The sequence below is a fragment of the Paenibacillus sp. 2KB_22 genome (genome assembly GCF_052115745.1).
In the GTDB taxonomy this organism is placed as follows: domain Bacteria; phylum Bacillota; class Bacilli; order Paenibacillales; family Paenibacillaceae; genus Paenibacillus.
Genome location: NZ_JBFRHG010000003.1, coordinates 173,015 through 230,685, shown reverse-complemented (window position 1 = coordinate 230,685; position 57,671 = coordinate 173,015). Strand labels below are relative to the sequence as shown.

At 44.5% G+C, this 57,671-nt stretch carries 48 protein-coding genes (1 of these 48 cut by a window edge); 18 read left to right on the top strand and 30 right to left on the bottom strand.

Annotated features, from left to right (window positions below; genetic code table 11):
- Positions 1-111: 111 nt before the first annotated feature.
- Together AB4111_RS19965 and AB4111_RS19960 are read right to left on the bottom strand one after the other, a co-directional pair.
- Positions 112-858 carry a Bax inhibitor-1/YccA family protein gene (locus tag AB4111_RS19965; RefSeq protein ID WP_442032930.1) on the bottom strand — a complete coding sequence of 249 codons (747 nt, stop codon included), beginning with the start codon at positions 856-858 and terminating at the stop codon, positions 112-114.
- Positions 859-1,069: 211 nt separating this feature from the next.
- Positions 1,070-1,426, bottom strand: coding sequence for a nucleotide excision repair endonuclease (locus AB4111_RS19960; protein ID WP_253441952.1), 357 nt, complete (start codon positions 1,424-1,426; stop codon positions 1,070-1,072).
- A gap of 670 nt (positions 1,427-2,096) precedes the next feature.
- On the opposite strand from AB4111_RS19960, the gene pdxR reads away from it, so the two are divergent.
- From pdxR to AB4111_RS19945, 3 genes are read left to right on the top strand one after another with little or no spacing between them, the layout of a single operon-like run.
- The gene (pdxR, locus tag AB4111_RS19955; RefSeq protein WP_442032929.1) at positions 2,097-3,548 is read left to right on the top strand and encodes a MocR-like pyridoxine biosynthesis transcription factor PdxR; all 1,452 of its coding nucleotides are present in this window, start codon (positions 2,097-2,099) and stop codon (positions 3,546-3,548) included.
- 12 nt (positions 3,549-3,560) lie between these two features.
- Complete coding sequence (locus tag AB4111_RS19950) at positions 3,561-4,481, top strand: D-alanine--D-alanine ligase (RefSeq protein ID WP_442032928.1); 921 nt, start codon at positions 3,561-3,563, stop codon at positions 4,479-4,481.
- Positions 4,478-4,936, top strand: a complete 459-nt coding sequence (locus tag AB4111_RS19945) for a GNAT family N-acetyltransferase (protein ID WP_442032927.1) — start codon at positions 4,478-4,480, stop codon at positions 4,934-4,936. Before AB4111_RS19950 ends, AB4111_RS19945 begins: the two co-directional genes overlap by 4 nt.
- A gap of 178 nt (positions 4,937-5,114) precedes the next feature.
- On the opposite strand, the gene AB4111_RS19940 is transcribed toward AB4111_RS19945, so the two are convergent.
- The 4 genes from AB4111_RS19940 to AB4111_RS19925 form a co-directional block, all read right to left on the bottom strand.
- A complete protein-coding gene (locus tag AB4111_RS19940; RefSeq protein WP_442032926.1) occupies positions 5,115-6,578 on the bottom strand; it encodes a GNAT family N-acetyltransferase in 1,464 nt (487 codons plus the stop codon).
- Positions 6,579-6,822: 244 nt separating this feature from the next.
- Positions 6,823-8,331, bottom strand: a complete 1,509-nt coding sequence (locus tag AB4111_RS19935; protein WP_442032925.1) for a copper amine oxidase N-terminal domain-containing protein — start codon at positions 8,329-8,331, stop codon at positions 6,823-6,825.
- Between the two features lie 208 nt (positions 8,332-8,539).
- On the bottom strand, positions 8,540-8,668 hold the full coding sequence (locus tag AB4111_RS19930; RefSeq protein WP_442032924.1) for a hypothetical protein: 129 nt from the start codon (positions 8,666-8,668) through the stop codon (positions 8,540-8,542).
- A gap of 133 nt (positions 8,669-8,801) precedes the next feature.
- Positions 8,802-9,269: a YfbM family protein gene (locus AB4111_RS19925; RefSeq protein WP_442032923.1), complete on the bottom strand. Its 468-nt coding sequence runs from the start codon at positions 9,267-9,269 to the stop codon at positions 8,802-8,804.
- Between the two features lie 96 nt (positions 9,270-9,365).
- Here AB4111_RS19925 and AB4111_RS19920 point away from each other — a divergent pair, with 96 nt between their 5' ends.
- Together AB4111_RS19920 and AB4111_RS19915 are read left to right on the top strand one after the other, a co-directional pair.
- Positions 9,366-9,830 (top strand): DUF4385 domain-containing protein, encoded by a 465-nt coding sequence (locus AB4111_RS19920; RefSeq protein WP_253441970.1) that lies wholly within the window; start codon positions 9,366-9,368, stop codon positions 9,828-9,830.
- 261 nt (positions 9,831-10,091) lie between these two features.
- A complete protein-coding gene (locus AB4111_RS19915; RefSeq protein ID WP_442032922.1) occupies positions 10,092-11,279 on the top strand; it encodes a VWA domain-containing protein in 1,188 nt (395 codons plus the stop codon).
- Between the two features lie 21 nt (positions 11,280-11,300).
- On the opposite strand, the gene AB4111_RS19910 is transcribed toward AB4111_RS19915, so the two are convergent.
- A complete protein-coding gene (locus AB4111_RS19910; protein ID WP_442032921.1) occupies positions 11,301-12,116 on the bottom strand; it encodes an SDR family NAD(P)-dependent oxidoreductase in 816 nt (271 codons plus the stop codon).
- 363 nt (positions 12,117-12,479) lie between these two features.
- On the opposite strand from AB4111_RS19910, the gene AB4111_RS19905 reads away from it, so the two are divergent.
- On the top strand, positions 12,480-13,139 hold the full coding sequence (locus AB4111_RS19905) for a TetR/AcrR family transcriptional regulator (RefSeq protein ID WP_442032920.1): 660 nt from the start codon (positions 12,480-12,482) through the stop codon (positions 13,137-13,139).
- A gap of 140 nt (positions 13,140-13,279) precedes the next feature.
- Here the strand turns inward: AB4111_RS19905 and AB4111_RS19900 are convergent, their stop codons facing one another.
- From AB4111_RS19900 to AB4111_RS19890, 3 genes are all read right to left on the bottom strand, one after another.
- Positions 13,280-14,332, bottom strand: coding sequence for an LLM class flavin-dependent oxidoreductase (locus tag AB4111_RS19900; RefSeq protein ID WP_442032919.1), 1,053 nt, complete (start codon positions 14,330-14,332; stop codon positions 13,280-13,282).
- A gap of 140 nt (positions 14,333-14,472) precedes the next feature.
- On the bottom strand, positions 14,473-15,285 hold the full coding sequence (locus AB4111_RS19895; protein ID WP_442032918.1) for a class I SAM-dependent methyltransferase: 813 nt from the start codon (positions 15,283-15,285) through the stop codon (positions 14,473-14,475).
- 146 nt (positions 15,286-15,431) lie between these two features.
- Entirely contained in the window at positions 15,432-15,773 is a 342-nt protein-coding gene (locus AB4111_RS19890) for a zinc ribbon domain-containing protein YjdM (protein ID WP_253441985.1), read from the bottom strand.
- Positions 15,774-16,003: 230 nt separating this feature from the next.
- On the opposite strand from AB4111_RS19890, the gene AB4111_RS19885 reads away from it, so the two are divergent.
- A complete protein-coding gene (locus AB4111_RS19885; RefSeq protein WP_442032917.1) occupies positions 16,004-17,155 on the top strand; it encodes a VanZ family protein in 1,152 nt (383 codons plus the stop codon).
- 164 nt (positions 17,156-17,319) lie between these two features.
- Here AB4111_RS19885 and AB4111_RS19880 read toward each other — a convergent pair whose 3' ends face one another.
- A complete protein-coding gene (locus AB4111_RS19880) occupies positions 17,320-18,777 on the bottom strand; it encodes a carboxylesterase/lipase family protein (protein ID WP_442032916.1) in 1,458 nt (485 codons plus the stop codon).
- A gap of 577 nt (positions 18,778-19,354) precedes the next feature.
- Between AB4111_RS19880 and AB4111_RS19875 the strand changes: the two genes are divergently transcribed.
- The 3 genes from AB4111_RS19875 to AB4111_RS19865 all read left to right on the top strand — a co-directional run bounded on the left by AB4111_RS19875 (position 19,355) and on the right by AB4111_RS19865 (position 28,129).
- Positions 19,355-23,740: an S-layer homology domain-containing protein gene (locus AB4111_RS19875; RefSeq protein ID WP_442032915.1), complete on the top strand. Its 4,386-nt coding sequence runs from the start codon at positions 19,355-19,357 to the stop codon at positions 23,738-23,740.
- Between the two features lie 241 nt (positions 23,741-23,981).
- Entirely contained in the window at positions 23,982-27,023 is a 3,042-nt protein-coding gene (locus AB4111_RS19870; protein WP_442032914.1) for an ATP-binding protein, read from the top strand.
- Positions 27,020-28,129: a response regulator gene (locus tag AB4111_RS19865; protein WP_442032913.1), complete on the top strand. Its 1,110-nt coding sequence runs from the start codon at positions 27,020-27,022 to the stop codon at positions 28,127-28,129. Before AB4111_RS19870 ends, AB4111_RS19865 begins: the two co-directional genes overlap by 4 nt.
- 534 nt (positions 28,130-28,663) lie before the next feature.
- Here the strand turns inward: AB4111_RS19865 and AB4111_RS19860 are convergent.
- The 6 genes from AB4111_RS19860 to AB4111_RS19835 all read right to left on the bottom strand — a co-directional run bounded on the left by AB4111_RS19860 (position 28,664) and on the right by AB4111_RS19835 (position 34,220).
- Positions 28,664-29,770 (bottom strand): metallophosphoesterase family protein, encoded by a 1,107-nt coding sequence (locus AB4111_RS19860; RefSeq protein ID WP_442032912.1) that lies wholly within the window; start codon positions 29,768-29,770, stop codon positions 28,664-28,666.
- The gene (locus tag AB4111_RS19855; RefSeq protein WP_339238744.1) at positions 29,770-30,108 is read right to left on the bottom strand and encodes a DMT family transporter; all 339 of its coding nucleotides are present in this window, start codon (positions 30,106-30,108) and stop codon (positions 29,770-29,772) included. The genes AB4111_RS19860 and AB4111_RS19855 overlap by 1 nt, the downstream gene beginning before the upstream one ends.
- A complete protein-coding gene (locus AB4111_RS19850) occupies positions 30,105-30,875 on the bottom strand; it encodes an HAD family hydrolase (RefSeq protein WP_442032911.1) in 771 nt (256 codons plus the stop codon). The genes AB4111_RS19855 and AB4111_RS19850 overlap by 4 nt, the downstream gene beginning before the upstream one ends.
- A 152-nt stretch (positions 30,876-31,027) precedes the next feature.
- Positions 31,028-32,401, bottom strand: a complete 1,374-nt coding sequence (locus tag AB4111_RS19845; RefSeq protein WP_442032910.1) for an ABC transporter substrate-binding protein — start codon at positions 32,399-32,401, stop codon at positions 31,028-31,030.
- A gap of 38 nt (positions 32,402-32,439) precedes the next feature.
- Positions 32,440-33,309 (bottom strand): carbohydrate ABC transporter permease, encoded by an 870-nt coding sequence (locus tag AB4111_RS19840; protein ID WP_442033284.1) that lies wholly within the window; start codon positions 33,307-33,309, stop codon positions 32,440-32,442.
- 35 nt (positions 33,310-33,344) lie between these two features.
- Complete coding sequence (locus tag AB4111_RS19835; RefSeq protein WP_442032909.1) at positions 33,345-34,220, bottom strand: carbohydrate ABC transporter permease; 876 nt, start codon at positions 34,218-34,220, stop codon at positions 33,345-33,347.
- Positions 34,221-34,418: 198 nt separating this feature from the next.
- On the opposite strand from AB4111_RS19835, the gene AB4111_RS19830 reads away from it, so the two are divergent.
- The gene (locus tag AB4111_RS19830; RefSeq protein ID WP_253442005.1) at positions 34,419-34,985 is read left to right on the top strand and encodes a GbsR/MarR family transcriptional regulator; all 567 of its coding nucleotides are present in this window, start codon (positions 34,419-34,421) and stop codon (positions 34,983-34,985) included.
- Positions 34,986-35,228: 243 nt separating this feature from the next.
- Positions 35,229-35,951 (top strand): hypothetical protein, encoded by a 723-nt coding sequence (locus AB4111_RS19825; RefSeq protein WP_442032908.1) that lies wholly within the window; start codon positions 35,229-35,231, stop codon positions 35,949-35,951.
- A 143-nt stretch (positions 35,952-36,094) separates the two neighbouring features.
- Here the strand turns inward: AB4111_RS19825 and AB4111_RS19820 are convergent, their stop codons facing one another.
- Positions 36,095-40,123, bottom strand: a complete 4,029-nt coding sequence (locus AB4111_RS19820) for an S-layer homology domain-containing protein (protein WP_442032907.1) — start codon at positions 40,121-40,123, stop codon at positions 36,095-36,097.
- Positions 40,124-40,581: 458 nt separating this feature from the next.
- Here AB4111_RS19820 and AB4111_RS19815 point away from each other — a divergent pair, with 458 nt between their 5' ends.
- Positions 40,582-41,628 (top strand): CdaR family transcriptional regulator, encoded by a 1,047-nt coding sequence (locus tag AB4111_RS19815; RefSeq protein WP_442032906.1) that lies wholly within the window; start codon positions 40,582-40,584, stop codon positions 41,626-41,628.
- Between the two features lie 134 nt (positions 41,629-41,762).
- Here the strand turns inward: AB4111_RS19815 and AB4111_RS19810 are convergent, their stop codons facing one another.
- The 3 genes from AB4111_RS19810 to AB4111_RS19800 all read right to left on the bottom strand — a co-directional run bounded on the left by AB4111_RS19810 (position 41,763) and on the right by AB4111_RS19800 (position 45,244).
- A complete protein-coding gene (locus AB4111_RS19810) occupies positions 41,763-42,929 on the bottom strand; it encodes a glycerate kinase (RefSeq protein ID WP_442032905.1) in 1,167 nt (388 codons plus the stop codon).
- A 30-nt stretch (positions 42,930-42,959) separates the two neighbouring features.
- Complete coding sequence (locus AB4111_RS19805; RefSeq protein ID WP_442032904.1) at positions 42,960-44,255, bottom strand: GntP family permease; 1,296 nt, start codon at positions 44,253-44,255, stop codon at positions 42,960-42,962.
- A gap of 434 nt (positions 44,256-44,689) precedes the next feature.
- Positions 44,690-45,244 (bottom strand): hypothetical protein, encoded by a 555-nt coding sequence (locus AB4111_RS19800; protein WP_442032903.1) that lies wholly within the window; start codon positions 45,242-45,244, stop codon positions 44,690-44,692.
- A gap of 96 nt (positions 45,245-45,340) precedes the next feature.
- Between AB4111_RS19800 and AB4111_RS19795 the strand changes: the two genes are divergently transcribed.
- Positions 45,341-46,258 carry a phosphatidate cytidylyltransferase gene (locus tag AB4111_RS19795; RefSeq protein ID WP_442032902.1) on the top strand — a complete coding sequence of 306 codons (918 nt, stop codon included), beginning with the start codon at positions 45,341-45,343 and terminating at the stop codon, positions 46,256-46,258.
- 107 nt (positions 46,259-46,365) lie between these two features.
- Here AB4111_RS19795 and AB4111_RS19790 read toward each other — a convergent pair whose 3' ends face one another.
- A complete protein-coding gene (locus AB4111_RS19790) occupies positions 46,366-46,935 on the bottom strand; it encodes a hypothetical protein (RefSeq protein ID WP_442032901.1) in 570 nt (189 codons plus the stop codon).
- 189 nt (positions 46,936-47,124) lie between these two features.
- Entirely contained in the window at positions 47,125-47,502 is a 378-nt protein-coding gene (locus AB4111_RS19785; protein ID WP_442032900.1) for a LysM peptidoglycan-binding domain-containing protein, read from the bottom strand.
- Between the two features lie 306 nt (positions 47,503-47,808).
- Between AB4111_RS19785 and AB4111_RS19780 the strand changes: the two genes are divergently transcribed.
- The 3 genes from AB4111_RS19780 to AB4111_RS19770 all read left to right on the top strand — a co-directional run bounded on the left by AB4111_RS19780 (position 47,809) and on the right by AB4111_RS19770 (position 50,459).
- Complete coding sequence (locus AB4111_RS19780) at positions 47,809-48,855, top strand: bifunctional transcriptional activator/DNA repair enzyme AdaA (protein ID WP_442032899.1); 1,047 nt, start codon at positions 47,809-47,811, stop codon at positions 48,853-48,855.
- 88 nt (positions 48,856-48,943) lie between these two features.
- A complete protein-coding gene (locus AB4111_RS19775) occupies positions 48,944-49,729 on the top strand; it encodes an isocitrate lyase/PEP mutase family protein (protein WP_442032898.1) in 786 nt (261 codons plus the stop codon).
- 214 nt (positions 49,730-49,943) lie between these two features.
- The gene (locus AB4111_RS19770) at positions 49,944-50,459 is read left to right on the top strand and encodes a hypothetical protein (protein ID WP_442032897.1); all 516 of its coding nucleotides are present in this window, start codon (positions 49,944-49,946) and stop codon (positions 50,457-50,459) included.
- Between the two features lie 163 nt (positions 50,460-50,622).
- Here the strand turns inward: AB4111_RS19770 and AB4111_RS19765 are convergent, their stop codons facing one another.
- The 7 genes from AB4111_RS19765 to AB4111_RS19735 form a co-directional block, all read right to left on the bottom strand.
- Positions 50,623-51,321, bottom strand: a complete 699-nt coding sequence (locus tag AB4111_RS19765; RefSeq protein WP_442032896.1) for a hypothetical protein — start codon at positions 51,319-51,321, stop codon at positions 50,623-50,625.
- Positions 51,318-52,193, bottom strand: coding sequence for an ATP-binding cassette domain-containing protein (locus AB4111_RS19760; RefSeq protein WP_442032895.1), 876 nt, complete (start codon positions 52,191-52,193; stop codon positions 51,318-51,320). The genes AB4111_RS19765 and AB4111_RS19760 overlap by 4 nt, the downstream gene beginning before the upstream one ends.
- A complete protein-coding gene (locus AB4111_RS19755; RefSeq protein WP_253442045.1) occupies positions 52,190-52,570 on the bottom strand; it encodes a GntR family transcriptional regulator in 381 nt (126 codons plus the stop codon). The genes AB4111_RS19760 and AB4111_RS19755 overlap by 4 nt, the downstream gene beginning before the upstream one ends.
- Positions 52,571-52,670: 100 nt before the next feature.
- On the bottom strand, positions 52,671-52,841 hold the full coding sequence (locus AB4111_RS19750; RefSeq protein WP_253442047.1) for an aspartyl-phosphate phosphatase Spo0E family protein: 171 nt from the start codon (positions 52,839-52,841) through the stop codon (positions 52,671-52,673).
- A 247-nt stretch (positions 52,842-53,088) separates the two neighbouring features.
- On the bottom strand, positions 53,089-54,471 hold the full coding sequence (locus AB4111_RS19745; protein ID WP_442032894.1) for a transcriptional regulator: 1,383 nt from the start codon (positions 54,469-54,471) through the stop codon (positions 53,089-53,091).
- 273 nt (positions 54,472-54,744) lie between these two features.
- Complete coding sequence (locus AB4111_RS19740) at positions 54,745-55,662, bottom strand: aldo/keto reductase (protein WP_442032893.1); 918 nt, start codon at positions 55,660-55,662, stop codon at positions 54,745-54,747.
- 147 nt (positions 55,663-55,809) lie between these two features.
- The gene (locus AB4111_RS19735; RefSeq protein ID WP_442033283.1) at positions 55,810-56,700 is read right to left on the bottom strand and encodes a diacylglycerol/lipid kinase family protein; all 891 of its coding nucleotides are present in this window, start codon (positions 56,698-56,700) and stop codon (positions 55,810-55,812) included.
- A 372-nt stretch (positions 56,701-57,072) separates the two neighbouring features.
- On the opposite strand from AB4111_RS19735, the gene AB4111_RS19730 reads away from it, so the two are divergent.
- Positions 57,073-57,671 carry the 5' portion of a leucine-rich repeat domain-containing protein gene (locus AB4111_RS19730; protein ID WP_442032892.1) on the top strand. Its footprint extends 919 nt past the window's final position, so the window shows 599 of its 1,518 coding nt (coding positions 1-599); its start codon is at positions 57,073-57,075; its stop codon lies beyond the right edge, outside the window.

The window sequence follows — 57,671 nt, the reverse complement described above, 5'->3', positions numbered from 1 at the left end:
ACAATCTGGCCCCGGAATTCTCATCCTCAACTATCAAAAAAGCCAACGACGTGAGTAACACGCGTTAGCTTCCAAGAAGGCCAAACTATGATGATAATTTTAACATTAGGACTAATCCCGGCTCCGCAGTTTGCCAAGCAGACGAATGATCTCAATGTACAGCCATACCAGCGTCACCATCAATCCAAATGCGCCGTACCATTCCATATACTTGGGCGCGCCACGCTCAGCGCCACCTTCAATGAAGTCAAAATCAAGGACCAGATTGAGAGCAGCCACAATAACAATAACGACCGAAATGCCGATGCCGATCAAGCTGTTATCATGCAGATAAGGAATCGAAATGCCGAAGAAACCAAGTACAAAACTCAGCAGATACATGATCATGATTCCGCCGGTTGCAGCCACAACACCCAGCTTGAAATTCTCCGTAGCTTTGATCAATTTCGTTTTGTATGCCATCAGCAACGCGATGAATACAGCCATGGTCAACAGAGCCGCCTGCAAGGTAATTCCGTTATACAGGGATTCATAGGTTGCGGAGAGTGCCCCCAGGAACAGGCCTTCTGCCACGGCATAGACAGGTACCAGATAAGGTGCCGCTACGGGTTTGAACGAAATGACAAGTGCCAGAATGAAACCAACAATCAATCCGCCATACGCGAGCGGCATCACTTGTTGTCCGTTGAAGAACATCATCCAGGTTGCAAACGCACTAGCCAGCAGGATCACCAGCGTAATAAACGCTTTGTTCACCGTGCCGTTGATCGTCATGTAATTCTGATACCGATCTTCTCCATATCCTCTGTTCTCAAACGTGCTGTCTTTAAGTGTAGGGTTACCGCTACGACCGATCAACACAATCACCTCTTCATATGTATTTGGTATATCTGTGATACTAAGTTTGTTTGGGCATGCTACGTTTCCAATTCTACAAGCTATTCCTTTGAAAAATCAGGATGGCACCAGATAGGATCGGATGCAACCCTTAGATTACATCCTTACCCACTGGCGCAACACTTAGGACATATGTCCCAGACATTGCATGTTAATTATGTTTTTATGCGTCTTACTTGTACAAGACTTTATCTACATTGTATTTCGCACGCATCGTGTTGATGATATACGTCTCGTAAATTTCACGATCTACTGGATCTTCAATCACGCACACTTCAATCTTTGTTACTTCCTCGCGGTGGTTCTTCATTGGTGATACAGTGTCTTCAAAATGCTTTTTGATACGGGGTCTTAATTTTCGTGCTTTCCCGACAAATAACAGCTCTCCAGCGGCATTGTAGAACATGAAAATCCCGCCTAGTTCCCGGGTTATCAGGTGAAAATCGGTAAATCCATAAATGTGGCTAAGCTGTGGATCAACCTGCTTTGTGATGGTTACATCCGGTGTTGGCACAGTAATATTAATCAATGGGCTCACTTCCTCATTATCTATAGGTTTACATCCTATCACATATTATAAAGGGACACCATTTCAATCTATAAGAAGTACAATTCACGCAATTTTCGCTATTACGACAAATATTTCAAAAAAAAGGTTAACTTCCCTGATTCAAAGTGGTACTATAGGGGTATGAGGAAGAAATTGGGCACTGAGACATATGTCTTTATATCTACCTCCGTCTATTGTACCCTATGATTGAAACTCTTTTTCATGCTGAATTCTGTTACGTGATCACGACAAGAGTACAGTTAGCAAGAACCTTAGCTTATAGATTGTAGATTCATCATCTAATCGACCCTTGCAGCAAGCAAACGTAGAAAGACCTAGACTCATGATTCACTGTAGATTTTAAGTATCACCTAGAAAGCCTGCAATTATAGTCGTACTGAAGTTAATAGACACACGTAGAAGGTCAGATAGCTATCGATCCTAGAGAGACTAGTCATGCAATGCAACTGTAGAATTATAGCAGCAGTACTATAGAAAATGGATCAAGTTTCACCACAGGCCCGGCATATTGCTTGGGCTTTTTTGCGTTTACGCGAATAACCAACCACCTCCGCAGGGAAACAGAGGTATCGTGGTTCTTTCTGTCGGGTTTATAATATGGCAAGATACCAGTAGAGGGAGTGATGGGATGTATTCCGATCTGCAACTGACGGAGGACCGCCCTGTATATATACAAGTCAAAGATTATATGAAGCGATTGATGCTCAAGGGTGGCCTGCAAGCCAAACAAAAACTGCCCTCAACCCGTGAACTTAGTACACTCATGAAGGTTAGTCGCAGCACGATTCTGCTCGCCTATGCCGAGCTTGAAGATGAAGGTCTGATCTACGCCGTCAAAGGCAAAGGTAATTACGTCAGTGCTTCCATTGAAGCTCCTGAGGCCACAACGAGCTGGCAACTGGATTGGAAGACGGAGGTAAGTGAGTATGCCATTCAGGCAGAGCAGTACGATCTGATGAAGCATGGCTCCGGAGTTGAGCGCGGTGAGATCTCGTTTACCAGCATAGCACCCGATGAGAAGCTGTTCGATCTGCACAATGTCAAGCGGGCTTTTCTGGATCGCATGTCACTGGAAGGCGAAGTACTGCTGAATTACGGATATGCGCAAGGATACAGACCGCTGATGAACTATTTATTACGCTATATGGAGAACAAAGGTGTCAACCTTCGTGGGAAGGACATTCTGATCACCAACGGATTCACGGAAGGTTTCGATCTGGTGCTTGGAGCGTTGCGCAAAAAAAGCGGAAAAGCGCTCTGCGAGAATCCCACGCACCATACGGCAATCAAAAACCTGAAGCTGCACCAGTTCCACCTAACCGGTGTGAATATGGAGCCGGATGGCATGGACTTGAAGCAGCTGGAACATGAACTTGAGGAAAGTCCATATGATCTGGCGTATCTCGTGCCCTCCTACCACAATCCAACCGGGATTGTGACTTCACCCGCAAAACGCGCAGAGATCATCCGGTTGATGAACAAGTATCAGGTACCCATCATTGAGGATGGATTCAACGAAGAATTACGCTATTCCGGTTCTCACATCTCGCCCCTGATTGCCAGCATGGGTGCGGGCAATGGGCTGGTGTATCTGGGCAGCTTCTCCAAAGTACTGTTTCCGGGACTGCGCGTTGGCTGGGTTATTGCGGATGCGGCGCTCATTGATTATCTGGAGAGTATGAAACGGGCACGCAGCATCCATACCTCAACACTGGACCAATCGTTATTGTATCAATACCTGAGCAACGGTAATTTCGAGAAATATCTGAAGCGAGCTCGCACGGAGTATAAGCGAAAATATGAATTGGTTGTGCGTTGCCTGAAGCAGCATCTGCCAATGTGCCGGATTTCCGGTGAGGGGGGTCTGCACCTGTTCGTGCAGTTCCCGTCCGATTACAGCACTCGTGAACTGCTGGAGGCTTGTAAAGTGAAAGGTGTAACGTTCACACCAGGGGATACCTTTTATCTGGAACCCGGTCAGGGCGTAAACACGATGCGTCTGGGTTTCTCCAGAGTCAGCGATGAGCATATACGTAAAGGAATTCGCATCATTGGCGAGACAGCAGCTCAAATGAGATAAGGAGGATTTCACATGAAAGTTGGCGTGATTATGGGCGGTACATCTTCAGAGCGGGATATTTCCCTGCTCACCGGACAGGAGATGATTGCCAATCTGAATAGAGACAAATACGAGGTTGTGCCCATTGAGCTGAATTCCAAGCGCGATTTAATCGACAAGTCAGCGGGGATCGATGTAGCACTGCTTGCCCTGCATGGCAAATACGGCGAAGATGGTACGGTTCAAGGCACACTGGAATCCCTGGGTATTCCTTACACAGGCTGTGGTGTGCTTGCAAGCAGTGTATGCATGGATAAAGACATGTCCAAACAGCTCATGCAGCATGCAGGTGTGCTTACCGGAGAATGGTTGCGAGTGAGCCATATGGAGGAACTATCCTCTATTGCTGTTCAACAATTAGCGTACCCCGTGGTGGTCAAACCGAATTCAGGCGGTTCAAGTATCGGTACCCAAGTGGTGAAGGAAGCGTCCGCCCTGCCCGCCGCTGTAGAGGCTGCCCTCGCCTGGGATGATACAGTGATGATTGAACAGTATATCGAGGGTGAGGAGATCACCTGTGCCATTCTGGATGGTAAGATGCTGCCGGTGATCTCCATTCGTTCGAACGCTGCATTTTTCGACTATGCTTCCAAATACGATGACCACGGAGCCGATGAGCAGGTAGTACAATTGCCTGTAGACCTTTACCATCGCGTCGAAGCTGCGGCCTTGGCCTGTTATCAGGTGCTGAAATGCAGCGTCTACGCTCGCGTGGATATGATGATTCGGGAAGGCATGCCTTATGTGCTTGAAGTGAACACGCTGCCGGGGCTTACCCGTAACAGTCTGCTGCCCAAAAGTGCAGCTGCTGCAGGCATTTCTTTTGCAGAACTACTGGATACCATTATTGAACTTTCATTGAAGGAAAGACCCAAGGAGGATACAACATTATGAGCCTAGATGTGACGATTCGACATAGCTCCCCTACCGATCTGCAAGATATGGTCATTCTGATGGACCAACTCGGTTACCCCACCACTTACGCCGAGATGGAGGAGCGCTATACCCACATTGCTGCAGACGCGAACTTTACCACACTGGTTGCTGAAGCACGCGGACGTGTTGTTGGATTGATCGGGTTACAGACATCATATCTGTATGAAAAGAACGGAAGGCACTGCCGTATCTTGGCATTGGTTGTACATGACCAGTTCAGAGGTTCTGGCATCGGCCGTCAGCTCATTCTTGAAGCTGAGCAATGGGCAGCCACGCATAACGTGGACTCCCTGTCTCTGAACAGTGCCAATCGCCCGGAACGTGACGCTGCACATCAATTCTATCGCCAGATGGGTTTCACAGCCGGAAGCACCGGTTTTAGCAAAAAGCCGCAGATTCTACAGCACACTTAACCTGCGGATACTACGCTATCTGGATGACATAAAAAAGAACGCCCCACTCAGCACATTGGCCAGTTAAGGGCGTTCTTTCGTATATCTATGTCACATGGATACGCGGTTTGATTATGGTATCAGTATTTGGCTGACTGCACACGTTCACCACGACAACAGGAAGGCAACGAGGTGCCTTTCAGGACTTCATAGCCTCATAGGCTGCAAGTAGTTCCTCTACTTCTACTCCGTTGATCTTCATCCCGGTCACTTGACACTGTTCCAACTGCACGCCAGATAGATCACAATCGATAAAACGACTTCCCCCAAGATCACAATGCGCCCACTGCATGGGCACCCGGTCAGATCCAAGATGTGTGTCCTGCAATTGAACGCCATCCAGAGCACAGAATTCAATCTTGCTATCGGTTAGGCGTAAATCAGCTAGCAATATATTGGTCATATTTAGATTGGTGAGTTTGCTTCCGCTCAGGTTGCAGTCAGTGATCCGACTATTGGTCAGATTACTGGTACTGTAACGAACTGAGTCCAGATTAGTTTGAACAAATTCAATCACTGATTCACCCGAATCCGTGGATGATGTCTCATCACATGTTGGATCATAAGAAGCCGCTGATACGTTCTTCTCATATCCAAACTCATCCTCAGATGCATAGATACGAACATATCCCATTTTTTCGTAAAAATGATGATTATCTAGCTGCCGACCTGAGGTCTCCAGCTTCCAGGTTTCAATCTGCGGAAATTCACCCTCAATAAGCCTCATGACTTCAGTTCCCACTCCACGTCCCTGGCATACGGGATCAATATAGATCTTGTCGATTCTGGCATATTTTCGTCCGAGCACGTTCACACTCACTCCGCCAATAGCACATCCATCTGATTCTACAACATAATAATCCCATTCACGGATTACGTAACGATGCATTCGGGCTGACGAATAATCAGGCGGACATAGATTGCTATCGATATCCTTCTCACCATCCGACCAGACTTTTATGGCATGATCAAAAGCACGACTGCATATCTCTGCAAGTACAACAGCATCTTCTTGCTGCGCTCGTCGTAAGCGAATTTCAGAATGTACCTGCTTTGGTTGCACTGGTTCGGACTTTACGTTGAGCAGTTCAAAATAATCGTAGCACTCCTGGTCCGTAAGCATTGTGCGAGAGATATAACGAAACCCCGTATGCTCCAGAACTTTGCGTGACGGCTGGTTGAACGGCTTCACAATGCCCACGATTCGATCCAGCAAGGTATGCTCAAATAGATATGCTGTTAGCGCCTGTACAGCCTCTGTGATGTATCCTTTATTCCGGTAATCCCGGGAGATGGCGTAAGCCACCTCGCGGTCAGCATGATCCAGCATGTCATTCGGAAACACGCCACACCAACCGATGATATGCTGATCTTCATTGTGTACAACGGCAAGCAGGATGCGCACATCTTCCGGGTTGAACTGTTCGTAACTGCCAACGACAAATTGTAAGAATTCACGCAACTGCTCCTCGGTCATCTTCCAATCCGGTAGCATATTGGTGATTTCAGGTTGTTGAGTCAATGCATACACGGCAGCCTGATCTTCAAGCATAAATGGACGCAATGTAACGGAGTTTGAATGGATATTAAATTGACTTTTCATATACAACACCTCTGGGGATTTATTTAAGATGACACGACAAAGAGGAGCACCTCCAGTAGAGGCACTCCCCGATCCGTTTCATCATTTCAGAAACGCCGAAGCTCCTCGTAATTGGTCAAAAGGACACACGTATCCCGTTCATGGTCTAACGGAATTTTTGCGGTGTTCTTTTCACGATCATTACGAGAAATCTGGCATACTCTGAAATCCCCTCTCTTACTAAGGCTTACTTATAATGTCTCAATTAAGGACGGTCAATGTAAATCCAGCCTGTTTCTTGTTCCTTATCTACAGTAGCTCCAAGGGATTCAGCCATAAAGCGCAGCGGCACATATGTCTTGCCGTCCTTGCCTACATAAGCGGATTCCACCATCGTTACTTCTTTACCAGCAACGGTTGCCTTCTTGGAACCTACGGTCAGAACAATTTCATCACCAGTGATGTCGTCAATGACAACAATTCGGTTCGAGCCTTTGGTCCATTTCACTTCAGCATCCAATTCTTCAGACACGTAGCGAAGTGGAACAAATGTTGTATTCTTAACGGTGATTGCCCCGGCGTATTCATCATCCGGGAAGAGCACTACACTTTTACTCGTGATCCCAGCTTCATCTTTCAGCAATTGATATGCAAGTGAATTGGAATCGAAATTGCGCAGCATCTGTCCAGGCGTAATATCATCCTTCATCAGATCCATAACGCCGCCCGATACATCCACTTCATCCACTGCAACCGTTCCACCGATATTCCACTGTTCACTGTCTCCACTTACGGTTACAGCGTTCACTGGCAGATCTTCGGAAGCCGGCAGCGCTACTTTCAATTCAAAGTTTTGCTTGCGAATATCCAGCTTGTTATCGAGGTAGAAGTCCAATTTCAGTTTGGTTTCTGTGCCAAATACCGTTTTGAATTCAGGAGTCTCATTCAACAGGTTGTTCAGCTCCTGATCATAATTGACCAGCATGCTGTCCAGTCCTACTTTGATCATGGCATATAGTGATGCAACGGCTTCATCTTTCGATTCAGGAACGATCGAATTCAGCGTTTCATCTCCTCCGCCTTCAACCTCATTCACAGCTTCCAGTACAGGATAGAACACATCGTATAGATCTCCAATCAGGTCTTTCAGTCCTTGCTCATCCTTCGAAATACTCGTCAGGAACGGTTTAACCATAGCAAGCATCTCTTCTCCACTAATCTCCAGATGCAGCTTGGAGAGGCTAAGTGCTTCGCCATTCACGGATTCCTGTACCGGTGTTACGGAGATGTTCTTCGGATTGGACAGATGCTTCAGGACAAAAGAGAACAGTTTCGGGGAAAGTTCCTCGAGTTGTTTCTCCAGAGCCTTCGTATCCACCATTGGAAGAGCCTGTGCTTCTTGGAACGTATCCAGAGATATGTACAGCGGTTTCTGGGCTCCGTCCAGATCAATGACCAATTGGGACTCATTCATGGACAGGTGGAAAGGTAACTTCGTTCCTTCCATGCTCAGTGTACCTTTGATCGATGCTGTCTTCGCATCTTTCATTTTGGCTTGATCAATATCCAGGGATATGGAGTTAATAAGTTCGATCATTTCAAGGTCTTTCTCTGTGGCAAATTCCTTAGCCGGTTCTATGTTTATATTCATGGATTGTCTGGATTCACCGGACTTGATACTCGCGCCATTGGCCATTGCTTTGCCAACGTCGATTCCACCCACAGCCTGACATCCTGTAAGAACAACCATTAATAATACAAGTGGCACTGCCATCCATTGGACTAACTTCCGATTCGTAATAAGATCCCCTCCTTAGAAAAATATGGTTCATTTCCATTATGAAGGTATAGGTAATTCTTGTAAACGGATACGCAAAAAAATAAACCAAAAGGCCGGAACATGTCCGACCTCTGGTCTATCTATATTTCAGCATATCGTATGTTTCGATAAAACATCCTGCTTCATTATGCAATAATGGAAGTTATTCTTGATCCTGATCTTCTGCGAGTTCCTCATCAGACGCTTCGTCTTCCGCAGTGACGGGAGTCTCGAATTGATCCGGCTCGTCCTCTTGAATCGCTTTGTTCTCTTCGTTCTGATCCTGTGTCATATCGTATTCCCTCTCTTCTACCGGATTGTCATGTCATCAAGGCATGAGCCTTGTGTCTATCAATAACCCGAATAAGCACAGTTCAAACCTGTCTCCGCGTCGGACAACCATTTCCCATCATTTCAGTGCCCATTTAGAAAACATAAAAGACGATTCCGTTTCCACTTGCAGCCGTAGCCTGAAACAAGGCCTGGATATCATCCACGGTCTGGGCAATCTCCTGAAATGTCTCTTCCGCATCCCAATCTTCCATGACTGGATAGACACCTTCAGCGATCATTTGGTCCAGACTATACCGTTGCTTCAATTCCTCCGGTGCGAGCTGCTCCAATGCCATGTATGCCTCCAGCACCTGCTCATTACTGAGCAAGAACAGATCCATGTCAGAATAGTTTCCTAAGTATTGCTCACCTGCGAGAGGCACCACATAGCCCAGGGGCGGTTTCCCTTCTACTAGGTTACCGTTCAGCGTGAATTGAAGCATCTGCCACGTTTTATCAATATCCAGATCAACTGCACAATCATGCACACTGATCTCACCTGACTTGATGGATTCAACTAGCTCCTTCGTGACCACAAGATATCTGCCGGACATTCCCATACCGTTATCCCTCCTGTGTAATTGATTCTAATGTTCCCCATTAACCGTGCTTGTTGGTTCAGAATCGGGGTAATTCCTATCAAGGAGGTCGTATACATGAAAAAATTTGATTACAGTCTCAATTATGAAGAGCTGGATCTGCGCAAACATCCTGAGCTGTACACCGTAGGCCGGGGTGAGCAAGGTGTACTGATGGTAGAACCGTACAAAGGCGAGATTCTGCCACACTGGCGATTCAAAACACCTGAGATTGCGACAGAGTCATCGGAGAAAATCTATGAGCTATTTTTGGAATATAAGAAAAAGGGGGATTTCGTGGGTATGGACATGGCTCGTAAATTTCTCCAGATGGGCTATACACGGGCCAGACGGTACACGAATCACAAAGGAGGACGCAAATATTCGAAGGAGGATGGCTCGATCTTGCCCTATCAGAATGACAAGGTGAAGGCAGAAGCGGCAGCCATATTCAAAGCACAATGGGAGATTGCTAAGACAGACCCGGACTATGTAAAGATGAAGAAGGAACATCGGGAAAAGTATGAGTCTGATGAGGCGTAGAAAAACGGGGGAAATGTAATATAGACTCACGGATTGGATCTGTCATCTGCTCGTTGACTTATGGAAAGATTTGTATCAGAATCTAACTTGTTACTATGTAATATCTATTCATGAGATTGAAGAAAAGAGGCAATCCGAATATGACAGATCCCATCATTCATTTGAGCACTGGCCAAAATACCACTATTCATTGAATTGGGCCAGATTCACGTAACGATTCAAAGTACTTCAGCACCCTCCGCTCTGGATGCAAGCTGTTTTATGGTCAACGAAAGGGGACAAGTTCCCTCGGACGATTATTTTGTATTTTATAATCAGAATGTTGATCCCCACCGCAGCGTTGTTCTCCAACATGCCGAGGACCTCAAGTCATCCTTCGTTCTGGATACCAGCAAATTACGACAGGCTCCTGTAGAAAAATGCGTCTTCACCGCTACGATTGACTCCGGAGGTACGTTTGCAGATGTTCAGAAATGCCAAGCCATTGTAAGAGCAGGTTCACAACAAATTACATACGAGATTACGCAAGCTACTTCCGAAACAGCACTTATTTTCATTGAAATTTATAAGCATCAAGACGGATTCAAGGTTCGTGCCATCGGACGCGGTTTCTTTGGAGGTTTGCAGCCTCTTGCAGAGTCGTTTGGAGTTGAAATTGAGAGTAACGACTCCTCGGAAGCCGAACAGGTTCTTCTCACCGCACGTGCTGAAGTTGCAGCGGCCTCTCCAGAAGTCTTGGCACCTGTAGCTGCACCAAACACGAATCATCCGCCGCTTAACCTGACCAAGATCGATCTCCTCAAGCGTAAAGTAACCCTGTCTCTCCAAAAGAAAAAGATTGAACCTATCCAGGCACGTGTTGCTGTTGTATTTGATGCATCAGGCTCCATGTACCATCTGTATCGCAAAGGCATCGTGCAAGAAGCCTTCGAGCGTATTCTGGCGATTTCATCAGCGTTTGATGATAACGGGGAACTGGACGTCTGGTTCTTCGCCAAAGACTTCTTGCGTGCACCTAGCGTCACCGCCAGGGATTTCGAGAATTATATTGAACGCACATATACGCTGGGAAGCAAAGGCGGTACCAATAACGAACCTCCTGTGATGCAGGATGTCATTCGCAAATACACGATTGAGGAACCCAATGTGAAGATTCCAACGTATATTATCTTTTTTAGCGATGGCGGAGTCAGTCAAAAAGGGAAGATCATGCGGCTTATTACCGAAAGCTCAACCAAAAACCTATTCTGGCAATTCGTTGGCCTAGGGCAAGCCAATTACGGTATTCTGGAGAATCTTGATGACATGACTGGACGTTTCATCGATAATGCTGACTTTTTTGCTCTCGACGACATTTCCAAGATCAGCGATGAAGAATTGTACGATCGTCTCCTTACTGAATTTCCAGACTGGATAAAGGAAGCTCGGGCCAAAGGCATTCTGGCCTAAGCTTTCACCCTATACTTCTAATCAGGCTTTCGCCTTTTCTGCTTTACCACCCTTGGAACGTGGACGAAGCATACTTCCTACAATTCGCAACATGAACTTGCGTGGCACGAGGCGGGTGAGCTGGGCTGTCCAGTAATTACCGGCCCCCGGCACAGCATAAGGTTTGCCTGAATCCAGTGCCCTCATGGCCACGGCCACGACATGCTCAGGTGTATCACGCTTGCCCACAGAAGCTTCTTCCGCACCTACGATATCAAAGAACGAAGTCTCGGTTGAGCCCGGACATAGCGCTAAGAACTGAACGCCACGCTTCCTGTTTTCTTCGTATAACGCCTCAGTAAAAGAAAGTACAAATGCCTTTGTCGCTCCATACACAGCCATATACGGATCAGGTTGAAAGGCAGCGGTCGACGATACATTAATGACAGTACCATTTTGCTTCTGCAACATGTCTGGCAAGAAAAGATGTGTCATATTGGTCACGGCCAACACGTTTAACATAATCTCGTCCTGTTGCCTTGAACCATCCACCTGTTCAAAACATCCATGGGTAGCAAATCCAGCATTGTTAATCAATATATCGATGTGTATTCCCCTATTCTGGCATTCCTCATATATGCTCTGAGGTGCATCAACTTGAGACAAATCCGATACGATCACCTCAGCCCTTACTTGATATGTACGCTCTATTCGTTCTGCCAATTGAATCAGTTTGGTCTCTGTTCTGGCCACCAGCACGATATTTTTACCCTTGGAAGCCATATCAAGTGCAAAAACTTCCCCAATACCTGATGATGCGCCTGTAATAAGTGCCCATTGTTGTTGATCCTTTAACATCTCTCATCCACCCTCTACGTATAATAGAAACACTTGTTTTTATTAAGAAACATTGTTTCTGTATGGAACCATCGTAATTTAAATCCATGATTGTGTCAAATTAAAGTTGTTACATTTGAATATAGAACGGTGTGCTTCCTTACTAGATCCGGATTAAATTGACGTCATCCGGCGTAAAACAGTAGAATGACCATAAGAAAAAAATATATCGACGTACTTTCAAGAAGACAGACCGCATTTAAGCTGAAGTTTTTCTTGCGATCATCGAATCCTTCAGCTCCGCTGAAAACGTATAAATTCTATAATCTTAAGAAAAGGAAACGTATTCTGTTCAACAACAATACGGTTATGAGGATGAAATCAATGAAGGATCTTAATTCGGGTTCCACGGAATCTGCACATACGGTAACAACCTTTCAGGAAGCCAGACTCCAGCACTCGGATAATTTGCGGCAAAATATTGTGCATGCTGCTGCTGCTTTACTGCAAGAGCATGGACCGGAAGCCGTCACGGTACGCCGTGTAGCTGAGCGCATGGAGTGCTCCACCAAAATCATATATAACCTTTTTGGCAAAAAAGAAGGGTTAGCCAAGCATTTATATCTAGAGGGATGCTCCCTCATGGCCCAGCGTTTTGAAGCGATGCCCCGGCAGGAATCGTTCGAACAATATTTCCGGGATCTGGCCCACGTATACTGGGACTTCGGCATTTCACAATCCAGCTTCTATCAGCTAATGTTTGGAGGGTCTTTTTCCGAATTCAAACCGGATGGAGAGACTTTGCAGGGAACAGCGACTGCACTGAAGCAAGTGTCTGCCTTAGTTGAAGTAGCCATCGAACAGGGAATGCTTCAGGTGCAAGATCCCTTGCTTGCGGTAAGAATGATCTGGGCTCCCTTACACGGTGTTATTCATCTGTACCTGGGAGGCCATATTGAGAGCGAAGAAGCTGCCAAAACCCTCTATGATCATACGGTGTCCATGGTTATACACTCCCTTCTCAGCACATCTGCGAGTGGATAAGCATGTAATCTGTACTTTATAGAGATTTTTAGCAAACAAATGAAAAAGGAGCAGGTCCATTGGCGTAATCCGCCGAGGACGTGCTCCTTTATTTGGTTGACTCAGTATATAACCGTATCGACCTCAGTCGATGAACGTGTTTACTGGTTCTCCGCTTCCCAACGTGCAATTTCCTTGCGCACGATTGGAGCGACTTCTTTACCGAGCAATTCGATCGCTCTCATCACCTCGTTATGCGGCATGGTGCCGAGAGGGGTATGCAACATGAAGCGGGTAATTCCGACTTCTTTGCGTAGATAGATAATCTTCTGAGCTACCGTATCTACATCACCTACATACAATGCACCTTCAAGGCTGCGCGCCGCATCAAATGTCTCACGACTGTAGTGTCCCCAGCCACGTTCACGGCCCAACATGTTCATGACCGCTTGAGCTGGTGGGAAGAATTTCTCCACCGCTTCGTCTGTTGTATCGGCAATGAAGCCGTGCGAGTGAGAAGCAACAGTCAGCTTGGAAGCATCATGTCCGGCATGAGCAGCTGCTTTTTTGTACAGTTCCACCAGTGGTGCGAATTGCACCGGACGGCCACCAATAATGGCAAGCACCAGTGGCAAACCAAGCAGTCCTGCACGAACAACCGATTCCTGATTGCCGCCACTGCCAATCCATACCGGAAGTTTTTCCTGTACCGGGCGCGGATAGATGCCCAAATTGTTAAAGGAAGGACGGTGTTTGCCTTCCCAGGTTACTTTTTCCGAATCACGCAGCTTGAGCAGCAAATCCAGTTTCTCATCAAATAACTCATCGTAGTCGTTCAGATCGTAGCCGAACAACGGGAAGGATTCGATAAATGATCCACGCCCTGCCATAATCTCTGCACGCCCATTCGAAATACCGTCCAGTGTCGCAAAATCCTGATATACCCGTACCGGATCATGTGATGACAGCACCGTTACCGCGCTCGTCAGGCGAATATTCTTGGTCTGTGAAGCTGCCGCCGCCAGAATGACAGCTGGTGATGAAGCCGCATAGTCAACACGATGATGTTCTCCCACGCCATATACATCTAGACCCACCTGATCTGCCAATACAATCTCTTCAACAACATCGCGAATGCGCTGCGCATGACTGATAAGCTCTCCTGTTTTTACATCCGGGTTCGTCTCTACGAATGTACTAATTCCGATTTCCATTGTCTGTTCCTCCTTGGTATGAAGCGATCCGTCGTTCATCTAACCTATTGTAAGTAGATCACCTTTTGTTATGTATCTTAATATTGAACTATTTTGATGAAAAACACAAGTACCCCCTGTTTTCAGAGGGCACTTTTATGTTATTTCTTCCTCCCGATGTACAACAGATGAGAAGAGATTCCCAATATGGAAGGGTCTTTGGCGGCTTCAATCATATATTGAATGAGTTCATCATACTCGCCACGTTCTTTCCAGTGTTGTTGCTGCTCGTCCGTAAGCATGGCTCTAAGGCTGGATGAACCAATGAAATCAACGGTTTCAAATCCTTGCTGCTCCATGAGGGGCGTAACGTCCTGAATATTAAAATAATATGCCCCCGTAAATCGTCCTTGATCCTGATGATCGAAAATACCTTTTTCCACAAAAGAACTGATGGCTGCCATATTATCATTCGGCTTCCAATGCTGCGGGGATTGCAGCGAATTGATACTCATGCGCATACGGCTTTGCATTGCTACAAATACCACGCCTCCTCGCTTGGTCACCCGATACAACTCCCGTACAGCGGCCGTTCGCTCCTCCTCTGTCTGCAGATGATATAACGGCCCCAGCATAAGTGAAGCATCATACGTCTCGTCAGCCATACCGGAGAGCGAAGTGGCATCGAGAACATGGAATCCATCGAATTGCTGTGTCAAACCGAACTCCTGAGCCTTTTGCCGTGCAGTATCCACGGAAGACGGTGTCAGATCCGATAAAGTGACCTGGTACCCCAGTCTCGCCAGTTCCATGGCATATTTTCCCGGTCCAGCGCCATTATCCAAAATATGACCGGTAGCGGGGAGACACTCCTTGATGTAATGCATGTTAATGATGAACTCAATCGGTTCCCGCTCCAGTCTCCCCCACTCATCAAACCTCGAATAATATTCAATAATGTGATCTCTCTTCATCGCTCTGACACCTGCCTTTTTTTATATGTAGAGCATTCAACCATGTTCAAAAATTAAATTCCAACCAGTATATATCTGCTAAATATTTCCTGTCAACCAAAAAACGCTCAATTCCCAATGTATGCAGAACTGAACGTTTCTTAATCTTATATCTTTTTCACAAATTCAGACTTCAACTTCATCGCGCCCAAGCTGTCGATCTTGCAATCAATGTCATGGTCCCCATCAATCAGGCGGATATTCTTCACCTTGGTACCCTGTTTGACTACAAGCGAGCTACCTTTAACCTTCAGATCTTTAATAACCGTAACGGTATCTCCATCACTTAGCACATTTCCGTTGGCATCACGGATTACTTTGGTATCCTCTGCGTTATCACTGTCTGCTTCCAAAGACCATTCGTGCGCACACTCCGGGCAAACCAGCAGGTTACCATCCTCGTACGTGTACTCTGAATTACACTTGGGACAGTTAGGCAAATTAGACATATGTATTAAACTCTCCATTCTACGATTGGCTTTCCCGCAAGTATACGGGATTTCGGCGGTATATTCCATACGATTGCTCACTGCAAGGATGGATTTAAACCAAATTTAAGGTTCTTGCATCCCTCACTTTAAGGGTAACTACATATGATATAACTATTCGATACGCACTACAACAACACATATGTCTCTATGAATTAATATTATATTTAATACCAAAGGAGTCCCTGCTCATGTCCTCATATGTTTTCCCTGTGCAAACGGCTTTTTTCATCTTTGTTGTTGCGGCCATGTTCTTGCTGGTGCCGTGGTTGATCTATGGTTATCGCAAAGACGGCTTCTTCAGTTGGTCGCGGTTTGGCGTCAGCTTTTCCTTTATCTTTTATATTCTGGCTGCCTATTGCCTCGTCATTCTCCCGTTTCCGACTACGCGAGATACCTGTGCGCAGCAAGCCGCTGACACAATCTACTACAATCTGGTTCCATTCACTTTTATCAAAGACATTATGAAAGAAACACCCATTGTATGGTCTCAGCCATCCAGCTATCTCAGCATGATTCAGGGCAGAGCCTTCTTGCAAGTTCTATTTAACGTCCTGCTACTCATGCCGCTGGGTGTGTATATCCGTTATTTTTTTCAAAAGAGAGCTTTTTGGAAGTACGCCCTGCTTGGTGGATTCGGGCTTTCCTTATTCTTCGAGATTACCCAGATCACCGGATTCTACGGGTATTATAATTGTCCCTACCGTCTCTTCGATGTAGATGATCTGTTATTGAATACTTCAGGAACGGTCATTGGGTTCTTCGCAGCTCCCATCCTGCTTGCTTTATTCCCATCCCGTGCAAGCATTCAGGCGAAAAGCGAGCAGATTGTGGAGCAAAATCGCGTGTATCCCGTACCACAACTGCTTGCATTGCTTATCGACGGTGCGGTAGTCGTGCTGATTACCAATGTGTTGTCCATCTTCACCCCGTCCGATGTAATTCAAGGAGCACTGAATACATCCATTGCGATGGTCATCGTGTTGTTCTTCATTCCATGGGTACGGAACGGAACAACACCAGGCTCAGCTATTCTGCGCTTCCGATATGTGAATCGCCAGAGTGGATCACCGACCATCGAATCATTATTTAAAAGGCTGCTCGCACTTTACACGCCTTGGTTCGTGATTACAATCATCCGTTGGATCAATGATTATGCCTTCACCAGTAATGAGGATGTTATGCTCCGGCCTTATCAAATATTGCTTTCCCTGGGAACAGTCGGTGTCTATATGTTAGTCTACGCGGTGCTCTTTGTTCATGTCTTGATCGTGCTCTTCTCCCGTGGAAAACGTTCCTTCTACTTCGATGAGGTGTCCCGCACACGCGCCTCTCGTAAATAATGTTTGGAAATAACAATGTATGATTTTCCTTGAATTGATTCTTACGTTCTGCTTCTTCAGCCGAATCAAAAAAAGACGACGTTTCATTGTAAAAAATGAACGTCGTCTTTTGATTGGGCTCATAACAGTTATTCAGAGTAACCCTAAACAATAATCGGCCTAGATTATAACCCCAACAACTCTCGCTTGGCTGCATCCGGATCATGTACAACCTCAATCTCATGGTTGAAGATTAGTGTCGCACGATCCTGCTCATATTCAGGCCAGTTCACACCTGCAACCTCGGGTTTGCCGTTCTTGGCAAAGGAAATCCAGGCATCCTGTACCTTGAGGGCAAGTGCCGCCGCAGCTTCATCCGGCTCCGCATTCATGAATTTGAGGACATGCAGGGTATTAAACACAAAGAACATTTCGATGCTGTGAATCGCTCTTTGTAACAGGGGATGTTCCGGCATCACCCAATCAAATCGATACATCCACACCGGAGCATATTTCTGCTGTGCAGCAGCATATTGCAACGCAGACCGCCAGAAGAACATATCGGTCATGACTTGGGCTTGTCCGTCTGCCGTTTTTGGATAGCTATCCGCGATGGCTACCCGGTTCTCCAGATCTGGCGTCATAAAGTCTACGCCCTGAACCATATCAATCTCTTTTGAATAAGGTACCTGCGGCTGGATGAACAGTGCACCCTCATGCAATGTCGTACCGATGAGCACCGGAATGTCCTGTGCCGAGCCTTCGCTCACCGCCTGTAGTGGAACTTGCGGAAGAGTCTCCCCATCCAACACAGGTTGGAACAATAAGGCCATACCTGCCCCGCTCTGCTGTTTGACCGTTTCACCCGCTGCAATAATCTGCTCTACAGGAATTGTATTTATCTTCTGCAGATTATCCCGGTCCACCCCAAGAATCTTCAGCATGCCTTCCCGCAACGCTGAGGCTTGCTCTGCCGGCATGAACTGGGATGCACCACTCTCCATAATGGCACGTTGGAAGAGTCCTTTGGCCGCTGGCATCGCCATCAGTGCTGCAATACTCATGCTGCCTGCCGATTCGCCGAACACCGTCACTTGATCCGGGTTACCACCAAAAGCAGAGATATTATCTTTCACCCACTGTAATGCCGCAACCTGATCCAGCAGACCTGCATTGGATACATATGAATCACCGAATGGAGCCATATGGAGGAAACCCAAAGGTCCTAGTCGGTAGTTGATCGTGACAACGATGACGTCACCTCGAACTGCTAACTGTGTACCATCGTACATCGGCTGGCTGCCCGAACCCGATACGAAGGAACCGCCGTGAATCCATACCATAACCGGTAGTAGTGCTGCTTCCTGTTCCATAGGCGCCCAGATGTTTAGATATAGACTATCTTCTGACTCATTTGGAAGTTCTGTCAGGCCTTCAGGTTGATGATTCCGAGGTTGTATATTCTCAGGCCCAAATTGTGTAGCCTGTCTGATCCCATCCCATGACTCGGGTTGTACCGGAGCCTTGAAACGCAGCTCACCTACCGGAGGTTTCGCATAGGGAATGCCTTTCCATACGCTTGCATCGTGCAAAAGTTCGCCTTGAACTGTACCATATTTCGTTTGAACCTGAAGTTCTCTCATGAGTCACATACATCCTCTCTACTGATCGATAGTTCCTGCTTACGACAGGTGTTGCTCAGATCCAGTGTAAAATTGGGCTGCCGAAATTCTTTCTCAAGGTTTATTAAATATCGTACACAAAGAATAATCTTTCATTTGCATCATCGCCCTTTCGTCTACTGGCAGGCGCGTTTCCACTTATTTGAGTATAGATCTCCGCAAGACCCATTTACAAGTTTGTCCAGATTCAAGCGCTAAAGCTAAGTTTCACGTGGAACTTTTACTGCAATAATAAAGAATTCGTATAAAATCTCACTACCCTTCATGTGCTCATCCTCCTCTGTTGCAACTCCTGACATTCTTGCAGCACCACGGTCGCCTATACCCTCATGGGCAGATTGCCGAAAGATTCACAAGTGAGACTGTACTGCACCTATGCTTTCATCCGTCACTGATACATAACCTAATTCGATGGAGTGACAGATTCCACTCTCCCTCATGTCTTAATTTTGTTCAGATTTTGTTCAGATGTACTTCGTTAAATTAAGGACATAACTTATCAAACTGAAATTAAACTTCATGAGGAGGAAATAGTGAGATGAATAAAAACACAGTATTGTATGACAAATTTTTCAAAATAGCACTTGCTACAACGATAGCAACAAGTGCACTTACCGTTGTGGCACCGGATTATATACAAGCGAGTGAGAATGGGGAAACGTTTACAGATATCAAAGCTGCTTCGAATTATTATGAATATGTGAATGAATTATTTGAGCGTGGTTTTGTTAGTGGTTATAAAGATGGTTCATTCAAACCAGGAGGATTGTTAACACGTGCAGAAGCTTCAAAGATTTTGGCACTCAATCTAGGATTAAATGTTACCAAATCTTTTAATCCTACGTTTAAGGATGTTTCAACGAGTGACTGGGCATATCCGTACATAGAAGCATTAAAAGAAGCAGGTGTTATCGATGGCTTTCAGGATGGGACATTTAAACCGAACTCACCTATTACACGAAATCAAATGGCAAAAATTATTGTCAATGGCTATGGTCTAGAACCCGCTAAAGAAATTAATTTACCATTTACGGATACACAATTAAAAAATAATTGGGCTGCTCCATATATTCAAACCTTATATGATCTAGGTATCACAACCGGACAATCTGCCCTAAAATACGGTGGAATTTCAACACTAACTCGTGGAGATATGGCAGCATTTACAATAAGATCCGAGAAAACAACAGATTATCGTGATAACCGCCAACCAGATGAGAAAATTATTTCTGAAATTATCGGCAATAAAATGACTATGGGTGGTCAGGTATATTACATCAAAAAAGAACTCCAGCCATTACTTCATTCAAAAAATTTAGCAGCGTTGAATGAGGCAAATTTAGACTTTATCAAAATTGGCACAAAAATCATCGGTATTCGCAACCTGGAATTGACTAATGGAGGAACGGTGGATAACCCGCTAACATTGGATTTGGCTGGAGGTACTGTCGAAGCCAATATAACCATTGCAGGCGATTATATTAAGCTGGAAAATGCTAATATTACTGGTGATATTACGGTTAAAAAAGGTGACCAAAAGCAAATTGAATTCGATGGGCTTGCATTAAACGGACACTTGATCATTGAAGGAGAAGCAAAGCGTGAGCAGAAATCAGTTATTAAGCTTACGAACACAACAGTAGATGAAATTGTTGTGAATCGTGACAACACTGAAATAGTCACGAACAATGCTACACCATCTATCAAGGTTGGTAATAATGTATCGGGTATCGAAGTTGCCGGTAAAATTAATTCAATCCATTTTAACGGGAATCAGAACGTAGTCGTCAAAGGACAGCTTGAAACAAACCATTTAACAATTGACACGCCAATAAAAGTAACGCTTGAAAACAAAGCCCAACTGGCAACAGTAGAAACGAAACAATACGGAAGTCAACTGATTGTCCCAAAAGACACTACAATTGATACTTTAATTAAGCCAGTAAATATAAAGCCTGAGGACGCTGTAAAATACCCGGGAGGTATATCTTCTGTAATAAAAAATGTGACGAATACCGCGCAGGTAGAACCCCCGATAACTCCAACAACACCGACAGCACCTTCGAGTGGAGGCGGATCTAATGGTGGCGGATCAACAGACGGTGGAAACAATGGGGGCACACCGAATCCATTTGTTTCACAAACTTTAAAAGCCAATAATATTGAAGATACAGACAACGAAGATCCACTTGCTGTAGGCATGATTGGTACAACAGTTACATCAAGTAATGGAACGGTCGCAACCGCTGCTCTAAAGGATGGAGAAATCGTCATCACATCCAAAGGTCCGGGTACAGCTACTATTTCAATTAAAGAAGATGCACCTTCCTTAAAGGAAGCACAAATTATCGTTACAGTGGATGCTAATGGTAAAATGACACATACGATTAAACGCCCTGTAGAGGTAATGCAAGATAAAATCAATGCAACACCAGCACCGGGTGCAGATGTTTTAATCAAACTATTTGAAGGCATTGATATTAAGGGTGTTACGCCGGAAAATATCACAGATGTAACAACCGCAGTTAAAAAAGCGATTGCTGAAAAAGAGAAGCCTTTAACAGAGAATGAATTAAAGTTAGTAGTTGATACCGCATTGCTTCCATCACTTATTAAAAAAGACAACCCAAGCTTAGAGCAGGTGTCTACCCCGCTTGATTTAGTTACAGTGGGACCAAATGGTACAAGCTTTAAATGGGATTCAGCTACAAAAGTGGGCGACCATAACGCAAGCATTGATCTTTCAACAGGAAACGTAATGCAAGATGATGCGGATAATGAGAATGATAAACTTTTGTTAAAGGTTACAGCAACGAATGGAGATGCAATCAAAGAGGCTTCCATCGAAACGACAGTGTTAGAATCGAAAAAGCCTTACCTAGTGAGTGCCATTTTAAATGATATCGATAAAGACGGAGATTCTTCACCAGGAGATACAATTACATTCAAATTTAGTGAACCCGTTCGATATAGCGGGAACACAGAGGATCATAGTATTGATGAGCATCTTTTTGGGAAAGATTTCGTTTTTGGGATGGGTACTGATCAATATCCAATCAAAGCGGTTTGGTCTCAGGATGGGACAAGCCTCACCATGACCATCGGTGGAGACATTACCAGCGCTAATGTTTTTAAAGTCGGCTCTGATATTTCCCTAGTGGAAGGCTCAGTAAAAGATGCAAATGGTGGTCAAAGTATAACCAATTCGGTCAAATTACAGCATACTCCATTTGCTTATAAAATTGTTCAAAACAACTTAACCGGCGACTTCATTTGGGAGAATGGTACATTTGTAAGTGAAGCAGCTGGTAAAATAAAAAATTCGATTACTTTCTCAAAGAATGGGGAATCAGTTGAAGGTTTAGCAATCTCTTACACAGATGAAGATATCGCTCAAGGTACCATCGCATCAGGTTCATTTTCACTCAAGTCTGTAACTGTTACAAAAAGCGGTAATTCGCAAAAAGTCGCTTTTGCAGACGGGGAAACTCTTAAGGTTACCACTTCGACTGTTTTACGTGTAAAAGACAGTACGGAAGTCGTAAATAGTGTTAATCATAACTATGTGAGAGATGGTTTGGTAAAAACAATAACAGTGGATGATACCGTAACAAATCCTATTTCAGTTCCTAAATTAGCTTTAGCTAACCCTGTTATTATTGATGGTCAGAATAAATTGGAATTTACTGCTGGAGTGGCGGTCACAGCAACGCCAAGTGAAGTTTTATTGAAAAATCTAACAGTTACAGGTAGCTATTTAGGAACAGCACAGGATGGTGAACGTGGACCAGTTTATATTAGCGGATCTGCGGACGTTATACTTGATCATGTAACGGTGGATTTTCCAGCAGGTGGTGGTTATGGAGCTTCAGGGATTCTATTAAAAAATGCTAATGCAAAACTAGAAATAAAAGATACAACTATTTCAGTTCATTTTACGAATTCTGACAATAGTTCTTATTATGCTATTGGAGTACGAGCTGATGTAGAAGGTGCTTCAATAGACATTATTAATTCTACAATCTCATCTAATGGTGCAAACGGAGGTGCCAATGGTATTCAAACTTCCAAAGGTGCTACTGTAAATATCGCTGATAGTACAATAAATGTGAAAACAAGTACTTTCCCTGGTACCGTATATGGGATTTACTTGGGGGAGGGCTCTAGTTTAACAACGAGTGGTGCTAGTGAAATTGTTATCACGGCTCCAGCCGCCAATGGATTTGGGATTGGAAATAACGTCAACTATGCAAATTTAAATATTTCAAATACTACTATATTTGATTTAGATGCTGCTGGTGCTGGAAAAACAAAAGATGCGTATGAGCATAATCCTGATGACTTGGCAGTACTTGATGAGGCACGGGCAAAAATTGATGGAAACTTAATTAAAGCCAGTAATCCAACCTTACAGGGTGTAACAGAGGCTTTAAATTTACCAACGGATGTAGATGGTGTTCTAGTCGAATGGATTGCAGATACAGTTGATGGTGCAACAGTCCATGCTGATGGAACGGTTACTAGAAGCAGCAATGACGATGCAGATGATGTGGTGACATTAACAGCTACATTTACACACAATGGGATGAAGAAAACGAAAGTTTTCCCTGTCACTATTAAGGAAAGTAAAGTTCCAATCCTTACTTTAGCAGCATTAGTAGATCATAATGTTGATGGAAAAGCTAGTACGGGCGAAATTGTTGAGCTGACATTTAGTGAACCCGTAACTTTCAGTCTACTATCTATCGGTGACCAAGAGATCGATCCGGGATCGGGAGTTTGGTCGGAAGATAAGAGAACGTTGACAGTAACATTACAAGACGATATTACAGCGGCTGGTACAGTAACTGTAAAGGTTAATAACCTAGAAGATGCTGCCCATAATACTAAGGATGAAGACGTGGTGGAATTAACCATCCGATAGGTGTAAGTGCTGCAAAAGTAATATCTGTATCTAAGAAATGTAGCTAAAGGAAACACCCAGTCTAGGATCTTAACCCTGACTGGGTGTTTTTGATATGAGTACATGTTTTAGAACCCTGATCCGTTGTTCAGATTTTGTTCAAGCGCAGTATGATAACATTCCAAAAGGAGTTGATTGAAAAAAACAATAACCCTATGATGTAAACATACATAAGAATTCACTCATATATGGAGGCATGATAGTGAAAAGGAATATCCTAATCATTTTGAGTATTATCATGCTGTTTGTTAGTGTCTTTTCACTTGGCAATTGGCATTATATTACCAGTAACCATTCCAAAATTGTACAAGATGGAATGGTAAAGATATCCACCGAGCAATTACAAAGACCCGTTAAGCTGGAAGGCGATTGGGATTTCTATCCAAACGTTTTAATTCCTTCTTTGGAACAGATCAATAACGATCAGAATAAACGAATCACACTTGATGTGCCATTTAACTGGAGAGAGTATGTAGAGCCCAATAAAGAGGGAATTTCAGTTGGGACCTATTATGTCAAGGTACATGTACCAACGGAGGGATTCTACGGTTTGTTTATACGGACTATTCGTCAAGCGAATCGTGTGTTTATAAATGATGTAGAGGTAGGAGCAAAGGGGAAGACAAGCACAGTTTTAAGTGAATATGGATCCGAGAATGATGATAAATATACAGTTTTTGCTCGTAGCGAAAATAAAGAACTGAATATTGTTATCCATGTAACCAACTATAATTCCCCACAGGCTGGTATTGTCTATCCTATTGAATTTGGTACGATGGAAGTCATCCAGCACCAATATCGTTGGAAAGTATTTTTAGACGCATTAGTAACTATTGGGCATGTGTTATTCGGAATCATTTATATCTTTACATTTTTACAGAATCGTAAACGCAAAGAAGAATTATTTTTTGGTCTTTTTACCATTTCATTGGGACTGTATATGTCATTTATCAATCAAAAAGTGTTTTTCCTGTTATTTCCCGATATCTCCCCCTTCAATCAATTGCGTCTACAGCTCAGTATTATTCCGATAGCGCTACTAACTTTAACGCTGTTTATTCATTCGATGTACCCGCAAGTACAAAGAAGAAAAACAATATATATGTTTATGATTTTACTTGGGGTTGTAATTATTTTTTATGGTATTTATAACCCAATTACCCAAAATCACAGAGCTTCTTCAGATTTGGAGTTGTTCCTTAGAAAAATGGCGTATATCTGTGTTACGGCTCCAGTCATATTCTATAATCTATGGACTCTTATTAAAGTAATGTTACATCGCCTTGAAGGCGTTCGTTATGTTCTAATCGTGATTTCGGCTATTAGTTGTTATACCCTTTTACTGACTTTTAACTTTATGATGGGCGTTCCCATAGATTACACAGAATTCGCATTATTTTTACTAATATTATTCGGATTTGCTTCGTTATTAAATTCCCGTGCAAACCAGACTATTTTAAAAATCCAGGCCTTATCAGAGGAATTGCTCGCACATAATCAAATGAAGGATATATTTTTACTGAAAACTTCTCATGAATTACGGACACCCCTTAACGGTATTTTAAATTTATCAAAGTCCTTAATGGAAGGAGCTCAAGGCCCTCTAAAACGGGCTCAACAGGAGCAAGTCATTTTAATTCATAGTGTGACTCAGCGTTTAGGACATTTAGTAGAGGATTTGTTGTTCTCTTCGAATCAAATGACAGGAGAAGTAAGGGTTGTCCCTTCTATTGTTTCACCCTCTGTTATTACGGAAGTTGTGTTAGAAATTCGTAGTGTGATGCCAATGAATCACCTAGTAAGTATTGATGCAGAGGTTGGTTCGAATTTACCGAATATGTACACAGACGAATTACGTTTTAAGCAGGTTCTATACAACTTGCTGCACAATGCCATTAAATATACAGAAGTTGGAGAAATCATTGTGACAGCTTATGTCCATCAACATCAGATGGTCATTCAAGTAAGAGATACAGGCTGTGGTATTCCGGCACCAGATATAGACCGTATCTTTGATGCCTTTTATCAAGGAAATAATCATAAAAAAGAAGGGCTCGGTTTGGGATTAAGTATCACTAAAAACATTGTCGAAAAGTTAACAGGCGAGATTTATGTTACAAGTACGGTAGGAGAAGGTACTACATTTACAGTTACAATGCCACTTGCTAATGGCGAGCATATGAGCATTGAGCAATCATCTACCGGGCATAGAGCTAAAGAATTACAGCTTCAATTGCCACTCATGTATAAAGGAAATAATAAAAAGATACTTGTGGTGGACGATAACCATGTCAATATACAAGTTTTAGCTGAGGCGTTACGACTTAAGGGATATACTGTAATTGCAGTAGATAATGGTTTCGATGCAGTAGACTATATTAAGACGAATCAGGTAGATTGTATGTTAATCGATTTAATGATGAATGGAATGTCAGGTTATGAGCTGTGTAAGCAAGTACGAAAACAATATGATATGTTGGAACTACCGATTATTATCTTAACAGCGATCATGAAGCATTCTGATTTAGTGTTATCTTTACAAGTTGGTGCAAATGATTACTTACAGAAACCTATTTTAATGGATAAACTATTTATTCGTATTGAATCTCTGTTAGCCATCCGTCAATCTTCAATTGATGCAATTGAAGTAGAACTGAATTATTTGTATTCACAGGTCACACCGCATTTTGTCTACAACACGCTGAATACAATTATTGGTTTAAGCTATACGGATATGAACAACACACGAGAAGCACTCTACTGTCTTGCGACCTACTTCCGTGCCAAACTCAATGTCCATTACCGAAATAACTTTGTCTCTGTCGAAGAAGAGGTAGAGCTTGTCAAGGCATACTTATATATTGAAAAGATGCGTTTTGGTGACCGTTTAAATATTAAATATGATATTGATGAGTCCATTCAATTAATGATTCCAGCACTCTCCATTCAGCCATTAGTTGAAAATGCTGTTTTCCATGGGATCTCTAAGAAACAAGAAGGCGGTACAATTGAGGTAAGTATTCAACGGGAAGGCCAATTTGTCCGAATTAAAATCTATGATAATGGTGTAGGTATTCCTGAGGAAAAACTTCAGAAGCTGATTAATGAAGAAAGCACACGTATTGGTTTTATGAACCCATTAAAGAAATTCAAATTAATGAAAAATGCAAGTTTACGTCTATACAGCGAGGAAGGAAAGGGAACAACTATTGTCGTTTTATTACCAGAGGGTGGTGGAGCATGAACATAATTATTGTTGATGATGAAAAAATGGCAATCGATGTATTAAGTATTATGATTAAACGGTTAACGCAATTCCAGGTTTCAATCCAAGGGACATTTACAAATGCAGTAGATGCCCTTGGCTTTCTGGAGAAAGAGACCATTGAACTTGTATTTCTGGATATCGAAATGATCGATGTGCACGGTATGCAAATAGCTAGACAAATGTTACAAAAACACCCCTCCCTACAAATCGTTTTTGTGACAGCACATTCGCAATTTGCAGTGGATGCTTTTGAAGTAGAGGCTACCGATTATTTATTAAAACCTGTACATGAAAAGCGCTTGATTAAAGCGCTAACAAAAGCCCAGAAAAAATCGCATTTACAAGTTAAGGTGCCCCCTATGAATAAAAAAAGCCTGTTATATGCTCATACTTTAGGCAGTTTTTATCTGCTTGATCCTCAGCAGGAGGTAGTAAAATGGCGTACAAGGAAGGTTCGCGAACTTTTTTTGTTCTTATTATTTAATCAAAAAAGACCAATGTCGAATGCCATCATCGCAGAAGAGTTATGGCGAAATTTGGACTTTGAAAAGGCCTCAAGTAATTTACATACATCTATTTATCAATTGAGAAAGCTTTTAAAAGAAAGGGGAATACAAGATCCAATTCAATTAGTAAATAATCACTACCAATTAAATGTTGAAATTGAAAGTGATTATGAGGAACTCTATCAATTGTTAGAACGGGAAAAACATGATGAAAAATCGATTCAACAGTTAATTAATTGCTATGAGGGAGATTTTTTAGTGGAGGAGGAATACTTATGGGCTATCCAAATAAGACTCCGGTTAAAGCAGGGCGTATTGCATGCACTTGAACAATATGTCACTTGCACAAACTCAGTTAATCCCTTATTAAAATACAATTGCTTACAAATGCTGCTAGAACTAGATGAATTCAATGAACAATATATGTTTATATTATTAGAATTCCTAATTGAACAAAACAAAAAACAAGATTGTTTAAAATTCTTTGAAACTATACAGGCCAAATTAGCTGAAATAAGTCTTTCTGTTCCCGAAAGGATTTATAGGAGATTTAACGAATATCTGGCCAATACGTAAATTAACATAAGACCAAGATAAGTAACGGATTGGTAGATTATGCAATTTCCTCATTCGTTTCTTCTTAATTGAATTTAATTCTTTGTTAGCGTTCGTTACCGATGCAATGTTCTCCGGTAGCAGTCTGTTCAACGTTAAATTTCCAGCGTATACTCCCTCGACTTCCCCTCATAGACCAGTTGCAATCGTTCACGCTGGCGAAAATCATCCGGTGTCACCAGCGCAGGCCGCTTGTTCCACAGCTTGATGCCTGAACGTTGCAGAATCTCGGCTACTAATTGGGAGCAGAAGCAGGAGTTGCTGAACCCACCAGCTCACCCGAGCACCATATAATCACGCATCAATCTCATTTGACAGGGAGTTAACCGGGTTGTACTTTCGGTCGCAAGCATCCCAGCAATCCGCTGAACGGCCTCCTTGGCCTGCCTTTCTAGGAGAATACGAGTACTTTGATAACAAAGAAACCCAACTCTCGAAGGAGAACCGGGTTTCTCGACAATCTGAAGGACACTCTTTGAGTGCCCCTCATCCTAATTATCCAAGAATATGCGCTACACTCGGATATCGCACCGTAAACTCAGCACCCTCAATCCATTCGCTTGTAACAAAGTTCCGTCCCTTCACAACGACTCGATCCTTATAAATCTCCACATGAAGTCCTTCACTGCCCTCCAGATGTTCATCCTGATCCGTCCAGAGATAACCTACAGACGAAGCATTGAACATCGTTGGCATGTGGCCCGCACCATCGTACATCGTATGCTGCGCCTCCAACTGCCAATGGGTATGGCCTGAGAAGAGAATTGCTTGCGGGTATTTTTCTAGAACGGCTTTGAGTTCCGCATCCTGATTCACACCATACCATCCCTGTTCCTTCATTGATCCAGCTACCGTATCCATTAGCGGCTGGTGCAAGAACAGGAAGATGGGATGATCTGGCGTTGCACGCTCAGACAATTTTGCATCCAGCCACTCCAACTGTTCAACTGACATATCGCAATCCTTCGGGTGAGGTTGTTCAGTGCCCAGGAATATATAATGATACCCATCAATCCAATGATCGTGGTAAGAGCCCTTCATGCCGGTTATCGCTTCAAAATCACTCAACCGACGCTGCCATAACCCGGCAACCGTCATGGGGTCGACTCCTGAAGAGATCGGTCGCCCATCCTGATCCTCCTGCTCCGAAGGGGTAGCAGACAACGTATAAGTCCCGCCGGATAGTTGCTCAATCAGTGCAGCTGATTCAGCAGCAGTTTGTGTTGTGACCCGTTCTATATCTGCTTCTTGCTCCAACAACTCGGCTACTTCGTCCTCTTTCATCTCAAGCAAAACGATCGGCGGATCTTGCCATATCACAGCTCCAATATCATGATTCCCTACCGTGTACCGGATGTCCGGCAAGCTCTCCGCATGTTGCTTCCATATACGCTGCAACTCACGATATTCGCTCGGCAGCCCCCGATCCGTCACATCACCCACATGCATAATTCCGCTGCTCCCCTGACTGAATGTAGCTATGTCGGCTAATGCTTGGTCCAGATGCCGGTTATGAATATGGTCTGCCTCATCTCGCACATGTGTGTCCGTAATGACCTGGAAGCTGGCAATAGGTTGCTCCGGTGTATGTTCATTTTTCATCAAGAATCACTCCATTTCAGTCCAATAATGCCAATCAGAATAAAACCGATCCATACTATCGAATTGAGCCGCAGACGTTCACCAAAAAAGTAATGCCCCACAACGCCAATAAGCGTAATGCCCACGCCAGACCAGATCGCATAGGCCACAGCCAGCGGCATATACTTCACTGCATAATTAAGAAACGTAAAACTTGCAGCATAACAGACAAACATCAACACCGAAGGCCAGAACCGTGAGAACCCATCCGATACTTTTAGCAAAATGGTAGCGCTCAGCTCCAGACCAATGGCCAGTGCCAACAGTACCCAGCCCAAGTAGGCGTGACTGTTCGTCATCGATTCAGCCCGCCATTCAGCAATTCATGGAATGATTGAATCGTTCTGTCCGCCAAGCGGATTCTTCCCGGTTCTCCAATCCCAATCCTGTATCCTGCACCAGCGGTTCGTGCCATCTCCATGTCTCCGTCCGTATCTCCAATAACCACCGTATGCTGTACAGGTATTCCCAACCGTTCACAGGCAAGCAGAAGCATATCGGGGAATGGTTTACCTCGCTCCACCAGTTCGGTACCAATCACTACGTCAAAGAAGGAATCCAGCCCCATCCACTGCAAGTGCTTGACTGCACTAGGTGTATCATCCGCCGTCACGACACCCATAACCACGCCTTCGCTACGGCACTGTTCAAGGAATTCTCGAACTCCCGGTAACGGACGTGCCGGACGATGCTTCTCCATCTCTTCCTCTGCTTGCGCCAAACACTCCCGAACCATCATCTTGGCTTCCGCCCAGCTGAGACCCGCACGATATCCATGCCATGTTAACACGGCGTACACTTCATCCATGGTTCCCATCGCAAGCGGCCCGCGCACGTCATACCCATTCATTCGGCCTTGGTCATCGTGGAATGTACCCCAGATCTGTGGAAGTTCCTCTGTGTTGATACACAGTCCCCGGGTAGCTAGCTGGTCTCTGAAGCGATCCAACACACAATCGGTCCAGAACCCCCACATGCCCGTAAAATCAAGTAATGTCCCATCCTTGTCGAACAAAACAGCTTCTATCGGAAATGTTAATCCGTCTACATATATCTCTTCTTGCATTGGTTAAACTCCTTGTCTGCGATCTTGTATGAACGGAAAGGACGGTACAGCATGTACCGCCCTTTCCGCATGAGTTACTTATAGCAATACGTTTTGCTTGTAAGTCGAGCAGCTTCACGACCAAAGCTCGTGAAAGCCGTTCATCGATATCGTTATTTCGTTACACGATCCAGTTCTTTCTGTGCTTTTTCCTTCGCTTCCTTCAGCGCTTGTTCCGCTGGCATATTATTGATCTGCACCTGATCAGCTGCATCTTTCAATGCATCATTGATTTTGCCACCCGTTGGATCCTGGAATGGAGCCGAGGCGTGAGCTGCCTGTTGCAGTGGTACAGTGATCTGTGGATTTTCCTCGCTAAATTTCATGAACTCTGGATCTTGTTGAGCCGATTGACGTACTGCGATATATCCGGTGTTCATGGACCATGAAGCTGTGTTCGAAGTTTCGGAGAAATACGTGAGCCATTGGTATGCTGCCTGTTGTTGCTCTGGACTTGCCGCTGACGGAATACCTGCCGAAATCGCACTTGCTACCGGTTTTCCTTCACCAATACCTTCCCAGCCTGGTTGTTGCATCGCAGCAACTACACTGAAGTCCAAGTCCCCTTGGTCACCACTAGATCCGGTGTAACCTGCTGCTTTATTTTTCATCACATCATCAATCGTTTTGTACCAATACTCCCAGCCCTGACCTCCATAATGAATGCCCATAATCTTGTCTTCGTTAATCCATTTACGGAACAGCTCCCATGTCTCGATCCATTCCGGGGAATCAATCATGACGGTTTTGCCATCGTCGCTAAGAATCTGGCCGCCCTTACCCAGCACGGCATCAATCATATTGTCGCTGCCCCACATCGGTTCCCAACCGTAGAAGGTGGTCTTGCCATTCTCTTGCTTGCTCATCTTCGCAGCCGCCTCAGCCAGCTTCTCCCATGTCGTCAAACTTGCTGGGTCGATCCCGTTCTCCTTGAACGTATCCATGCGGTAATACATGATCTGGGTTGTACCGTACATTGGTAAAAAGTATTGCTTACCATCCACCTGTCCCTGGTTCAGGAATGTCTGAATGAAATCGTCTTTCTTAAAATTCGGATCAGCAGCAATCATCTCATCCATGGGCGCATAATACCCTTTGCGTGCCCAGTCTATATTGGAGCTAAGTACCGCAGCGGGAACATTCTTGGAAGCAATCGCTGCTTGCAGCTTCTGTTCCGTCTCCGTGTAATCTGCTTGTACAATTCCCTTCACAACGACTTCGTTCTGTGAGGCGTTGAACGCGTCAATCGTCTTTTTCATGTTATCGCCCAGATTACCACCCAGACCATACCAGAACTCGATCTCCACCGGATCTTTCGCCTGAACTTCGGTTCCACTGGCAGCAGCCGTCGTGCCTGATTCTGCGGGTGCTTGTGTTCCACATGCGGTCAGTAGAGCAAAGCTGGTCGCGAGTACCAGCGACATGCCACCCTTCCAGTTCAACCTCAATCTTTTTTTCCATGTCATGCTTGCTTGACTCCAGTTCATTGTCGTTCCTCCCGTTTTAGGTGAAATGGTGATTCATATCAGTTCTTGTTCACACCAGCCGTGATATTCACGCTCTGCATGATGGTCTTCTGGGTGAACAGGAAAAGAATAAGTAGGGGTGCAATGGTGAAGGCACTCGCAGCCATAATCTGTGGCCAAGCAAGTCCATATGCCCCGCCTTCTACAAAGAAACTGCGCAGACCAGCCGATACCAGCTGCAAGTCAGGGTCTTTGGTGATGAGCATAGGCCAGAAATAGTTGTTGTACTGTTCAATAAACGTAATCAGAACCATCACGGCGAAGCTTGAGCGAACAAGCGGCGTGATAATTGTCCAGAGAATCCGGAAGTGAGACGCACCGTCAAGCTGTCCAGCTTCCACCAATTCGTGAGATACCTGCATGAACGCCTGCCGGATCAAGAAGATTGAGAACACGCTAACACAGTTGGATACAATCAAGCCCGTGTAGGAATCTAGTAGATTAAGTTCGCTAAGCACCAGGTAACTGGGCAGATACACGGCTGTACTTGGTATCATATAACCCACCAGAATCAGGGATGTCAGTACACCTTTGAGACGGAATTTCATATGTGTCAGGGCGTACGCCATCATACTGGAGTTGACGATCTGAAATAGACAGATGGCTAAGGCTACCCCGGTACTGTTCAGGATGTAACGGGCAAAGGGTGCCGCATTCCAGGCATCCACATAGTTGCTCCACAAGAACGTCTCCGGCCAGAAGGTCGGCGGAAACTGCCAGATCTCATCATTGGTTTTGAACCCGCTAATGACCATCCAATAGAAGGGAAAGGCTGTACCCAGCGCGATAATGGCTAACAGAAGGTAGCGGATCAATTTACTTATTTTAAAATTCAGTTGTGACACGTTCTGCAACTCCTTGCGCTTCATCCGTTTAGACTTTTTGTTAGGCAACGTCATTGTCATTAGTAGTGCACCAGACGTCTGCCAAGCAGGAAGGATACACCCGACAGCAACACGCAGATCAGAATAATCACAACGGCGATGGACGAAGCCTCACCCACATTAAAAGATTCGAATGCCGACTGGTAATACATGTACAGTAACGTTCTCGTTGATCCCGCCGGTCCACCCTGCGTCATGACATTAATCTGATCATAGGCTTGCAAGGACTGGATAGTAAGAATAATCGAGAGAAAGAATGTTGTTGGTGAGATCAACGGCAATGTGATACTTCTGAACTTGTCCCAACCGTTGGCCCCATCGATCGAAGCTGCTTCAAGCAGATCGGACGGCAGATTTCGTAGTGCAACGAGATAAAATACCATTGCCCACCCAATCGACTTCCAGAGGGTGACGATCAGAACGGCAAACAGTGCCCAGTCAGCATCACGCAACCACCCAATCGGAGATACACCAGCCCAACCCAGCATAAGATTAGCAAGTCCCACTTCAGGCTCGAAGATCCAGGACCATGCAATGGACACCGCAACTGTCGGGGTAACCCATGGTGAGAAGAGTAATGTTCGGAAGATGCCGGATGATTTGATCTTGCTATTCATGAGCATCGCAAGCGCCAATCCGCCTACAATGGTTGGAATTACACTCCCCAGTCCGAATAACAAAGTGACTTTCAGTGATCGATAGAACTCAGAGTTTGTCAGCAGATAACTGTAATTGTCCAACCCAACGAACAGCTTGTCCGTGCTCATGAAGTCCCAATCGGTGAAACTGAGATAAACGATATATCCCAGAGGTCCCAGCCAGAAGATCAGCAACGGGATTAGAGCTGGCAGCGTGAATAGAACCGCCTCAGACTCCCTCCATAGTTTTAAACGCAAATCCCCCACTCCTTACTGTTCAATTTTTCTTTAACGATTGGGAATTTTTGAGTATAATCAGCTTTATATTTCTTCTGTACAAAATTAATTGTACACTCGTATTGAAAATTCTAATTCCGGCTTATGTTAAAATTGGAGCAAGTCATGTAAAATATGAGGCAGCTAGTGGGAACGCTATCATAAACCAGAGGTGACATTGTGGGAAAAGAAACTGCCGGGAACCCGAATCATTCTTCGTTACCTGATCGGCATGCGCTGAGGGAGAGAGTCATTGAGGCCATCGCCAATACGATGGATCTGTATGGGGTGAATCATACGTTTGGCAAATTATACGGCATCATGTATTTTGAAGATCGACCGATGACACTTGAAGAGATGAAGACCTCGATGAATATGAGCAAGAGCAACATGAGCTATGCGGTTCGGTCACTTACGGAGTCACAGATGATCTATAAACTGGAGGAAAAGAAGGAGCGCCAGGATCAGTATCTGGCAGAGACGGACTTTTATCGTACATTCCAGAATTTCTTCGGATCGAAGCTCCAACGGGAAGTGGATGTGATGTTAGAAGGCATTCGTGAGGTCATCCCTGACCTGTCGGCCATGATTCTTTCGGAGCATACTTCTTCCGAAGATCGAGATGATGCACTGCGTGATCTGCACAAACTCCAACACGCAGAGCAATATTACGTCTGGTTACAAGGATTCGTGGATCAGTTGCGGGACGGTAAGTTTTACGAGAGTTCTCCTCAGAAAAACGACTAATGTGCAGTAACCGCATTAAATGAGATACGCTCAAAGACAAGATTGAATAAGAAGTAATTCCAAAACGGTATGGGAACAAACCCTATGCCGTTTTTTTGATACAAAGCAAGGAAAAAGTTCTTAATGGACTAACGATTACATCACCGTCGGCATTGTATTTGGGCAATCGGTAACACAAAATGGGCTAATGCATAGACTGGGACTAAATAAAAACCAGATTCTTATGCATTGGAGATGTGAACATTGAGTAATCCAAAAAATAAGGTTAAGACTCAGCAAATTCCCATGAAAAAGCTTTCTCCCGTAAGCATTATATCTGAACTCCCACCTGTCCGCGGTAACGCAAGGACTTCCTCCTCAGTCCCCAAGCTCACCCATAATGAAAAGGACACATCCTCGGCTATCAATGAATGCGTAGATCGCGCTTTTCGTATTCCGATCTTTTTGAGTACAACCAACACGGTAAATGATCTGCAAGAACAATTTCTGAACCGTCCTATTGCAGAAATTGAAGATGCGTTGCTCTTCCCCCGCACATTGCCCGTGAGCGAACAATATCCGGAAAATATCCTGACGAATATACGACGCTTGGTTTTTTCAAGCTATGGCTTGCTCGCAATCAACTTCCAACGATTTTTTGTTCAAATTCTTCAATCCAATGTGGGTGGTCCACCAACGAGTACGCCGTTCTGGGAAGGATCTACTTTTTCTCAAATTGAACCTGCCATGGCTTTTCAATTCGGCATTCCAATCTTATTAGTTCGAGAGACGGGAACAGACGTCAGTAATGGTATCTGGGCTGGAGGAATTACACCTCTCAACATATTTGTAGATTGGGATTCCGAGAATCAATCCGTAGAGGATTTCTTTAACAGTGTTCAATGGAGAGAGGTCTTTGCATATTGGGCGGCAGAAGTTAGAGGTAACTATTTGCTCCGAACAGAGCCCATGTTCAATAATAATTAAATAATTACCATGAATTCAAAAGTGAGTCCGTTGTACCTCGGATCGCCTTTTATTGACCTCATAGATGCAAAAAAAGAGCAGGTTATCTTATCGATAACCTGCTCTTTTTCTGCATTCTGAGCTCTGTGCATTTGTAACAGATATTACTTCTGCGCAGCAGCTTCAATATCTGCATATGCCCAGTGTGTTGCTGGTACATCACTGAACGTTGGCGTAACTGCACCAGTGAGTGGTGTACGGTTGAACATTACATTTAGCACTTTCACGGCTTCTGCACGCGTCAACTTGCTATCCGGTTTGAATGTCCCATCGTTATAACCCACCATCAGGCCAGCGGATTGCACGTATGCAATCGCATCTGCTGCCCACAAGTCTGCGGATACATCTGTGAAGGAAACTGCTGTACCTGTCATTGTTGCTGTGTTTGCTTGTTGATTCTGCATCCAGCGATATGCAATGGTAGCCATCTGTGCACGGGTAATCGAACCTTCCGGTGCAAATTGAGTGTTGCTCATGCCGTTCATAATGCCAGCGGATTGAGCTTTTTGAATTTCATTTGTTGCCCAATGTGTCGCAGATACATCCTTGTAACTCACGCTATTCGTGGAACCTGTTGCCGCTTCAGCTGGAAGATTACGAGCCAGCATGGCTGCCATTTGTGCACGTGTTACGAATGCATCTGGACGGAAATCTGCACCAAAACCTTGGATATACGGTTGATGTGTACTTTGTGAAGCTTTCAACCCATCCACAACAACGAGGGTGAACGTACTGAATTTACTCACGGTAAATTCGATGCCTTCGCTGTTATCTGCGAGTTGCACCAGTTTGCCTTGAATCAATTCTTTGGTGCCGTCACTGTGTTCGATGTAGATCGCCAGGTTGTCCAAAGCCTGCTGACGAGCAGCCGGATCAGTCGGCAGACTGTCACGCAGTGGCAACGTAAGTGTTACCTCGCGGCTCTGCATATTCGTGTCGATCTCTACCGGACGAGCCAGTACGCGTACATTCGCATTCGGAGCAACCTGTTGAATCAACTGCTCTTTCTTCGCACGTTCTTCAACTTCTTTGCGCTCCGATTCTTTTTTCAGTGGAACCACACGGAAGTACAAGTCTTGATCGAATCCGGCGATGGAATTCGTCGGAACGGAGATCACTACATTTTCAGTAGAGATTTCAAGTTTCAGCGAACCATCATTCAGTTCTTTCACCGCCGCCTTGGGTACTTCAATACGTGTCTCGGACACGGCATCTTTAGTGTCTGGAATCACGATGCGTGCAGTGTTCATGTTCAATTGTTTTGCTTTTTCCACTGATTCCTTGGCGATGGCCTCGGTCATTTTCACCAAGTCTTTGATCGTGCCGTTGGTTTCGGTTGTACGGGTGATCGGTGTCTTGGTCAAGTTGGTACCGTTCGTTCCGTTAACGTCAACCACGATCTGTTCTTGTTTCGTTGTTGGTACAGGTGTGGAGGTTACAGGTGTAGACGTAGAACCGCCCCCATTACTTCCACCTGGGTTAGGCGTTGAGCCATTATCAGTGTTGCTATCTCCATTCGCTGTAAAGACAATCTTCACGGCGCGACCTGGCAGTTCATCGCTGATTGCTTTGTAACGAACCCACACCGTTTTGTTACCGCTAAAATCAAGTTTCTGAATAGAGGCAACATCAATCCAGTGCAACTTATTGTCAAAGGAAATCTCCATCATGTCGTCCAAGCCCGTTAGGGTGTTATTGATGTCATTCCCCTTTACATTAGGAGCCGTGAAGAATCGGTTAAATACATATTGTAGATTCTCAACAGTCTCGTAGCTGTCTTGTTCAGTGAGTAACCATTCTGCCAATTCCTTTTGGTCTTCAGGACTAAGCTCTGCTCTTTTGGATAAATCAAGGGCACCTGTACGATCAAATTTGTATTTGTTAAAGAATGCTTCACCTGTAATTCGATCATTCATAGCTGAATCAAGCCATTGATCCATTCGATCAACCTTGGTAGCCTTATCGATAGACTGGTATGGCGTAGTCAAGAGCCCCAGCACAACCATAGGTTCCACGATATCCCCTTGGAAATCCCCTTCTAACCTCTCGTAGGCTATTGAATACAAGTATCTATAAGCAAAAACACTTTTATCTACTTTGTTGGTTCGTTTCAAATACTCTTTACCAATGCTACGAAATTTCTCGTTTTGTTGATCATTAAAGGACACTGGCAAATCTGCTAACTTCTGCGAAAGTTCATCCAGCTTGTTTTTAAGAGTAACAAGTTGCTTTTGCTCCCAAACAGATTGGGCCAGAACAGCAAGCTCCATCATATATTGAACTTGTTCTTTATTTTTGTAATCTTTATTTACATATTGAATCAGGAACTCTGCAATGAAATTTTTGACCTGCGAGCTTAGAGCGCCGTAGCCATCAGGCAGAGTAATACCCAGATCCGGGTTTTCCATAGCTACACGCATAGCATCTCTATCAAAGTTACTTTTTGCAGTATTTAAGACAGTCAATGGATCGGTTTCGTTATCATCAGGGAAAAATTTATTAAATGCAGTCTGAATTTCTTCAAAACTTGCATATCCACCAAGTGGTCTCTGGCTAAGCATATGGTCTGCCAGTTGTTCTCGTTCTTCAGAGTTGAGATTATCCAATTTGCTAACATCCAGCGGGAATTTTCCAAGTGGAATCTCCACGTCTTCATCGGAATTATATCTCTCAATATCTCCCTGAATTTCTAACATATTTATTAACTTTTTCAACATTTCTTCTGATGTTTCTACTTTGTTAATAAAAGGGGTTTCATCCAGTGCTGATTGCGTATAATTCAGTATCTCCGAGATATTGAGTTTTTTTGTGAGTTTACGCTCATATCTAAAAGCTGCCATACGTCTTTCAACTTCGGAGGAATTGAGATAATAGTGAATAAGTTCATAGTATTCATCATCTGCTTCTATATCATTGAATTGTTGCTGTATTCGTTCGGCTTGTTTATTAAAAAATGCATCAAGGACTTCTCTGGAGTCAGTTCCTCCAATTTTGTGAGGAAGCTCCAAGGCTTGCAAGGCTAACTGCACTACATATTGGACTTGTTCCTTACTCTTATACCTACTAGATGCTGGCGGACTTGATTCCTCCAACATATACTTTGCAATTTCAGATTGTTCTTCTTCAGATAATGATTCAAAATCCGGAGTAGCAATGAAATTTTTGTTACTAAGCAGCTCTATTACTTCTGGGATGAAATCGGTAATAGGATCCTGATCTTTTTTCTCTTTGATATCGTTAAATTGCTCCAACAAGGCTGAACTATTGGGTTCGAAAAACGCATCAAATTCTTTCTGAACTTCGGATACCGTTTCATAACCGTTTTGCGGCTTATGATCAATCATCCACTGAGCCAGCTCGGATTTTTCTGTGTCATCTATATTAGACATTTTATCCATATTTACTGGAAATGGCTGAACGCTAATATTGGGATTCCACTCATTGAACATACTAGTCATGAAGTAGTGTTCATACATGCCAGTTAATGTTTTCTTCATGACTGAACCTTCATTGGGAACGTTAATCGGAAGGTATTCGGACAGCGTTTTTATTAATGCATCAAGCTGACCCTGGTAATGGATTTTATCTGGGTTGGGCCCTATAACAGGTTCAAACATGATAATATTCGTAAAAATTTGCTTATCGGCGCCTTTCAACAAGCTGTATTTAGCACTCGCTTCAACCATTGGTTCGGCTTGATCAAAAGGAAGAAAACTAGTGGCTTCTCGATACGAAGTGTCGTATAGATGATCCAAAATTTGTTGGACATAATCCGGATTTTTTTCTCTGGGCAGGACTACTAATTCGTGTAGTAGAAGGAAAACGTCCAGAATCTGATCAGAACTACTGTAATCCGTCCCGCTCGGTAGCAAGAGTATCATGCCTCGTGCGATTTCACTCTTTTGAATACTATCCAACTCGTTATATATACTGTCTACACCAATTATGCCGTCATCTTCCAATACACTCTGAAGATTTAAAACAATCTCTTCAATATCCTTATTTGAATTTTTTAATTCATTCATTTGCTCTACTGGAGTAACCGGGTCAGCACTTGCAACCCCACCAACGCTAACCACCTGTAATAACAGAACCGCAACTAAAAGGCAGCTTATCAGCTTTCTGTAATTCATGTACTTGATCCTCCCGATCTCATGTTTTTTTACATATAAATTTATTACCTCTGATACGTAAGGCCTATTGTAGTGCACTGCAATAAACAGAATCTAAACAAAAATTGAAAATAAAAGGAAAAAGACCCACCCTGTAGTATAAAACAGGGTGGGTCTCAATTTTTTTCGCCATATTTCATCATTTTATTTTTAAAATAATATTCTTATAGACCTATATAACTCAGACTCTTAAATCAAGGTGTACCCGCCATCCACATACAATGTGCTGCCGGTCGTGAATGTATTGGTCATTAACTACGTGACGGTATGAGCAATTTCTTTATTGTAGCCAATTCGCTTGTGTAAGCCTTACCATTTCTTTATAATTTCGTTCAGATGCACAATATGAATATCGGGCAGAATCATTAATTAGAGAAGAAGTACATTTTGCACGATGATATGGAAGGGGAGGAGCTCTGTTGTTGCAGCTTTCGGAAAAACAGGCGCAGGATATTGTAGATAAAATGATGCAGGACATTCCATACAACATCAACATTATGAATGAGCACGGCATTATTATTGGAAGTGGTCAGAAGGAACGTGTGGGCACCGTTCATCAGGGTGCTGTCCGCGCGTTGACGACAGGAAGCATGATTGAGGTCTGGCGGGATGGCATACTTGAGAAAATGGGCACCAACGAACCGATTCTCATCAATCAGCAGCATGTCGGAGTCATTGGCATATCCGGTCATCCGGATGAAGTTCGGCCTTTCTGCAATATCGTGCGCACCACCGTATCTCTCCTGATCGAACAGCGTAACCAATTGGAAAGTATAGCCCATGAAGCTTCACGTAAAAAAGCCTTTATCGAACGACTGCTGAACCAATCCGGCTCCTACTCACAAAAGGTCAAAAAGGAAGCTCTGCAATACCGTATTGATCTGCAATTGCCCACCATTCTTCTATATATCCGTTTCCCCAGGAAATCCATGGCTGCTGACACTGAGATCAACCGAATATTGCACCAAGTTCCTTCATTCTCTGTTGAAGGTGATGGCGACACACAGATCATTCTGATTCAGAATGAAGCAGATGTTGATCCTACAATCCAGACTTTGAGACAGATCACATCCGAAGCGTTCATCGCCGTCAGCCGAAAAGAAGCGAATATCGCCATCGGTTATGAACAGGCCCGGTCTGTGATGAACATCCTGCTGGCACTTCAACCAGATTCGCTGATCATTCGGTATGAGGAAGTGCCCTTTCTGGTACGATTCAGCGCAGCTGACTTAACGCCTCATGCCAACATCGTCAGCAAACTTGAGGACACAGCTGATCTGCTGGATACCCTGCGCAGTTTTATCCATCATAACGGCAGCATGACCACGACAGCAGACCATCTCAATATTCACCGCAATACCCTTCAATATCGGCTTAAACGCATACTGACCCTGACGGGCAAAGACCCCCGTAATTTGCTGGAACTCATTGAACTTACCCACGGACTACTCGCGTTCTACCAATAACGTCAGAACAGCTTCGAAAATAGCAAAAGACGAGACACAGATCACCTGATTTCAGGCATATCCGTATCCCGTCATTTTACATCGCATTCCAATACGATCACGTAACTCCCCGTACGATCCTGATCGTCACTGATCTAAGAGAGTAGACCCAGTTTCAGCACCCTGGCAATATTCTCGGTTGTACGCTCTACATTTTCCGGGCCTTCCCGCAATAGTCGCTCCAGATCCGCTGCCCCCGGCACAATACCGAATATGGCATCAATGCCTTCCGCGTACAGGGTGTCGATCCCTTCACCCACGAAGCCTGCAAGGGCAATCACAGGTTTACCCGCTTCCTTGGCTGCCCGAGCAACGCCATATGGCGTTTTACCAAATTTCGTTTGGAAGTCAATACCGCCCTCGCCCGTAAATACCACATCTGCAGCAACCAATTTTTCACGCAACTCCGTATATTCAATGACAATTTCAATCCCTTTACGTAGCACTGCCTGTGTAAAAATCAAAAGTCCCGCACCCAATCCGCCAGCCGCTCCGGCACCTGGTACATCACGAATATCTTTGCACAGTTGCAGTTTCACCACATCTGCATAATGGGACAGGTTCGCATCCAGCTGCTCAACCATCTCTGGGGTAGCCCCTTTTTGTGGCCCAAATACCCTTGATGCACCATGCTCCCCACAGAGTGGATTGGTCACATCACAGACGACAATGAATTCCACTTCCTTCAAACGCTCATCCAGACCGGATACATCAATCTGAGCCAGTTGATCCAAAGCCCCACCACCCCGCGCAAGCGGTTGACCCTGTGCATTCAGAAACTTCGCACCAAGCGCTTCAGCCATACCAGTACCACCATCATTAGTGGCACTGCCACCAATGCCAATAATAATTTTACGGATACCCAGATCCAGACATGCCCGAATCAACTCTCCTGTTCCATAGGTTGTCGTCCGTAACGGGTCTCGAGCTTCCTTGGTGACCAGATGTATGCCACTGGCCGATGCCATCTCAATGGCCGCCGTTGTTCCATCACCCAGAATGCCATACTGGGCAGTCACTGTCTGACCTAATGGTCCGCTCACCTCTTGCTGGTGAAGGGAACCGCCGGAGGCATCCACAAGGGACTGCACCGTGCCTTCCCCGCCATCCGCCATGGGTACATGAATATATCCTGCGGTCGGATATATTTTACGCAATCCTTTTTCCATCGCGATACATACTTCTTTCGCTGTCATGCTTTCTTTAAACGAGTCTGGTGCCAGAACAAACGTCATCCCTCTATTTTCTACCGTATCTCTCATCTCTCTCACTCCATCCGTTAAATTAAAGAATTAAAGGATAAATCCGTACAATATCGTTGCGACAATAGCCATCGTGCCACCCACAATCGCTTCATATGGAATAACGCCCATCCGCTGACGAATTGTCATCTTCATGCTGTCAGCCGACACGTGAAAGTAATTCCCCTGTGGTAGGGAATCGATAACGGTAGCCCCGGTGTGCACCATAACAGCGGCTGCGAGCGGTGCTGTGCCCATGTTCAGGATGGCATCACCGAAGGAACCTGTTGCCAAGATAACCCCCGTCGATGTCGAAGCCGTTGCTGCTGCCATCAGAATGCCCGCGATCGGAGCGAGGAAGGTACCGGACATGCCGGACGCTTCAATTAGACCCACCACCTGACCTGACAGATCTGAAGCAGAGATGAGTCCTGCTATTCCGCCTGCACCCACTAGAATGAGCACAGTTGCGGTCATTTTGTTTAACCCTGAAGTTGTATATTTTACAATGTTTCTGCCTTGCCCCATCGCCAGCATACCGATGATGCCTGCAATCGGCAGGATGTACATCGCATCCACTTTGAAGGTGGTTAAAGCTTCAATGCCAGCAATGGAGCCAATGGGATTAATCATCAATAGGACGATCGCTACCAAGGGAGCAACAATGGCCTTTTTCAGTGGTGGATACTTCGATGTATCTATATCGCCCTGTTCGGCTTCCTGGTCAGAAACCATAACCCCTTTGTTCTTGAGCATTGAAGCTACAATTACAGTTACAATCAAGCCGCAGATGGCGGGAATTACGCCTGCCAGCATAACGTTGCTCAGGTCCAGATCGAATCCTCGTGCTGCTGCAATGGTATTGGGGTTCGGAGAAATAATGTTCCCCGCCTTACCTCCACCCGATAAAGCCAGCAGTAGGGCCAATTTGGATATGCCCATTTTATTACCTACAGACAATGCAATTGGTGCAACGATCAGCACGGCTACGGGGATAAATACCCCAACCGCGGTAATGATCATCGTAGCCAGTGCCAAGGCGAGAATCGCTTTGCTTCCGCCAAACTTACGTACAATCGCCTGCGCTATCGTCTCCGCTGCTCCCGATTCCATCATCACACCTGCAAGCACCCCGGCTGCCAGTACGCGGAGTACGGTTCCCATGACACTTTGGGTGCCATTCACCAGTATATTTACGGTCTCTTCCAGATTGGCGCCGCCAATTAAAGCGCCTACAATTGCACCCAGAAATAAAGAATAGACCGGATTCAGCTTCCTCAAAATTAAAATGATGGCAATAGCCAGTCCTGCCAGCGCGCCAATCCAGCTAATTGTTAAAGGTTCCATTATTAATTGCCCCCATGCACTTGTTGAACACGCTTTCATTATAGTTGCTGGAGACGATAATAAATATTGATGAAAGGACGAAATTCATTGTGCATTTGCACAAACAGACCAAGCGCTAAAGAATCTGAGAAGTCTTATTAAGCGGTTTGAAACGCCCACAGAAATCTAAAGAACCTGAGACACGCTATATCTGGATAAATAACCTTTTGCAGCTGTTTGATCAAGGGATTACGGGAAATAACGTGTCTAGTGTTCCTTACATTTTCAAAAGAGGGCCGGGAGGCCAAATAAGACGTCCTGTGTTCCTTAGAAATCTGCTCTCACCATCTCCTATATGAAGTACACAAACAGCCTGTTGCCTCATCATCCGTGGCAGCAGGCTGTTTTATGGTTGAATTTCCTTGGCAAGCATCAGCACACGCAACGCACCTACCCTATTCCTGCTCTGCATTTCTTAGCGTATACTCGCTTAATTTCCCTTCATAGACCAATTGCAATCGTTCACTCTGGCGAAAATCATCCGGTGTCACCAGCGCAGGCAGCTTGTTCCACAACTTGATGCCCGAACGCTGTAGAATCTCGGCTACAAATTGGGAGCAAAAGTAGGAGTTGCTGAATTCCACCGGCTCCTTCAGTGTAATACCAATCACACCTAGCAGATTGTACATATATTTCTGGCGGCTGCGGATGAAGATGTGCAGTACGCGTTTCATCTTTTCCACTTCACGATCCGTCACCTGAAGCTCATATATGACACATGTCGTATTGGGATACTTGCTGTATGTACCTGTCTGAATATCTTCCTTCACAAATCCGCCGTTCAGCGGATTACTTGGATGCTTGCGACCGAAGCTGTACAGTTCGGATAATTCCTTGTCAAATGCAATTGATGCGTGATTATACGGCGCTCGGGTATAGCTCTGAATAACCTTTGTAAACAGCGTTCCTGTATTCGTAAGCAAAATATAGATGGAGCGTTCATCTGTCATAGCAAAATTTCCCCTTATCAAGTTGGCACTATTCCTTCATAATAACATAGGTGCCCTATAATGGAATCTTACTTTGAATAAGCAGGTGATCGGTACGTGAGCAGTTCACTCTTTACACTAACGTTAATCTTCACAGCTTTACTTGTGATACATATCGTCTACAAAGTTATTGCGAAGCTTCAACCAAGCAAAGACTATTCAGGCATCGGCCAAAAAATCAAAACTTGGTGGGGCATGTTCGTGATCTTCTGCCTCGCTACCCTCTTCAACCCCATCGTGTCCTTGATCTCCCTCATGGTGCTTGCATTCTTCTCACTCAAAGAATACTTCTCCATGATTCGCAGTACACGCAAAGCCGACCGCAGGCTGTTCCTATGGGCGTATCTGGCAATTCCGGTTCAGTTTTATTGGATCTACATTGGATGGTATGGCATGTTTATCGTGTTTATTCCACTATATGTGTTCCTGGTGCTTCCATTGCCACGCCTGATTAATAAAGGTACAGTCGGGTTCCTGCGCAGTGTCAGCTCCACGCAATGGGGACTGATGCTGATGGTCTTTGGGCTAAGCCACCTGGCCTATTTCCCGTTCGCCACACCGGAGTATGGGTCCAAGCTGGTACTGTTCCTGGTCGTGTTAACGCAGCTTAACGATGTGGTGCATTATCTGGTCTCTCTCTATCTGGGCAAACGAAAAGTGGTACCTACCGCCAATCCGTTTGTCACCTGGGAAGGGTTCGAGTGTGCGTTCATTGTAACAACAGCTACCTCTTATTTCATCCATCCCTACCTGACACCATTTGATTGGAAATTCTCGCTGTTCATCGGGGTGCTGATCAGTTTGGCCGGATTCTTCGGCAGTCTGACCGTATCTGTACTGAAGCGCGATCTGTTAATCGGGGATGACAACAAGTTTGATTCGCTCAAAAAAAGCTACCTGAGCCGGGTCGACAGCCTGACCTATACCTCTCCGGTTATGTTCCACGTGGTCCGTTATTTCTTTGACTTTATGTAGCAACAGAAAGATTGACGATCTTGAAATCATACATGTCAAAAAAAGCAGCCGAATGGGCTGCTTTTCCTGTTCAACAGGCTCCAGACTGAGCCTTCATGATGTATGTGCTATTTCAATGTAATTTCTTTCTCGGCCATGATTTCGTTCCCCTCATCATTTGTGAAGACAAACGTGGCTTTGCCGCGCTCACCCTTCATCTCATCCGAATAGATAAATCCGGAGAATTGTCCATTGCCGCTAAAGTAAAACCCCTCTTCGCCATTTCCACCATGTTCGATGGCTTCCTGTAGCGAATTCACAATGGTTACCGTATTAGATGTCCACCGCATCTCCGTTAGTGTATACCCCTTCGGAACTTGTTTAATGCCAAAATCAAAGCTGTTGCCCTCGGTCGGTTTCTCCGACTGGTCAATGACGATATCAATCTGCTCGGACGGTTCAGTGGATTCCGATTGAGCCGTAGGCTTGCCCTCATTACCACTCGTACTTCCTTGATCACTGTTATTCTTCGCATCCGCATTCGGAACAGAGCTTTCTCCTGCTTCCTCTACGGGTTGCTTCGATTGTGGATAGGCGTGCTCCTGAACGGATTCGTTATTATTTTTGGCACCACAGGCACTAACCAATAGCGAAATACAGAGCACAGACATACAAAGTGCAGATTTCTTTATATTCATGATCATCATCTCATTCTCCCTTCATTCATCATCTACAGCACACATATCGATTACACCACTTATTAATCACTACACCATATCGTCCCTCATGAAGCTCCATTATATGTAAATGATTCATAAATTCAGTATGTGACTGCATTTCAATGAATAAAAAAAGAGCTCTGTTCATGATGTCATACACCGATTATTCTATCGATCAAACCCTGGCAAAACTAACACTTCTCCAATCTGGATGGCGTTATTCTCAAGTTTGTTCACTTTCTTAATGGCTTCTACATACACCCGAGTGTCCATCTGCTGAGGTTTATGTGCCAAAGAAATGCCCCACAGCGTATCTCCCTGAGATACAACGATCTGGTCCCCTGATAACAATTGCTCGTCTCCGGCAAACACGGTGAATACAGCACTGCACCCTATGATTATAATTAGAGTTATGGTGACGATCTTCAATAGCCAGGTTGGCGTCTTCAGACGCTGCAAGAACTGCTCTTTAACATAGATGGTGCGAGACTCGGATGTTTTGGTATAAACGGATTCATATATGCTTTTGTACGTAGAATATTTCATTCTAGTCGACCTCCAGACTTTCATTCCGCTAATCTTTAATTTCATGTTTACCTATGTATTTTTCCTATAACAATGAATAATCAATAATTCCCTTTTTAGCCATCTAGGTATCTTTGCCTAAGTCGATCCACCCTGATAGGTCTATACTACCAGTCCACTCTAAACAAATTCTGAACAACCGAATTTCATTGGTATATCCAATGCAATCTTTCCAATATTCATGCCTGATTTTCGGCGATGCATGCTGCAACGTTTTTCTATAATAGGTTATAGAAAAAGATTCTAATGAGGTAAGGACGTGCCCCCATGATTTCTGCTGATCTGAAGGAACAATATTACGAGGCGCTTGTGGCCAAGGATTCGGAATACGAGGGTTTATTCTATGTTGGGGTCCGAACCACAGGTGTGTTCTGTCGTCCCACATGCCCTGCGCGAAAACCAAAATTCGAAAACTGCGAATTCTATGAGACGGCTCAGCAGGCACTTCTGGCCTCTTATCGCCCTTGCCAGCGCTGTCGCCCGCTCTCTCACCCCAATCAAGTCTCCGATGTGGTTCGCATATTAGTGGAAGCTGTGGAGAAAAATCCGGAGAAACGCTGGAAAGGACAGGATTTCAAGGCACTCTCCATCGATGAATCCACGGCGCGCCGCCAGTTTAAGAAGCGGTTCGGCATGACTTTTGTCGAATATGCCCGTGCCCGTCGCATGGGACTTGCACTGAAGAATATTCGTTCTGGACGCACCGTGATTGATAGTCAATTATCTACTGGATATGAGTCAAGCAGCGGCTTCCGCGATGCCTTTTCACGGATCATGGGTGCTGCTCCTACCCAAGTGCATGAAGGGCAAGTTCTAAAAGCGTCCTGGATTGACACCCGCCTTGGTCCGATGATGGCTATTGCAGATGACGAGGCCCTATATTTACTGGAATTTGTGGATCGTAGAGGTCTGGAACGCGAAGTTGAGCGCCTGCGCAAACGAACCAAATCAGCTATCGTACCTGGTACTACGGCTCCCATACAGTCCATTGAGCGTGAACTAAACGAGTACTTTCAAGGAAAAAGGACAGCATTCGACACACCGTTGTTCTGTTTAGGAACACTATTTCAAAAACAGGTGTGGGAACAGCTAATGGCCATTCCGGCAGGTGAAACGAGGTCATATCAGGAGATTGCCAATGCACTCGGTAAACCGACTGCTTGCCGAGCCGTGGCACAGGCGAATGGGGCTAATCAGCTTGCGATTGTAATCCCATGTCACCGTGTAATCAATGCCAGTGGTGAACTAGGCGGATACGGCGGGGGGTTAACTCGCAAGAACTGGCTTTTGACGCATGAGAAACAACAGGAATAGGGTAGCTGCGAATAACTTAATGAAGTCATAAAGTACGCATCAAATATCCAAAGGAATACATGATATAACAAAGGAGAGTCAACGTAATATGAGTATCTTAGAAGAGAAAGCAGTGTTGTTCCAACAATACCATGTGAAAGGAAATCCACTTGTTCTGGTCAATGTGTGGGATGCCGGGAGTGCACAAGCCATTCAATCCGCCGGAGCAAAGGCCATTGCTACCGGAAGCTGGTCCGTTGCTGCAGCCCATGGTGAGCACGATGGCGAAGCCATGCCATTCAATCTGGTACTTGCCAATCTCGCACGGATTACAGCGAGCGTGGATCTGCCTGTAACGATGGATATAGAGGGAGGGTATGGGAGGTTGGTGTCAGAAGTGAAGCAAAATGTCCTGCAAGTCATCGATCATGGTGCTGTAGGAATCAACATTGAAGATCAACTTCCCACCGGCTTGGGATTGTACACTGTGGAGGAGCAATGCCCGAGACTGTCCGCCGCCCGGGAAGCTGCGGAGCAGGCAGGTATACCTTTGTTCATTAACGCCCGCACAGATATTTTTCTGCAACATGCAGCTGATCAACATAACCACTCCCTTCTAGAGGAAACACTCATGCGCTCAAACCACTATGCAGATGCAGGAGCCAGCGGTCTGTTCGTACCAGGCTTACAGGATCACCAACTGATTCAAGAATTGTGTGAGCGTTCACCGCTACCAATTAACATCATGGTTACGTCTCCTGAGCCTTCACCAGAACAACTTGCCGCATTGGGTGTAGCACGCGTAAGCTATGGGCCTTATCCTTACCTGCAAGCTATGGAACACCTGAAAGAACTGGGGCGAAGTATTTTGCTGAGTAGTTCCGAATCGTCATAAACGAACACCTATGGTATAATCACCCCTATTGAACACTAGGGCGTGTCTGGAAACTCCGAAGGTAGCAGATTTTGCCGAATTTTCGTTCCAAGCAAGGAAATTTTCCGCAGGCGTGCCGGGGCACGTCAAGGGAAAGTGACGCAGCAGGGGGCGAAAAGGCGGTAAAAGATGCACTTCAGCGAGTTTTCAGACACGACCTAACTAGGAGGCAATTATGCTTAACGTGGAACAAAAGCTTGAAGTGCTACAATCGTATCCCCAACTGCAACGCAAAGATGTATCTCTCGGTCGTGTTAATTTCCACTACGAGGGAAGCGCGTATGATAAAAAAATTGTTGCTCTCCATATTCACCCTAACGGTAACGGTTATATCTATGCAGGTCTACTGCCTAACGTTGAGACCGATGCTAAAGGATTCGTCAATATTCGTGATTACTCCGAAGCAGATCTGCGCACCTTGTTAGATGAAACGATCCAAGCGATGTCTCACAATCCCAATGCAGTTGAATTCAAAGAGCCAGAACAAGAAAAAGCTGCTCCTGCATTGACTACTACCTCTACCGGTGGTGGAACATGGATCGATGAAGATGGACATACGCTGACTTTGAAATATGAAGATGACATGTGGTACGTGTATTCCGGTGTTAATCTGGATATGGCCTTTGAAACGCGTAGCGAAGCTGGCGAGTATCTCCAAGACGAAGGATTCAAACCACAAGCTCAGGCTTAACGTATACACATTCCTTGAATTGAACAACGATTGTTGAATAGGTATTTTCAGTAATCTAAGATGATACCAAAAACACGAGGCGTATTCGCACTCGTGTCTTTGGTATTCGAGGAATTTTCGCATACTTTCAGTAGCCCCGGTTGCTTTATATAACAATATGCTGTCAGTCTCTTTTGGATTTCATGGTAAGCGGCGCATTCTTCATCATCGGGTACGTAGACAGAAGTAGCACACCACCTATGCATCCCAGAACGGTAAACAGTGTCATGCGATTGATCCCAGCAATCCACAACATAAATTCACCAAGATCCCCCAATGTAATGATCAGCGTAATGATCAAAATAACCCCAAAGAACATAATGAAGAAGTTACGCAACCCTAATCGCATCCAACATACCGTTGGGAAGACAGAGACTCCCAATACGAGAAAGCCACACATCAGATCGATCCACAGGTAGGATAGGAAATGATATTCGTTTGAATACAACATGCCTGGTTGATAGAGGGTAACGTCAACAATTCCTTTTTCCTGAAGCAGGTGTACGAGGAAATACACCACATGTAGAATGGCCATGGTACCTGCAACCATCCATACCGAGTTCATATAGAAGGATTTCATGAATTGGATTCGTGTACTACCCATACCGATCGCAACCGGGAACAGTGTAATAATCCCCCCGATCGCAAACGTGCATATCCCTCCGTACATGGGGCCAAACAGTTGCGTGGTATACGAGACATCAAATACGATACCAATGGCCAGATATACAACGGTAAGCATTAGAGCGATGGATGTAAATATGATCAAATACAAACGCATATCATCCTGAATTAAACGATTGGTGCCTTTTACTGCATTCATGGTTTAACCCCCTCTTGTTTACGGGTCCTGTTAACCAAATAATCCTGTAATGTCGCTTTCTCAATGGAAAGCCCCTGTGCATGAGCGATATCCTTCCACATTTTCGAGTAGGGCTCATCAATCATCACTTTCACAGTCGATCCCATTTGGGAAGACTCGATAACTTTAACATCTGCTGTCACCCGACTAACATCTTCAATTCTCCCTGTTAGAAGAACTCCTTTTTCGCGCATATCTTCCATAGATTGATTCAATAACACTTCTCCAGCTTGCAAAACGATAAGGGACTCACATAAAGGCTGAATCTCCTCAATATGATGGCTGGATATCAGGATCAGACGCGGGTTATCTTCGTAACTTTCTAGTAGCGCATTGTAGAAGAATTTACGCTTCTCCGCATCGAGCCCATTGGTGGGTTCATCCAGAATGGTTACCTTTGCATTACTGGCAAGACCTAATATAATCTGGGTAGCCGTCTTCATGCCTTTCGAAAATTTAATGATCTTCTTCTTCGCCGGTAGTTCGAACATATCAATTAAACGCTCCGCCAAATCCTGATTCCACTGCGGATGAAAATATGGCCCCATTTGAACCATATCAGTAACCGTCCAGTTTTTCCCCAGGGGATGATTCTCCTGGATGTAACATAGATGCTCTTGAGCAGCCAGATTATTATAGGGATCTTGACCCATGATCTGAACGGTTCCACTGTCCGGGCGGTTATGCCCTGCGAGTATACTCATCAGTGTTGTTTTGCCCGCTCCATTTCTTCCCCAGATTGCACTAATGATCGGCTCATTCTCATGTAACGTAACCTGGTTCAGAACGGGTGTCTTTTGATAACTGTAGTTGACCTGCTCCATATGAATCATAACTCACTCTCCTTATCCTTCTTGCCACGAATCAAATCAATAATCATGTCTTCATTCATGTGAATCCGTCTGGCTTCTTCAAGTAAAGGCTTGATGTATTCTTCATAAAAATCCTGCTTCCGTTCAATGAGCAAGGCTTCTCTTGCTCCCTTCGCAACAAACATTCCAACACCTCGCTGTTTGTATATAATCCCCTTGTCCACGAGTTCCTGCAGTCCTTTGCGGGCTGTAGCCGGATTGATATTATAGAAGCGTGACAGTTCATTAGTTGATGGAACCTGTTCTTCCACCTTCAATCTGCCTTCCACAATATCGTCCATTATCATCGTGGCAATCTGATGAAAAATAGGCTGAGATTCATCCAAAGTCGATTTCATGTGCCTCCAACTTTCATACGTATTCATTAGCGAGTTAGTCGGTTAGTTACTCATGTAACTAACTATAGTATACAAAAACGCAAATGTAAATAGGCGAACTTTAATTCATTGTCTTTTCTACCTTTGCTCTGTTGTATTGATTAATAAGACCGTCTAGGACTACGGATTGCTGGATCACTTCAGGATGAAGCAGACTGTCGTATTCCATATGCATGCGATATAACAACTGTCTGGCATCTTCGATCCGTAACATCAAATCCAGGCGATCCATAATACCCCTCCTTTTTGTCATATTTTAGTGTATTATGCCAATCAAAAGCGCATGTGAGATAAGACATACTTATTCTTCCACTTGGATACACACAAAAAAAGAACGCTTCTGAAATAAATCAGAAGCGTTTCTTTTAACATTTTATTAAGTTCCAAATCCATGATCAGAAGGTCTCATAATTTCGGGGTTCGGGATTGTCTTGTCTGGGACAGGTTCCGTAGCAGGGGCTACGATGAATACAACGATACTACAGGTAGCTATCAGCAAAGCCAACTTTCTCTTCATTGAGTTTCTGCACCTCACTAATTATCATTTTGTATTGCTGTTTCGCCGTCTCAGATGCAAATTCCCGGTATTGCTCAAACAGTCCGACACCTCTAAGAATACCTCGTCCACTGCTAATTTCAATAGAAAATCTTAAACTATCCAGCACAAATTCTATCCCTAAATGAAACTCGTCCTTCTTTAAATAGTATGCGCCCAAATCTGCTAAAAGTCGTAAATATCGATCATCCGTAACCTGTCTGCTCACTTTGCCAATTCGGTTACTCTGTTCCTGATAAGTGAAGTAGGATTCATACTGTTTGAGTACATGATCAATATCCTTATCATAGCGATTAGCTGCGGTTACAATATCACAAAGCGCTGGGAATATCTCATTTTCTTTTGTAGAAATATACGCCAGATAATCAGGTAATACCTCAAACTGACCACCCATTAAATGATATATATAACGATTAGCTTCAGCCCATTCCTGAAACTGATTCATAACAACGATTTCATCTTTATCCGGGTTCCTCACCCAGCGATTATCTGAATATAAAGAAACATAGTTAAGTGCCCCAGTGTAGTCCTTCAAATGATAACAGGCACTTCCTGCAGCTAGATAAGAGTAAAGAATATAGAAGACAATGGGTCTTTTCGTCTCTTCTTGTTTCCGTCGGCCATTCATCTCATAATGGATGGACGCTTTTACTTTCAATTTTTCAGATAACTCCTGAACCTTGTTCCATCTATGCAATGCTCCAAACGCATTAATCAGTTCGTTAAGCGCATCCAACTGATAACGTTCATCCAACCGATCCACATAGTATTCAAACCGAGCTGCAATAATCAGATTCCGCTGCTGATCATTGGTAAGCCCCAACCTGAACAGTCGATACTGACAGAGTGCAAGCCGCTCGGAATGCTGCATTTTCTCGCTTTCAGCGATGTTCTCATATAGAAGGATGGCCGGTTTGAATTTACCCGCTTGGTAGAATTCTTCAGCCACATCAAATAACAAAGGAATATAGGATAGATTATCCATCATCAGACGAATAACCTCTTCAATACAGTCCAGCTTGTCCAACTCGGCACAGCGATGAAGGAAAGGTCCCAATCTTCGCCAGTCCGGGGTTGCATGTACAAAACACTCATCTATGTATAACTCATAGAAGTAACCTTCTTCCAGTCTCATGGCGGAAGTAATACGATCCAACTGCTGCATAGCAATAGGCCGATTTTTATTCAAAATATTGCTCAGCGTACCCGAATTAATCCCTGACGTTTCCGAAAAATGACTAATGGACATCTGTTCACGCTTCAAATAACTTTCTAAATGATCGCGTATCGTGGTTGTCGGCTCCAAACGAACACCACCCTCCAAAATAAAAAACATATACAGGATTATCGGTATGCAAAAGTAATTATATGTAATTAAAAAGTATCGGTCAATATAATAATTTCAACTAATTTGTATTAATTACATTTTAATCCTTTAATTAAAATACAGGTCCCTATCCTTATTTTATATCGGAAACGCGCTCGGCATCAAACCTGAAAATAGACAAAAAACACGAGCCATCTACCGGCTCGTGCTCTCAACTGACTCATTAGTCAGTATGCTCACTATAACTTGGATTTAAGGCAGTATATTACCTGCCGCACGATAAATCTCATACCACTCTGGACGAGTGAGATGAACATCTCCTGCTTTTACACAGTCTTGCAGACGTTCAATATTCATCGTGCCTGTCACAGGCTGCATATGCGCAGGGTGACGAAGCAACCAAGCGATTGCAATCGTTGTATTGCTCACGTCATACTTCGCAGCAATCTCGTCGATCTTAGCATTCAATTCCGGGAACTTGTCGCTGCCCAGGAATACGCCTTCGAAGAATCCGTACTGGAACGGGGACCACGGCTGAATGGTGATATCATGCAGACGACAATAATCAAGAATGCTGCCATCACGGTTAACCGCAGCATCGTTCTCCATGTTCACGTTGATTCCGCTGTCGATCATCGTTGTGTTGGTAATACTCAACTGCAACTGGTTGGCAACCAGTGGCTGTTTCACGTATTTTTTCAACAATTCGATCTGGTTCGGATTCTGGTTGGATACCCCGAAGTGACGCACTTTACCTTCGCGCTCCAGTTGATCAAAGGCTTCAGCCACTTCTTCCGGCTCAACCAATGCATCCGGACGGTGCAGCAACAGAACGTCAAGGTATTCCGTTTTCAGACGCTGCAGAATACCATCCACCGAATTCAGGATATGCTCTTTGGAGAAATCAAACATGCCTTTGCGAATACCGCATTTGGATTGAAGAATCATATTTTCACGAACTTGGGGATTCATCTGTACCGCTTCAGCGAAGATCTCCTCACATGTTCCTGTACCATATATGTCGGCATGGTCAAAGAAATTCGCACCAGCCTCCATTGCAGAACGAACAAAATGTTCAGCTTCCTTACCGTCTAGTGAATTAATCCGCATGCAACCCACAGCGACTACAGGTACTTCAAGTGTGCTGCTGCCCAATTTAATGGTTCTCAAGATGTTATCCCTCCATATTCGAATATTATCGTGTATCTTACTTTTGATTGTGACACACATCTGCAATCGGTTTCAATAGATTTATCCTACATTCATATGGAGAAATGATAGGTTCTTGATTCCAGCCTATAATTATAAAAGAAGAAGTTATACTTCTTCCGGTACGATAACCTCAATATGCCTTGGTAGGACAGTGATATGAATAGGCAGAGCAGGACCTTCCTCACCATCTACATTCGTGCGAATGGCTTCGTCTGAGCGAACATGAACTTCTTTGGCTGTAAAATAGTCCACATCCTTATGCTCCTTCAGATTACCAAAAAACAGGGAAGTACCTAGTGTCAGGCTGTTGAACACACTGATGTTGCGAACAACAAAACAATGGATCAGACCATCGTCCACCTCAGCATCCGGTGACAACTTCTCGAATCCCCCAACCGAATTGGTCAGCGCCGCCAGAAAAAGAGGAGATTCTCCCTCCCAGATCTGGCCGTCATATTCAATGGTCAGTTGATTGGCTGGTGTATTCACCAGGTCTTTCAAGCCTTCCTTCAGGTACGCGAATGAACCTAGCTTCGACTTCTCTTCCGAGGATACAGAGAATAGAGCTTCTGCCAAAGAACCCGCAGCCACAACGTTGGCAAACAGGCGATCATTGATTTTCCCGATATCCACGATATGGGTCTGATCCGAACGTAACTGCCGAATGGCCTCCTCCGGGTCGAGCGAGATATTCAGCGCACGCGCAAAATCATTCACCGTACCTAGCGGTACGATGCCCAATCGGGGACGATGATTCTGATCCATCATGCCATTGATCGTCTCATGAAGTGTGCCATCGCCTCCGATGGAAATGACCAGATCACAGCCGTCCTTGCAGGCGTTCAGGCAATAGTCCGTCGCATCACCTTCCCCGGCCGTCTCGTTAACCGCCACCTCGTACTGCTGTGACTCCAAAATTTCTCTGACTTGGGACACATACTGTTCGGCCTCTTCCTTACCTGACGACGGATTACTAATGATCATGGCTTGGCGCATACTCACATCTTCCCCTCCAAATTGGCATCTTTACTTCATCTATACCCGTTTCAAGGGTAGATTGAATAGGCTCTGCGGGAGATGTTCTATTTTTTTTGATAAACATGTCTCTGAAGAGTGCAGAGCAGGGTTTGTTTCATATAGAATAGAAGTATAGGAATACCCCTTACGAAATTTATTGTTCCTTTTTCCTGTTGTCGGGTTAATAACTATAGATGTGCTTTTAGCCGATTCTTCATATGTACAGTGTTCAATTTGCACGGAATACTCCGTGGGCAGAACAACCTTCCGTTATCGTGTAAATACTATACTTATCTAACTCAAGCTGTTCGATTATTTTATAAATTCTAAAAATCGGAGGAAATACATGCAATGAGAAGAATGACTCTACTATTTCTAGTATTCATCCTGAGTCTCGCGACATCGGGGCAAGCTATGGCTTACACGACTACAGACTCGGGCGAGGGAATCATTGAAGATCCCTTACTTGAAGACGGACTGAAGCTAATTCTGAACAAACCTCTGGATGTTCCACTGACTTCATCGGATCTGGAGCAGCTTGAGGTGGTGGACCTGAGCAATGCAGGTATTCAAAGCCTGTCCGGTCTGGAATATGCGACCAACCTGACTCACCTCCGATTATATGGGAATGAGATTGAGGATCTGACACCGCTGAAGCACCTAACCCAGCTTCGCGAGATCGATGTTCGCAACAATTACATTACATCCATACAAGCACTTGCTGAATTGAAAGACTTGGGACGGCTGTATATCAGCAACAATTCCATTTCATCCATAGAGGTTGTACGTGGGTTCAACCGATTACATACGTTCCACGCCAGCGGTAACCAGATTGCCAGTCTTGCAGCCCTCTCGGATGCGGATGCACTGAAGTGGCTTGAAATTTCAAACAATACCATTAGTGATCTGACACCGCTCATGGGTAAGACCCGGCTCCAACAACTCAATGT

Bases quoted from the DNA above. Each gene is read 5' to 3' on its own strand.
- AB4111_RS19875 (WP_442032915.1), top strand. From the start codon at position 19,355: ATGAATAAAAACACAGTATTGTATGACAAATTTTTCAAAATAGCACTT.
- AB4111_RS19840 (WP_442033284.1), bottom strand. From the start codon at position 33,309: ATGAAGCGCAAGGAGTTGCAGAACGTGTCACAACTGAATTTTAAAATA.
- AB4111_RS19880 (WP_442032916.1), bottom strand. From the start codon at position 18,777: ATGAGAGAACTTCAGGTTCAAACGAAATATGGTACAGTTCAAGGCGAA.
- AB4111_RS19765 (WP_442032896.1), bottom strand. From the start codon at position 51,321: ATGAATGCAGTAAAAGGCACCAATCGTTTAATTCAGGATGATATGCGT.
- AB4111_RS19950 (WP_442032928.1), top strand. From the start codon at position 3,561: ATGAAAGTTGGCGTGATTATGGGCGGTACATCTTCAGAGCGGGATATT.
- AB4111_RS19890 (WP_253441985.1), bottom strand. From the start codon at position 15,773: ATGTCTAATTTGCCTAACTGTCCCAAGTGTAATTCAGAGTACACGTAC.
- AB4111_RS19760 (WP_442032895.1), bottom strand. From the start codon at position 52,193: ATGATTCATATGGAGCAGGTCAACTACAGTTATCAAAAGACACCCGTT.
- AB4111_RS19895 (WP_442032918.1), bottom strand. From the start codon at position 15,285: ATGAAGAGAGATCACATTATTGAATATTATTCGAGGTTTGATGAGTGG.
- AB4111_RS19940 (WP_442032926.1), bottom strand. From the start codon at position 6,578: ATGAAAAGTCAATTTAATATCCATTCAAACTCCGTTACATTGCGTCCA.
- AB4111_RS19820 (WP_442032907.1), bottom strand. From the start codon at position 40,123: ATGAATTACAGAAAGCTGATAAGCTGCCTTTTAGTTGCGGTTCTGTTA.
- AB4111_RS19735 (WP_442033283.1), bottom strand. From the start codon at position 56,700: ATGCGCCAAGCCATGATCATTAGTAATCCGTCGTCAGGTAAGGAAGAG.
- AB4111_RS19920 (WP_253441970.1), top strand. From the start codon at position 9,366: ATGAAAAAATTTGATTACAGTCTCAATTATGAAGAGCTGGATCTGCGC.
- AB4111_RS19910 (WP_442032921.1), bottom strand. From the start codon at position 12,116: ATGTTAAAGGATCAACAACAATGGGCACTTATTACAGGCGCATCATCA.
- AB4111_RS19755 (WP_253442045.1), bottom strand. From the start codon at position 52,570: ATGAAATCGACTTTGGATGAATCTCAGCCTATTTTTCATCAGATTGCC.
- AB4111_RS19915 (WP_442032922.1), top strand. From the start codon at position 10,092: ATGGTCAACGAAAGGGGACAAGTTCCCTCGGACGATTATTTTGTATTT.
- AB4111_RS19770 (WP_442032897.1), top strand. From the start codon at position 49,944: ATGCTTAACGTGGAACAAAAGCTTGAAGTGCTACAATCGTATCCCCAA.
- AB4111_RS19800 (WP_442032903.1), bottom strand. From the start codon at position 45,244: ATGACAGATGAACGCTCCATCTATATTTTGCTTACGAATACAGGAACG.
- AB4111_RS19845 (WP_442032910.1), bottom strand. From the start codon at position 32,401: ATGAACTGGAGTCAAGCAAGCATGACATGGAAAAAAAGATTGAGGTTG.
- AB4111_RS19860 (WP_442032912.1), bottom strand. From the start codon at position 29,770: ATGAAAAATGAACATACACCGGAGCAACCTATTGCCAGCTTCCAGGTC.
- AB4111_RS19780 (WP_442032899.1), top strand. From the start codon at position 47,809: ATGATTTCTGCTGATCTGAAGGAACAATATTACGAGGCGCTTGTGGCC.
- AB4111_RS19925 (WP_442032923.1), bottom strand. From the start codon at position 9,269: ATGGGAATGTCCGGCAGATATCTTGTGGTCACGAAGGAGCTAGTTGAA.
- AB4111_RS19810 (WP_442032905.1), bottom strand. From the start codon at position 42,929: ATGAGAGATACGGTAGAAAATAGAGGGATGACGTTTGTTCTGGCACCA.
- AB4111_RS19900 (WP_442032919.1), bottom strand. From the start codon at position 14,332: ATGGAAATCGGAATTAGTACATTCGTAGAGACGAACCCGGATGTAAAA.
- AB4111_RS19945 (WP_442032927.1), top strand. From the start codon at position 4,478: ATGAGCCTAGATGTGACGATTCGACATAGCTCCCCTACCGATCTGCAA.
- AB4111_RS19865 (WP_442032913.1), top strand. From the start codon at position 27,020: ATGAACATAATTATTGTTGATGATGAAAAAATGGCAATCGATGTATTA.
- AB4111_RS19935 (WP_442032925.1), bottom strand. From the start codon at position 8,331: ATGGCAGTGCCACTTGTATTATTAATGGTTGTTCTTACAGGATGTCAG.
- AB4111_RS19885 (WP_442032917.1), top strand. From the start codon at position 16,004: ATGTCCTCATATGTTTTCCCTGTGCAAACGGCTTTTTTCATCTTTGTT.
- AB4111_RS19775 (WP_442032898.1), top strand. From the start codon at position 48,944: ATGAGTATCTTAGAAGAGAAAGCAGTGTTGTTCCAACAATACCATGTG.
- AB4111_RS19905 (WP_442032920.1), top strand. From the start codon at position 12,480: ATGAAGGATCTTAATTCGGGTTCCACGGAATCTGCACATACGGTAACA.
- AB4111_RS19785 (WP_442032900.1), bottom strand. From the start codon at position 47,502: ATGAAATATTCTACGTACAAAAGCATATATGAATCCGTTTATACCAAA.
- AB4111_RS19930 (WP_442032924.1), bottom strand. From the start codon at position 8,668: ATGACACAGGATCAGAACGAAGAGAACAAAGCGATTCAAGAGGACGAG.
- pdxR (WP_442032929.1), top strand. From the start codon at position 2,097: ATGTATTCCGATCTGCAACTGACGGAGGACCGCCCTGTATATATACAA.
- AB4111_RS19750 (WP_253442047.1), bottom strand. From the start codon at position 52,841: ATGGATCGCCTGGATTTGATGTTACGGATCGAAGATGCCAGACAGTTG.
- AB4111_RS19855 (WP_339238744.1), bottom strand. From the start codon at position 30,108: ATGACGAACAGTCACGCCTACTTGGGCTGGGTACTGTTGGCACTGGCC.
- AB4111_RS19850 (WP_442032911.1), bottom strand. From the start codon at position 30,875: ATGCAAGAAGAGATATATGTAGACGGATTAACATTTCCGATAGAAGCT.
- AB4111_RS19790 (WP_442032901.1), bottom strand. From the start codon at position 46,935: ATGAATATAAAGAAATCTGCACTTTGTATGTCTGTGCTCTGTATTTCG.
- AB4111_RS19805 (WP_442032904.1), bottom strand. From the start codon at position 44,255: ATGGAACCTTTAACAATTAGCTGGATTGGCGCGCTGGCAGGACTGGCT.